51 protein-coding genes and 2 pseudogenes (1 of these 53 running past the window's edge) are annotated in these 55,763 nt (G+C 71.0%); 23 read left to right on the top strand and 30 right to left on the bottom strand.

Annotated elements, in window-relative coordinates:
- A pseudogene (locus ACFWXC_RS15085) lies at positions 1-1,187 on the bottom strand (NAD(P)/FAD-dependent oxidoreductase); its annotated part reaches 181 nt to the left of the window's first position; the annotation flags it as partial.
- On the bottom strand, positions 1,184-1,411 hold the full coding sequence (locus ACFWXC_RS15080) for a ferredoxin (RefSeq protein ID WP_384478675.1): 228 nt from the start codon (positions 1,409-1,411) through the stop codon (positions 1,184-1,186). The gene ACFWXC_RS15080 and the pseudogene ACFWXC_RS15085, both read right to left, overlap by 4 nt.
- A gap of 335 nt (positions 1,412-1,746) precedes the next feature.
- Here ACFWXC_RS15080 and ACFWXC_RS15075 point away from each other — a divergent pair, with 335 nt between their 5' ends.
- Positions 1,747-2,304, top strand: coding sequence for a GNAT family N-acetyltransferase (locus ACFWXC_RS15075; RefSeq protein WP_384478673.1), 558 nt, complete (start codon positions 1,747-1,749; stop codon positions 2,302-2,304).
- Positions 2,305-2,340: 36 nt separating this feature from the next.
- Here ACFWXC_RS15075 and ACFWXC_RS15070 read toward each other — a convergent pair whose 3' ends face one another.
- Together ACFWXC_RS15070 and ACFWXC_RS15065 are read right to left on the bottom strand one after the other, a co-directional pair.
- Positions 2,341-3,366: a cytochrome P450 gene (locus ACFWXC_RS15070; RefSeq protein ID WP_384478670.1), complete on the bottom strand. Its 1,026-nt coding sequence runs from the start codon at positions 3,364-3,366 to the stop codon at positions 2,341-2,343.
- An 861-nt stretch (positions 3,367-4,227) separates the two neighbouring features.
- On the bottom strand, positions 4,228-5,439 hold the full coding sequence (locus ACFWXC_RS15065) for a Cmx/CmrA family chloramphenicol efflux MFS transporter (protein ID WP_384478667.1): 1,212 nt from the start codon (positions 5,437-5,439) through the stop codon (positions 4,228-4,230).
- A 245-nt stretch (positions 5,440-5,684) separates the two neighbouring features.
- Here ACFWXC_RS15065 and ACFWXC_RS15060 point away from each other — a divergent pair, with 245 nt between their 5' ends.
- Positions 5,685-6,572, top strand: coding sequence for a helix-turn-helix transcriptional regulator (locus ACFWXC_RS15060; protein ID WP_384478664.1), 888 nt, complete (start codon positions 5,685-5,687; stop codon positions 6,570-6,572).
- A 175-nt stretch (positions 6,573-6,747) separates the two neighbouring features.
- Here ACFWXC_RS15060 and ACFWXC_RS15055 read toward each other — a convergent pair.
- From ACFWXC_RS15055 to ACFWXC_RS15035, 5 genes and pseudogenes are all read right to left on the bottom strand, one after another.
- Positions 6,748-7,735 (bottom strand): annotated as a pseudogene (locus tag ACFWXC_RS15055) (SDR family NAD(P)-dependent oxidoreductase).
- A gap of 104 nt (positions 7,736-7,839) precedes the next feature.
- A complete protein-coding gene (locus ACFWXC_RS15050) occupies positions 7,840-8,853 on the bottom strand; it encodes an NADP-dependent oxidoreductase (RefSeq protein WP_384478662.1) in 1,014 nt (337 codons plus the stop codon).
- Entirely contained in the window at positions 8,850-9,122 is a 273-nt protein-coding gene (locus ACFWXC_RS15045) for a hypothetical protein (protein ID WP_384478659.1), read from the bottom strand. The genes ACFWXC_RS15050 and ACFWXC_RS15045 overlap by 4 nt, the downstream gene beginning before the upstream one ends.
- A gap of 55 nt (positions 9,123-9,177) precedes the next feature.
- A complete protein-coding gene (locus tag ACFWXC_RS15040) occupies positions 9,178-9,381 on the bottom strand; it encodes a hypothetical protein (RefSeq protein ID WP_384478656.1) in 204 nt (67 codons plus the stop codon).
- Between the two features lie 318 nt (positions 9,382-9,699).
- The gene (locus ACFWXC_RS15035) at positions 9,700-10,581 is read right to left on the bottom strand and encodes a helix-turn-helix transcriptional regulator (protein WP_384478654.1); all 882 of its coding nucleotides are present in this window, start codon (positions 10,579-10,581) and stop codon (positions 9,700-9,702) included.
- A 331-nt stretch (positions 10,582-10,912) separates the two neighbouring features.
- On the opposite strand from ACFWXC_RS15035, the gene ACFWXC_RS15030 reads away from it, so the two are divergent.
- Entirely contained in the window at positions 10,913-11,821 is a 909-nt protein-coding gene (locus ACFWXC_RS15030) for an MBL fold metallo-hydrolase (protein WP_384478651.1), read from the top strand.
- A gap of 75 nt (positions 11,822-11,896) precedes the next feature.
- On the top strand, positions 11,897-12,592 hold the full coding sequence (locus ACFWXC_RS15025) for a TIGR03086 family metal-binding protein (protein ID WP_384478648.1): 696 nt from the start codon (positions 11,897-11,899) through the stop codon (positions 12,590-12,592).
- A 91-nt stretch (positions 12,593-12,683) separates the two neighbouring features.
- On the opposite strand, the gene ACFWXC_RS15020 is transcribed toward ACFWXC_RS15025, so the two are convergent.
- On the bottom strand, positions 12,684-13,865 hold the full coding sequence (locus tag ACFWXC_RS15020) for a magnesium and cobalt transport protein CorA (RefSeq protein ID WP_384478645.1): 1,182 nt from the start codon (positions 13,863-13,865) through the stop codon (positions 12,684-12,686).
- Between the two features lie 202 nt (positions 13,866-14,067).
- Between ACFWXC_RS15020 and ACFWXC_RS15015 the strand changes: the two genes are divergently transcribed.
- Both ACFWXC_RS15015 and ACFWXC_RS15010 read left to right on the top strand, forming a co-directional pair.
- Complete coding sequence (locus ACFWXC_RS15015; protein ID WP_384478642.1) at positions 14,068-15,180, top strand: winged helix DNA-binding domain-containing protein; 1,113 nt, start codon at positions 14,068-14,070, stop codon at positions 15,178-15,180.
- Between the two features lie 87 nt (positions 15,181-15,267).
- Positions 15,268-15,585 carry a LysR family transcriptional regulator gene (locus tag ACFWXC_RS15010; RefSeq protein ID WP_384478639.1) on the top strand — a complete coding sequence of 106 codons (318 nt, stop codon included), beginning with the start codon at positions 15,268-15,270 and terminating at the stop codon, positions 15,583-15,585.
- Between the two features lie 78 nt (positions 15,586-15,663).
- Here ACFWXC_RS15010 and ACFWXC_RS15005 read toward each other — a convergent pair whose 3' ends face one another.
- The 3 genes from ACFWXC_RS15005 to ACFWXC_RS14995 all read right to left on the bottom strand — a co-directional run bounded on the left by ACFWXC_RS15005 (position 15,664) and on the right by ACFWXC_RS14995 (position 20,451).
- Positions 15,664-16,455 (bottom strand): S1 family peptidase, encoded by a 792-nt coding sequence (locus tag ACFWXC_RS15005; protein WP_384478636.1) that lies wholly within the window; start codon positions 16,453-16,455, stop codon positions 15,664-15,666.
- Between the two features lie 202 nt (positions 16,456-16,657).
- On the bottom strand, positions 16,658-19,474 hold the full coding sequence (locus tag ACFWXC_RS15000; protein ID WP_384478634.1) for an AAA family ATPase: 2,817 nt from the start codon (positions 19,472-19,474) through the stop codon (positions 16,658-16,660).
- Positions 19,475-19,617: 143 nt separating this feature from the next.
- Positions 19,618-20,451 (bottom strand): LuxR C-terminal-related transcriptional regulator, encoded by an 834-nt coding sequence (locus ACFWXC_RS14995; RefSeq protein ID WP_384478631.1) that lies wholly within the window; start codon positions 20,449-20,451, stop codon positions 19,618-19,620.
- A gap of 127 nt (positions 20,452-20,578) precedes the next feature.
- Between ACFWXC_RS14995 and ACFWXC_RS14990 the strand changes: the two genes are divergently transcribed.
- A complete protein-coding gene (locus tag ACFWXC_RS14990; protein ID WP_384478628.1) occupies positions 20,579-22,249 on the top strand; it encodes an AMP-binding protein in 1,671 nt (556 codons plus the stop codon).
- Complete coding sequence (locus ACFWXC_RS14985) at positions 22,246-23,850, top strand: AMP-binding protein (RefSeq protein WP_384478624.1); 1,605 nt, start codon at positions 22,246-22,248, stop codon at positions 23,848-23,850. The genes ACFWXC_RS14990 and ACFWXC_RS14985 overlap by 4 nt, the downstream gene beginning before the upstream one ends.
- Before the next feature lie 38 nt (positions 23,851-23,888).
- Here ACFWXC_RS14985 and ACFWXC_RS14980 read toward each other — a convergent pair whose 3' ends face one another.
- The gene (locus ACFWXC_RS14980) at positions 23,889-24,563 is read right to left on the bottom strand and encodes a hypothetical protein (protein WP_384478621.1); all 675 of its coding nucleotides are present in this window, start codon (positions 24,561-24,563) and stop codon (positions 23,889-23,891) included.
- 198 nt (positions 24,564-24,761) lie between these two features.
- Here ACFWXC_RS14980 and gcl point away from each other — a divergent pair, with 198 nt between their 5' ends.
- Positions 24,762-26,546 carry a glyoxylate carboligase gene (gene gcl / locus ACFWXC_RS14975; RefSeq protein WP_384478618.1) on the top strand — a complete coding sequence of 595 codons (1,785 nt, stop codon included), beginning with the start codon at positions 24,762-24,764 and terminating at the stop codon, positions 26,544-26,546.
- A gap of 224 nt (positions 26,547-26,770) precedes the next feature.
- Here the strand turns inward: gcl and ACFWXC_RS14970 are convergent, their stop codons facing one another.
- The 4 genes from ACFWXC_RS14970 to ACFWXC_RS14955 all read right to left on the bottom strand — a co-directional run bounded on the left by ACFWXC_RS14970 (position 26,771) and on the right by ACFWXC_RS14955 (position 30,923).
- Positions 26,771-27,016 (bottom strand): hypothetical protein, encoded by a 246-nt coding sequence (locus ACFWXC_RS14970; protein WP_351729710.1) that lies wholly within the window; start codon positions 27,014-27,016, stop codon positions 26,771-26,773.
- Positions 27,017-27,390: 374 nt separating this feature from the next.
- The gene (locus tag ACFWXC_RS14965) at positions 27,391-28,881 is read right to left on the bottom strand and encodes a catalase (RefSeq protein ID WP_384478614.1); all 1,491 of its coding nucleotides are present in this window, start codon (positions 28,879-28,881) and stop codon (positions 27,391-27,393) included.
- Between the two features lie 173 nt (positions 28,882-29,054).
- Positions 29,055-29,945 carry a 2-hydroxy-3-oxopropionate reductase gene (locus ACFWXC_RS14960; protein ID WP_384478611.1) on the bottom strand — a complete coding sequence of 297 codons (891 nt, stop codon included), beginning with the start codon at positions 29,943-29,945 and terminating at the stop codon, positions 29,055-29,057.
- Between the two features lie 138 nt (positions 29,946-30,083).
- Entirely contained in the window at positions 30,084-30,923 is an 840-nt protein-coding gene (locus ACFWXC_RS14955; protein WP_384478608.1) for a TIM barrel protein, read from the bottom strand.
- Positions 30,924-31,057: 134 nt separating this feature from the next.
- Here ACFWXC_RS14955 and polX point away from each other — a divergent pair, with 134 nt between their 5' ends.
- The 8 genes from polX (at position 31,058) to ACFWXC_RS14915 (ending at position 38,833) form a co-directional block, all read left to right on the top strand.
- Positions 31,058-32,797 carry a DNA polymerase/3'-5' exonuclease PolX gene (gene polX / locus ACFWXC_RS14950; protein ID WP_384478605.1) on the top strand — a complete coding sequence of 580 codons (1,740 nt, stop codon included), beginning with the start codon at positions 31,058-31,060 and terminating at the stop codon, positions 32,795-32,797.
- Between the two features lie 224 nt (positions 32,798-33,021).
- A complete protein-coding gene (locus ACFWXC_RS14945) occupies positions 33,022-33,276 on the top strand; it encodes a hypothetical protein (protein ID WP_384478602.1) in 255 nt (84 codons plus the stop codon).
- On the top strand, positions 33,273-33,641 hold the full coding sequence (locus ACFWXC_RS14940; protein ID WP_384478599.1) for a helix-turn-helix domain-containing protein: 369 nt from the start codon (positions 33,273-33,275) through the stop codon (positions 33,639-33,641). Before ACFWXC_RS14945 ends, ACFWXC_RS14940 begins: the two co-directional genes overlap by 4 nt.
- A 126-nt stretch (positions 33,642-33,767) precedes the next feature.
- Positions 33,768-34,280, top strand: coding sequence for a 2-oxo-4-hydroxy-4-carboxy-5-ureidoimidazoline decarboxylase (gene uraD / locus ACFWXC_RS14935; protein WP_384478596.1), 513 nt, complete (start codon positions 33,768-33,770; stop codon positions 34,278-34,280).
- Positions 34,281-34,284: 4 nt separating this feature from the next.
- Positions 34,285-34,689, top strand: a complete 405-nt coding sequence (uraH, locus tag ACFWXC_RS14930) for a hydroxyisourate hydrolase (protein WP_384478593.1) — start codon at positions 34,285-34,287, stop codon at positions 34,687-34,689.
- 4 nt (positions 34,690-34,693) lie between these two features.
- On the top strand, positions 34,694-35,626 hold the full coding sequence (gene pucL, locus ACFWXC_RS14925; protein ID WP_384478590.1) for a factor-independent urate hydroxylase: 933 nt from the start codon (positions 34,694-34,696) through the stop codon (positions 35,624-35,626).
- Positions 35,627-35,745: 119 nt separating this feature from the next.
- Positions 35,746-37,122, top strand: coding sequence for an 8-oxoguanine deaminase (locus tag ACFWXC_RS14920; RefSeq protein ID WP_384478587.1), 1,377 nt, complete (start codon positions 35,746-35,748; stop codon positions 37,120-37,122).
- A 322-nt stretch (positions 37,123-37,444) separates the two neighbouring features.
- A complete protein-coding gene (locus ACFWXC_RS14915) occupies positions 37,445-38,833 on the top strand; it encodes a nucleobase:cation symporter-2 family protein (protein ID WP_384478584.1) in 1,389 nt (462 codons plus the stop codon).
- Positions 38,834-38,889: 56 nt separating this feature from the next.
- On the opposite strand, the gene ACFWXC_RS14910 is transcribed toward ACFWXC_RS14915, so the two are convergent.
- Positions 38,890-39,684, bottom strand: a complete 795-nt coding sequence (locus tag ACFWXC_RS14910; RefSeq protein WP_384478941.1) for a helix-turn-helix domain-containing protein — start codon at positions 39,682-39,684, stop codon at positions 38,890-38,892.
- A 102-nt stretch (positions 39,685-39,786) separates the two neighbouring features.
- Between ACFWXC_RS14910 and ACFWXC_RS14905 the strand changes: the two genes are divergently transcribed.
- Positions 39,787-40,641, top strand: coding sequence for an SDR family oxidoreductase (locus tag ACFWXC_RS14905; RefSeq protein ID WP_384478581.1), 855 nt, complete (start codon positions 39,787-39,789; stop codon positions 40,639-40,641).
- Between the two features lie 114 nt (positions 40,642-40,755).
- Here ACFWXC_RS14905 and ACFWXC_RS14900 read toward each other — a convergent pair whose 3' ends face one another.
- On the bottom strand, positions 40,756-42,201 hold the full coding sequence (locus ACFWXC_RS14900; protein ID WP_384478578.1) for an MFS transporter: 1,446 nt from the start codon (positions 42,199-42,201) through the stop codon (positions 40,756-40,758).
- A gap of 132 nt (positions 42,202-42,333) precedes the next feature.
- Here ACFWXC_RS14900 and ACFWXC_RS14895 point away from each other — a divergent pair, with 132 nt between their 5' ends.
- The gene (locus ACFWXC_RS14895) at positions 42,334-42,735 is read left to right on the top strand and encodes a winged helix-turn-helix transcriptional regulator (protein WP_384478575.1); all 402 of its coding nucleotides are present in this window, start codon (positions 42,334-42,336) and stop codon (positions 42,733-42,735) included.
- A 73-nt stretch (positions 42,736-42,808) separates the two neighbouring features.
- Here ACFWXC_RS14895 and ACFWXC_RS14890 read toward each other — a convergent pair whose 3' ends face one another.
- From ACFWXC_RS14890 to ACFWXC_RS14870, 5 genes are all read right to left on the bottom strand, one after another.
- On the bottom strand, positions 42,809-43,231 hold the full coding sequence (locus tag ACFWXC_RS14890) for an acyl-CoA thioesterase (RefSeq protein WP_384478572.1): 423 nt from the start codon (positions 43,229-43,231) through the stop codon (positions 42,809-42,811).
- 85 nt (positions 43,232-43,316) lie between these two features.
- On the bottom strand, positions 43,317-43,943 hold the full coding sequence (locus ACFWXC_RS14885; protein ID WP_384478569.1) for a hypothetical protein: 627 nt from the start codon (positions 43,941-43,943) through the stop codon (positions 43,317-43,319).
- A 138-nt stretch (positions 43,944-44,081) separates the two neighbouring features.
- Positions 44,082-44,693, bottom strand: a complete 612-nt coding sequence (locus tag ACFWXC_RS14880) for a histidine phosphatase family protein (protein WP_384478566.1) — start codon at positions 44,691-44,693, stop codon at positions 44,082-44,084.
- A 3-nt stretch (positions 44,694-44,696) separates the two neighbouring features.
- On the bottom strand, positions 44,697-45,227 hold the full coding sequence (locus tag ACFWXC_RS14875; protein ID WP_384478563.1) for a hypothetical protein: 531 nt from the start codon (positions 45,225-45,227) through the stop codon (positions 44,697-44,699).
- A gap of 50 nt (positions 45,228-45,277) precedes the next feature.
- Positions 45,278-46,486 carry a pyridoxal phosphate-dependent aminotransferase gene (locus ACFWXC_RS14870; protein WP_384478560.1) on the bottom strand — a complete coding sequence of 403 codons (1,209 nt, stop codon included), beginning with the start codon at positions 46,484-46,486 and terminating at the stop codon, positions 45,278-45,280.
- An 81-nt stretch (positions 46,487-46,567) separates the two neighbouring features.
- Here ACFWXC_RS14870 and ACFWXC_RS14865 point away from each other — a divergent pair, with 81 nt between their 5' ends.
- Complete coding sequence (locus ACFWXC_RS14865; RefSeq protein WP_384478557.1) at positions 46,568-47,194, top strand: winged helix-turn-helix transcriptional regulator; 627 nt, start codon at positions 46,568-46,570, stop codon at positions 47,192-47,194.
- A gap of 53 nt (positions 47,195-47,247) precedes the next feature.
- Here ACFWXC_RS14865 and ACFWXC_RS14860 read toward each other — a convergent pair whose 3' ends face one another.
- From ACFWXC_RS14860 to ACFWXC_RS14850, 3 genes are all read right to left on the bottom strand, one after another.
- Complete coding sequence (locus ACFWXC_RS14860; protein WP_384478554.1) at positions 47,248-48,051, bottom strand: hypothetical protein; 804 nt, start codon at positions 48,049-48,051, stop codon at positions 47,248-47,250.
- A complete protein-coding gene (locus tag ACFWXC_RS14855) occupies positions 48,051-49,325 on the bottom strand; it encodes a VWA domain-containing protein (RefSeq protein ID WP_384478551.1) in 1,275 nt (424 codons plus the stop codon). The genes ACFWXC_RS14860 and ACFWXC_RS14855 overlap by 1 nt, the downstream gene beginning before the upstream one ends.
- Positions 49,326-49,432: 107 nt before the next feature.
- Positions 49,433-50,965, bottom strand: a complete 1,533-nt coding sequence (locus ACFWXC_RS14850) for an IucA/IucC family protein (protein WP_384478548.1) — start codon at positions 50,963-50,965, stop codon at positions 49,433-49,435.
- 93 nt (positions 50,966-51,058) lie between these two features.
- Here ACFWXC_RS14850 and ACFWXC_RS14845 point away from each other — a divergent pair, with 93 nt between their 5' ends.
- Positions 51,059-52,585, top strand: coding sequence for an IucA/IucC family protein (locus ACFWXC_RS14845; RefSeq protein ID WP_384478545.1), 1,527 nt, complete (start codon positions 51,059-51,061; stop codon positions 52,583-52,585).
- A 95-nt stretch (positions 52,586-52,680) separates the two neighbouring features.
- Positions 52,681-53,502 carry an SDR family NAD(P)-dependent oxidoreductase gene (locus ACFWXC_RS14840; protein ID WP_384478542.1) on the top strand — a complete coding sequence of 274 codons (822 nt, stop codon included), beginning with the start codon at positions 52,681-52,683 and terminating at the stop codon, positions 53,500-53,502.
- A gap of 6 nt (positions 53,503-53,508) precedes the next feature.
- On the opposite strand, the gene ACFWXC_RS14835 is transcribed toward ACFWXC_RS14840, so the two are convergent.
- Both ACFWXC_RS14835 and ACFWXC_RS14830 read right to left on the bottom strand, forming a co-directional pair.
- A complete protein-coding gene (locus ACFWXC_RS14835) occupies positions 53,509-54,162 on the bottom strand; it encodes a TIGR03086 family metal-binding protein (protein WP_384478539.1) in 654 nt (217 codons plus the stop codon).
- An 81-nt stretch (positions 54,163-54,243) separates the two neighbouring features.
- Positions 54,244-55,149: an MBL fold metallo-hydrolase gene (locus ACFWXC_RS14830; protein WP_384478536.1), complete on the bottom strand. Its 906-nt coding sequence runs from the start codon at positions 55,147-55,149 to the stop codon at positions 54,244-54,246.
- Between the two features lie 328 nt (positions 55,150-55,477).
- On the opposite strand from ACFWXC_RS14830, the gene ACFWXC_RS14825 reads away from it, so the two are divergent.
- A partial coding sequence (locus tag ACFWXC_RS14825) for a hypothetical protein (RefSeq protein WP_384478533.1) occupies positions 55,478-55,763 on the top strand: 286 nt, incomplete at its 3' end.

Below are 55,763 nucleotides of genomic sequence, written 5' to 3'. Positions count from 1 at the left end.
CCGTTGTCGAAGCTCACGGCAGCCGTGACGCGGCCCCGATAGCCATACGCGGTGACGAAACGGCGGTCGTCCAGCGATCCCTGGGTGACGACCACCTCGTCGGCGAAGGTCGGCACGCCGACGGACTTGATGTTGACGCCGAACTGGATCGACCAGAACAGCGGGACGGACAGGTGGGGCCGGCGGTCCGCCTGGGCGCTGACCATGTTGTGTGCCGCGATCTCTGCCTGTTCCACGGCGTTGGCCCAGTGCTCCAGTGCGATGAGCCGGTTCTCGTAGACGGGGTTCGGGCAACGTGCCACGTCTCCCGCGGCGAAGACGTCGTCGGTGACGCGGCCATGGATGTCGAGGGCCCGGCACCCCGTGTCACAGGTGATTCCCCACACGCCCGCCGCCAGTCCCGACTCCCGCAGCCACTCGGTGTTGCGGATGCTCCCGAGTGCCACCACCGCCACATCGGCGTCGACCGTACTGCCGTCGTCGAAGTGAGCACGGCGAAACCGCCCCTGCGCGTCACCCTCCAGCCGGGCGACCTCGACACCGCACCGCAGATCGACACCATGAGCGCGCTGCAGGTCGGCCGCCACCTCGCCGACCATGGCGCCGAGCGCCCCGACCAGCGGGTACGGCGCGAGCTCGGCGACGGTGACCGGGATGTCCCGCTCGCGGCAGACGGAGGCGATCTCGGAGCCGGTGAATCCCGCACCGATGACCAGCACCCGGGAGGGCCCGGCGGCGAGGGCCCGCTGCAGGCTCTCTGCATGCTCGCGCGTACGTACGACGAACACTCCGTCCAGGGCCGCCTCGGACTCGACGAACCACGGCCGGGCCCGTACCCCGGTGGAGATCAGCACCCGGTCGAAGGGAACCTCGCGCCCGTCGGCGAGACGCACGTGGTTCGTCGCGAGGTCCAGCCCGCTGGCGGGCACGCCGAGCAGCCACTCGGCATCGATGTCACGACGGCGGGGCAACGTGGTGCCCCCGGCCGGCACCCACCCGGCCAGTACCTGCTTGGACAGGGGGGGCCGGTCGTACGGTTCGCCCAACTCGTCACCGATCATGGTCAGCGATCCGGTGAAGCCCTCGTCGCGCAGAGCCTCCGCGGCCCGCAGTCCCGCCAGCGACGCCCCGACGACCACGATGCGGCCATCGCGCTTGAACGCACGCGGGTTGTCGGCACCGGTCATGACGGCGGCGCCTCCGCCGGTGCGTGCCGCGCATCCGGCTGGTCGACGAGGATCGCCTGGACCGGACAGGCCGCCGCGGCGCGCAGCACCTGGTCGCGCCGGGCGTCGTCGGGGTTCGGGTCGTACAGGAGCGCTTCCTCACCGTGCATCCGGAACGCCTCCGGAGCCAGGAACGCGCACTGCGCATACCCCGCACATCGGGAAAGATCAACGACAACTTTCACCCCGACCTCCAGAGGGAGTGGGAGTTGCGGACCCTCAAGCCGGCGCCACTCCGGCGCGCGACGAGGGCTGATCCGGCCGCTGCCCACCCCTGTGAAGTACGAGGGGGCGCACCGCATTTTGGTTGCGTAAGCGGCGCTCTTCTGGATTGCCGTTTCGGCGGAAACCGTGTGGCACGGTGCGCCGGAATACCGTCAGAGAATCAGCGTAACAGCGGCACCGATACCGACGAGTCCAGCGTTGGCGGGAGTCGGTCTGGCTGACTCCCGCCCTCTCTCGTCGCCTGCCTCGGTGTGCCTCTCAGCCTTGCGCGCACAGCAGCGTGATCAAATAGGGCATGGCATCGTCCTGGACCGGGAATCGGGTCCGCCTACGCGCTGTCGAGCCCGACGACTGGACAGCGTTCCTGCGCTTCGCCGACGATGACGGGCGGCGAGGGAGCCGGCTGGATCTGCCGCGGTCCGCCGAGAGCTACCGAGCCTGGGCGAAGGAGCAAGCCGTTGCCGAGTGCGAGGACGACCGCTTCCGGTTGGCAGTCGAAGCGACGGCCACGGGAGAGCTGGTCGGCACAGTCGGCTCGCATCGCACCGGCCCTCGTTCAGGCTGGTTCGAGTGTGATGTCACGATCGGCGCTGATCACCGGCGCAGGGGCTACGCGGCAGAAGCCGTAGTGCTGCTGCTGCGCTTCATGTTCGCCGAGCGGCGCTATCACAAATGCCTAGCAGCGATCTTCGCCCACAACGAGGCATCGCTGGCACTCTTTCGTCGGCTCGGCTTCACCGAGGAGGGGCGCTTGCGGGAACACGTCTTCTTCGCCGGCCGGCACCACGACCTCGTCATGATGGGCATGCTCGCCGACGAGTTCGACCAGCGACACACGATGAGCGAACCGTGAGTCGGTCATCGCCTGCCACCTAACGCAGGACTGCTCTCAGCCGCGCAAGGTGGCGCGCAGGCGCAAGCCGACCGTTGCGAGACCTTCGAGGGTGGTGACCTGGTAGCTGGGTTCCGGTCCGGGCGGCTCGCTCAAGTGGTAGCGGCGGGCGGTCTGCGCGGTCAGGAGCGTCAGCATCGCCATGGCCAGAGCGGTTCCTTCGCAGCCATGCGGCCCGGTACCGAAAGAGAGGAAGGCCCCGGGTTTCGCCGCTGAGCCCGCATCATCGAGCCAGCGCTCGGGCCGGAACCGGTCCGGCTCGGAATACTCCCGTGCGTCGCGGTGGGCGGTGTAAGGGCAGACGAGAACGGTGGACCCGGCGTCGATGGTGTAGTCGGCGAGCTGTGTCTGTCGCGGGGCGCGCCGGGTCAGCAGCCAGCTCGGGGGGTACAGCCGGAGCACCTCACTCACCAGTGCCTGGGTGTATCGCAGGCTGCCGAGGTGGGTGCTGGTCGTCGCGGCCGGGTCCGCGGGCAGCGAGGCGGCTTCGGCCGCGACGCGGGCCGCTGCCTGGGGGTGCCGGGCCAGGTGGAGCAGGATCCATCCGGCCGCCCGGGAAGGGGTCTCGAAGGTGGCGACGGTGATTCCGGGGAGAGTGTCGAGGACGGCTTCTTCCGGCAGTGGGCCGTGGTGGGGGGAGGGCCGGAGCATCTGTCCCAGCATGTCGTCGCCGAGTTGGCCCGACGAACGACGCCGGTGGACGACGGGCCGCAGAGCGTCGGTGAAGGCGACCTGCTGCCGTGTGCGGAACCGCCGTGCGGGTGTGGGGATCCAGCGCGGCCATACCCAACGCGAGGGGCGTACGAGCACCTCCCGGGCCAGGAAGAGCTGTGCGGCATACGGCAGCAGGGCAGGAGCGTCTTCGGAGAAGAGGTAGCTCACGCCGATCTCGGCCAGGGCGTGCCGGACCGGGGGCAGAATCTCGACGTCCTGGCCCGTGGGCAACTGGTCGGCAAATCGCGCGGTCCGGGGCGCGATCTCACCGATCCGGGCTGCGACCGCCTGCGCACGGAGTCCGCGCATACGGGCGGCGTGAGCGTGCGCACGGTCCTCGGGTGTGGGTGCTCCGCTCGACCGCTTCAACGGTGGGAAGAGAGGCGAGGGTGCCTTGGGGAAGTCCTGCGCGCGGCGCAGGACCGCTTCACACGGCCCGGCCGCAGCGGCTACGTAGACACCCGGCTCCAACTGCCAGACGTCCCCGCACTCTTCAGCACCACGGCGCGCCAATGCCAGCCGGTCGCGGCTCCAGGCCGCGAAGCTGCCTTCGGGCAACCGCGGCGGCTCATTCCTTCGGCCCATGAGATCGTCCCTGGCTCTCGTACCCGTCCGGGCCGATGTCGTCGGCAGCGTGGCTGGGACCTGGCGGACGCCCAGGGGCGCCCGCCGGCAGTGCGCGGTCAGTCCTAGTCGTCCCCGGCGTACGCATCCCATTCGTGGGACCCGTACGCACCGTAGTGGCGGGTGAAGGACAGCTTGCCGAGCAGCTTGGCGATCATGATGTACTCCTCTCGCCTGTCTTCAGCGCCAAAATGCCACACATGACATATTGCCACATACGGCATATCTGCGATATAGGAGCAGATACCGGTTATCGGTCGCATGCATTCACTACTGATCACCGCATTCGGGAACCGCGGCAGCGCCGCCGCGGAGGGCGGTAAGGGCAACTGCGCACATCTCGTCGTTGTCGCTGGCCGGCGGCTGCATCAACAGATGCCGTTCCGTGGTCATCCCCGCCGGGATCCTGCGGTACAGCAGAGAAGTACTACAGCCACCACACCTCTCACTGCCTCAGGGACCGCACCGGTGCATCACGGGCGTGCCCTCGTGGGTGGGCGGTTTCGCTTGGATCATCGACGGGACGATCGGTTTCGGTTGCAGTGGTCAGGAGGCCGCGGCAGCGTGCTCCAGTTCGGAGACGGCCGTGGGCTCCTCGGTGCCCGCTTCGTGGCGTCGGGTGAGGTGGCGGTCCAGCAGAACGCTGCCCATGTGGGCGACCCCGAAGGCCGCGCCGATCCAGGCCGTACCCGCCAGCCCCAGTCCCGTGTTGATCACGAGGCCGGATGCCAGGGGGGCGACGGCGATGCCGACGTTGAAGGCGGCGATGTTCACGGCGCCGCCGAGCGTCCTGGTCTCTCCGAGAATGGAGAAGACTCTGGCGTTGACCGCGGGCGTGACTCCGAAGTTGGCGGCGCCCAGGAGCACCACCAGCCCGATCGTGACCCAGGCGACATGCGCGGTCACTGCGAGTGCTGTCGCGGCGGCGATGAAGGCGGCCATGCCCACCAGCAGGAGTGTGAAGGGGGCGCGGTCGGCTACGCGTCCTCCGATGGTCAGGCCGATGAACGCGCCGACGCCGTAGAGTCCGAGCACGAGGGGTACCAGGCCTGTGCTGAGGCCGGTGACGTCCTCCAGCAGGGCTCCGAGGTAGGAGAAGATCGCGAATTGGGCGGCCACGGTCAGTGCGGTGGTGGCGTAGGCGACCCAGAGCCGCGGCTGCATCAGCGAGCGCAGTTCCGTGGCCAGACGCGGCTGTGCCGTTGTCGTGTCCCGGCCGCCGGGCAGGGCGATGAGCAGTGTGATCGTGGACAGAGCGGTCATGGCGGCCACGGCCCAGAAGGCGGCCTCCCAGCCGGCGTGCTGTGCGAGCAGGGTGCCACCCGGGACACCGATGATCGTGGCCACGCTCAGTCCCGAGACGACCACTCCCATGGCACGGCCCTGCTTGTCGGCGTCCACCAGCGAGATGGCCGCGACCGAGGCCATGGCCCAGAATCCGGCATACGCCATGGCCGACAGCACCCGCATGGCCAGCAGGAATCCGAAGTGCGGGACGAGGGCGGCGCCTACGTGCGCGGCGATGAAGACGAGCTGGAAGCCGACCAGCGCGGCACGGCGCGGCATCCGCAGGGTGACCAGGCTCATCAGCGGTGCTCCGACGAGCATGCCGATGGCGAAGGCGGACACCAGCATTCCGGCGGAGGCGAGGGGGATGTCGAGGTCCTGGGCGATGGAGGGCATCACGCCGGAGAGCATGAATTCCGAGGTGCCCTGGGCGAAGATGCCCAGCCCAAGGACGTAGATCACAAAGGGCATGATTCATCTGCTTCGTGTGAGGAACGAGGGGTAACCGGGGGCTCCGCTCGGTCGTGCGCGGCCCTTTCCCAGAAAGGGCCCGTTGCCGGCGACGACCACCTGTGGAGGCGGCGTTGCCTCCCGGTTCGCGTCCAGCATTCCGCCGGGGACACGCGTGCGGACGCCTCGCGCGCGCCCTGCTGAACCCAGGTCTGGCTGGTCCACCCACCGGCCCGTCATGCCGCTGTAGTGGTATCACTGGATGCATGGATCAAAGCGACGAGCTCGGTGACTTCCTGCGCTCGCGCCGGGCCCGTCTGCGTCCCGAGGACGCGGGGACGGCATTCAGCGGCGGCGCGCGCCGGGTGCCGGGACTGCGCCGCGAGGAGGTCGCGCACCTGGCCGGGGTGAGCACGGACTACTACGCCCGCCTCGAACAGGGCCGGCACCCCCACGTCTCCGAGACGGTACTGGAGGCGGTCGCCCGCGCCCTGCGCCTGGACGACACCGAACGCGGCTACCTCTTCGAACTCGCCCGACCCAGGTCCCCCAGCGCGGAACGGCGCCGTCCGGCCCCGCTACCGCGCGTGCGTCCGGCGATCCACCAGATGCTGGACGTCCTCAACGACGTCTCACCGGCCCTGGTCCTCAACCACCGCAGCGACGTCCTGGCAGTCAACCATCTTGCCAAGGCACTGATCACGGACTTCGACGCACTGCCGTACCGCGACCGCAACTTCGCCCGATTCGTACTGCTCCAGCCGGCCGCCCGTGACCTCTATCAGGACTGGGACCGGGTCGCGGAGGCGTTTGTCGCCAGTCTTCGGCTGGCTGCCGGACGCCATCCCGACGACCGCCTGCTGAACGAACTCGTCGGGGAGCTGTCCATCAAGGTCCCCGAGTTCTCCACCTGGTGGGCCGGCCACCGCGTGGACCAGTGCGCCCACGGCACCCGGCGCCTCGTTCACCCCGTGGTCGGCGAACTCACCCTCTCCTACGAGATTCTGGCCCTGCCCGCCGACCCCGACCTGAGTATCTGCCTCTACACCGCGGAACCTGGTTCGGCCTCCGCGGAGACGCTCAGCATGCTCGCCAGCTGGAGTGCCCCGACGGGGCTACGAGGGCGCAGCTCCTCCGAGGCACCCTCAAGTTGACTCTCCAAGGGCGTCCGCAATTTCCGCTTCCATGTGACCTGAGGTAGCCGTCCTGCCGCTGCCGCGATCTGTTTTGCCCTCGTCTGCGCGGTCCCGGACGAGGGCCGGCTCCTCTGCGAACTCCCAGGACCGCGCAGGGAGACAGGTGTTCTGTACATCGCGGCGAGGATTCCGCTCATGCGCCTGTTGCGGAGAGTGACAGCTCCCACAGGCGCTTGGCGGCGTCCGGGTCGAGCGCGTACGGGGCTACGCCGCCGGGGGCGGATCCCACGGCCTCGGCCGACAGCTTCTCCGCTTCGTTGTTGTCCTCGAAGTAACGGCCGCCGACGCCCTCCACCTGGGGGGGAGGTCGCGACGAGCACGCTGGTCGCGGCGCCTTGGGCGATGGTCTTGAACCGGAACGGTGCGCCCTGGATCGAGCCGAATTCTCCGGCTGCCTCGAGAGCGCGCAGCTGTGCGGCCTGGTCCGGATCCATGTAGCGCGACAGGTTCGTCGACATGATCACGCCGGGGTGGACGGCGTTGGCGGTGATCCCGTCGGTGGCCCAGCGGTTGCTCGCCTCGACCGCGAAGAGAACGTTGGCGGTCTTGGACTGCCCGTAGGCGAGCCACGGGTCGTAGGCGCGGTCGTTGAAATTGATGTCGTCGAACTCCACGGGCGAGGCGTGGTGGCCGCGGGAACTCAGCGACACGATCCGCGCGTTGCCGGCGGCCGCGAGCGCGTCGTGCAGGCCGAGCGCGAGTGCGAAGTGGCCGAGATGGTTGGACGCGAACTGCAGCTCCCAGCCGTCCGGTGTGCGCTCGAGCGTGGGCAGTGCCATCACGCCGGCGTTGTTGACGAGGATGTGCAGGGGGCCGGTCCAGGCGTTCGTGAAGGCGGCGATCGACGCCTGGTCGGCGAGGTCGAGCCGGCCGACATGGACGGCGTCGTTTCCGGTGGACTTGCGGATGTCGGTCGCGGTGCGCTCGCCGGCGTCCGTGTTGCGGACCGCGAGGGTGACCGAGGCACCGGCGCCCGCGAAGGCGCGGGCGGTCTCGGCGCCGAGACCCGAGGCGGCGCCGGTGACGACCGCGTACTTGCCGGAAAGGTCGATGCCTTCGATGACCTCCGCGGCCGTCGACTCTTCTCCGAAGGGGGTGTGGATGCGCTGGGTGGTTGTCATGACCTCAAGTCCTAGTCATCGGTCGGTTGTTCTGCCCTCACCTGAACAGGTGGGGGAGGCGGTCCCGGCAGACCTGGTGCAGGTGCGCCGGAAAGACAGAGGGCTCACGCCCGGTGCTTGAGTTCGAGGACGAGCTTGCCGGTGTTCTTGCCGGTGAACAGGCGCCTGAGCGTGGCCGGGAACGTCTCGATGTCGCCATGCACCGTGTCCTCGATGCTCGTCAGCCGACCGTCGGCGAGCCAGCGCGACATCTGTGCCATGGCCTCGGGATACCGGTCGGCGAAGGCGGGAACGGCGATGCCCGCCATGGAGGCGCTCCGGTACAGCAGGGTCAGGTAGTTGCTCGGTCCCACGACCGCATCGGCGTGGTCGTACTGGGAGATCGCCCCGCTGATGACGACTCGCGCGCCGCGGGCGAGGCGGGTGAGTGCCTGGTCGAGGATGCCCCCGCCGACGTTGTCGAAGAACACGTCGACATATCGGGGGGTGCGGTCGCGCAGCTGGTCGGGAAAGTCGTCCCGCTTGTAGTCGATGGCGGCGCTGAACCCGAGCCGGTCGACGAGCATGCGCGTCTTCTCGGGGCCGCCCGCGATCCCGATCACGTGTGCGCCCTTGATCCTCGCGATCTGACCGGCGGCGCTTCCCACACCCCCGGCTGCTCCCGATACGAGCACCACGTCGCCCGCGCCCGGCCGGCCGACGTCGAGGAGCCCGAAGTAGGCGGTCATGCCGGTCATGCCCAGGACGCCGAGATACGCCGCGAGCGACCGGCCCTCCTCGGGGTGGACCTTGTAGACCCCGGTTCCGTCCGACAGCGCGAACTCCTGGACGCCGAACGTGCCGTGGACGATGTCGCCCTCCGTGAAGCCGGGGTGGCGGGAGCCCACGACCTGTCCGATCGTGATCGCCCGCATGACGGCTCCGACGTCCACCGGAGTGACGTGCTCTGCTTTCATCCAGCCGCGCATAGCGGGGTCGATCGACAGGTGTGTGACCTTGACCAGGAACTCGCCGTCGCCGGGCACGGGAATGGCTGTCCGGACGAGCTCGAAGTCGGAGTCTTCGAAGGGGCCGGCCGGGCGGGCCTTGAGGCGGAACTGGCGATTGGTGCCGGTCATCTCGGCTCACCTCGCCCGGTCGTACGGGAAGTGGTCGCCGGACATCGGGAGGTCGCGTGCCCGGCGACGGCGAGTTGGCTGTCGTAGCGCCGGGCGGCGGGCAAGGCGCGAACGAGGTTGAACAGACCCTCCCACCCCGGCGGGATGTGCCGGCTGTGCTGAAGGCAGTCCTCGGACCAGAACTCCTCCGCGGCCGCGTGGTCGCGCTTGCCGAAGAGCGTGTCGGAGGCCGTCAGAACGAGTTCTTTGTTCTGCTCGGGTGCGGACATGCCGTGCTCCAGAGGATGGTTGTCATGAGTGCCTCGGGCGTCGCCACCTGTGCGGCTACGCACTCTTCGCGCTGACCCCGGCGAGGCGGCGCCACTGGGCGAGCGGCGGCGTCTCGCCGCCTTCGGCGGTGATGAGCTGCAGGGCCAGGTGGTCGGCGCCGGCGGTGTGAGGGAGTGGGTCCGGCCGGCCGAGAGGCAAGGGGCGGAACAGTCGCTGATGCAGGGACCCGGACCAGGCGCTCGTGAAGGCGGCGATCAACGCCCTGTCGGTGAGAGCGAGCGGGCCGACCTGGACGGCGTCGTTCCCGGCCGCCTTGCGGACGCCGGTCGCGGTGCGCTCGCCGGCGTCCGTGCTGCGGACCGCGAAGGTGGCCGAGGCGTCGGCGCTCGCGAGGGCACGGTCGGTCCCGGCGCGAGACCCGACGCGGCGCCGGTGACGACCGCCTGCCGGCCTGAGAGGTCGACGCCCTCGATGGCCTCGGCGGCCGTCGACCCTTCTCCGAAGGGAGTCTGGACGAGCGTGGACGTCATGGTCTCAAGTCCTCCTCACTGATCGGCCGCCTGTTCCTCATCGGCCTTACGGTGCCTGGGAGGGGGCGGCTTCGGGTGTGTTCGCCGGTGTGGTCCAGCTGGCGAGCAGGCGGAGTGTCTCCGCGGAGGCGGAGCCGGGTTCGGTGGTGTAGAGCACGATGCTCTGGTCAGGGTCGGCGGGCAGAGCCAGCGTTTCGTAGGAGAGGGTGAGTTCGCCGACCACGGGGTGAATGAGGCGTTGGGTGCCGTGGGCGCACTGGTCCACGCGGTGGCCGGCCCACCAGGTGGAGAACTCGGGGACCTTGATGGACAGCTCCCCGACGAGTTCGTTCAGCAGTCGGTCGTCGGGATGGCGTCCGGAGGCCAGGCGCAGACTGGCGACGAAGGTCTCCGCGACCCGGTCCCAGTCCTGATAGAGGTCACGGGCGGTGGGGTGGAGCAGTACGAATCGGGCGAGGTTGCGGTCGCGGTGCGGCAGTGCGTCGAAGTCCGTGATCAGCTGTCTGGCCAGGTGGTTGGCGCCCAGGACGTCACTGCGGTGGTTGAGGACGACGGCCGGTGAGACGTCGTTGAGGACGTCCAGCATCTGGTGGATCGGCTGCCGCATGCGTGGTGCGCGGGCGGGACTGCTCCGGTGGCGTCCGGGTGTCCTGGGTCGGGCGAGTTCGAAGAGGTAGCCGCGTTCGGTGTCGTCCAGGCGCAGGGCGCGGGCGACCGCCTCCAGTACCGTCTCGGAGACGTGGGGGTGCCGGCCCTGTTCGAGGCGGGCGTAGTAGTCCGTGCTCACCCCGGCCAGGTGCGCGACCTCCTCGCGGCGCAGTCCCGGCACCCGGCGCGCGCCGCCGCTGAATGCCGCCCCCGCGTCCTCGGGACGCAGACGGGCCCGGCGCGAGCGCAGGAAGTCCCCCAGTTCGCCGTTGTCGTTCATGCGGCCAGTGTGCTCCCCACGGCTGCGTGACGGGCCGGTGAAGGTGGACCAGTCGGACCTAGGTTCAGAAGGGCGCCCTTGGAGCGTCCACACGCACGCAAAGCGGGCCACGCTGGATGAAAAGCGACGCCCTTCTCCCGCGCGGAATCCAGAGGACCTCCCTGCACCGGGCTGGAGAAAGGAGCGGCTGTCCCGCACCGGCCCGCAGCCGCCTCGAAGACCGCGCTGCCGCAGGCCAGGCCCGAGCCAGTCCTCACGCGGCCCCTTGGAACCCCCTCACAGGACACCCCTCCGCCCCAGCCCTGGGGCGGGCCACCCGAAGGAGATCACCATGACCGAGTTCGCGCCTGTACCCGACTTCGCCCTGGGCCCGGACATTCCGGAGTCCGGGTATGTCGTGCAGGAACTGGGCGGAGGTGCCCACTTCGTCACCCAGGGAATGATCAACACGATGTTCGTGGAGACGAAGAAGGGTGTCGTCCTCGTGGACGCTTCACCGTTCCTGGGGGACAGACTGCTGGAGGCGATCGAGTCGGTCACCCCCAAGCCGGTCACCCACCTGATCTACAGCCACGCGCACGCCGACCACATCGGGGCGGCTCACCTGCTGAACCGGGACGGCCTGAAGATCATCTCCCATGAGATCACCGGCGAGTTCATCAAGGAGGTCAAGAACGACGACCGGCGTCCCCTGCCCACCGAGACCTTCAGTGGCCGGCGCAAGGAGATGGACATCGACGGGGTGCGGTTCGTCCTCGACTACACGGGAGACTGGCATCAGGCCGGCAACCTGTTCATCCACCTGCCGGAGCTGAAGCTCATGGGAGCGATGGACAGCTTCACCCCGAAGAGCGCGCCGTTCTTCCGCCTGTACTTCTCCGCGCACGTGCCCGCGTACTTCGACGCCATGGACCAGTTGCTGGAGTACGACTACGAGACCATCGTCACCGGCCATATGGCCCTGCCCGGTACGCCCGAGGACGTGGCGACGAACCGGGAGTACATCCGGGACCTGCGCGCCGCTGCATCCGAAGCACTGCGCACGGTCGACATGAAGGAAGCCTCGGCCGCCGCCAAGGTGCCGGCCGACAACAAGCAGGCGGAAATCAAGGTCTGGATGGACGCGGTCACCGCCCGCGCGGCCGAACTCATGCCGTCCTGGGAAAAGCGCCTGGGAGGAACCGACATCTTCCTCGCCGACAACCTCAACGCCACAGCGTGGAGCGTCTTCATCGACTAGGACGACGCCCTGCGAATGAGGGGCGAACCGCGGTGATCGCGTTCGTCGCAGTCGACTTCGAAGGAGGGATGCCGCATGCTGCCGGCGACGAAAGTGGAGCAGTTGGCGCAGAGCATAGAGCTGGTCGTGGACGCTGTGCGCGGCGCACCGGTCGACCAATTTCACAACCCGACGCCGTGTTCGGCATGGACGGTGAAAGACCTCGTCAATCACATCGCCATGATGCTCCTGCTGACGAGAGACGCGGGCACCCGCACGGCATCGGATCCGGGCCTGCTGACCGCGAGCCCGGTGCCACTTCTCGCCGGGCGGCCGGAGTCCGAGTGGGCGTTGCTCGTGGCCGGCAGAGCGGAACCGGCGGCCAGGGCCTGGTCCGAGCCGGCAGCGTGGGAGGGCGAGGCCGGCCTCGGCGGACCGCCCATGCCCGCGACCGCGCTCGGCGGGATCCTCATCGCCGAATTCACCGTCCACGCCTGGGACACGGCAGCAGCCACCGGACAACCGCTCGCCGTACCCGCGTTCTTGGCCGAAGCCACGTTCGCCACGTATTCGCGAGAGGCACCCCGCATGCGCGGTCTCGGCCTCCTGGGTGACGAGGTACCCCAAGACGCGGACGCACCCGTGCTCGACCGCGCCCTGGCCCTCACTGGCAGAAACCCTCGATGGACACCAGCGGCGCATTCGAGTGTGCCCGACGGCCCACCGGGGCCTTCGTCGTCGGCGAACCGTCCTGCCTCGCGTACGGCTGGTGCGTCGATCACGCGTTCTTGAAGCCCTGGTCGACCAGGGCCTTCGACACGGTGTCGGCGCCGACCCTGTCCAGCTTCGAGTCCGCAGGGTGCACGGTCGTGCGGCCGATTGCTCAGAGCCAGTCCTTCCGCTTGAAGATGAGATACAGAGTGGTGCATACGACCGCCATCAGGACCACCGCGAAGGGGTACCCGAGTGCCCAGTGCAACTCCGGCATCTCCCGGAAGTTCATGCCGTAGATCGTCCCGACGAGTGTCGGAGCGAAGAGGATCGCCGCCCACGACGAGATCTTCTTGATCTCCTCGTTCTGTTCGAAGCCTGCCTCCGCCAAGGCCCGCATCTCCGCGTTCTGTTGCTGGGTGACCAGGGTCGCGTTGACCGTGAGGATCTCCGTGAGGGCCTGGCGGAAGCCGTCCACGCGTTCGCTGATGTGGGTGACGTGGTCGGCGACGTCGCGGAGGTAGCGCTGGAGTTCCTCGTCCGTCTCGTACTTGGCGAAACCGGCGATCAGGCTGTGCAGCATGCCGACCAGGGGCCGGGTGGCGCGCTGGAACTCGACCGTCTCGCGGGAGAGTTCGTAGATGCGGCGGGAGACTTCCGGGTCGCCGCGGAAGACCTCCGTCTCGATCTCGTCGATGTCGTTCTGGACGCCCTCGACGACCGGGGCGTAGCCGTCCACCACCGCGTCGAGTATGGCGTAGAGGACTGCCTCGGGGCCGAGTTTGAGCAGGTCAGGGCTGTCCTCCATGCGGTGGCGGACCGCCGACAGGTCCGGCGCCGCGCCGTGCCGGACCGTGATCACGAAGTCCGGGCCCACGAAGACGTGCAGCTCGGCGAAGTCCACCTCCTCCGGCGCGTCCAGATAGCGGGCGGCGCGCAGGACCACGAACAGCGTGTCGCCGTAGCGCTCCAGCTTCGGGCGCTGGTGTGCCTCCATCGCGTCCTCGACCGCGAGCGGATGCAGGTCGAACTCGGCGGCCAGGGAGAGGAGTTCGTCCGAGGTGGGGCGGGCCAGGCCGATCCACGCCATCCCCGCGGGCTGGTCGCGCAGCTCGCGGTACGTCTCCGCCAGGGTCGCCGGCGTCGACACCCGCACCCCGTCGCGGTACAGCGCGGCCTCCACCACGCTCGGCGGCTCGCCCGGTGTCGCCGCCGCCGCGGAGCCCGGCTCCGGCGGCTCGGCCGTGTCCTGCTTCGGCGGCAGGGAGCGGCGCCAGACGGACCGTCTGGCGTTCCTGCCGTTCCTGCCGTTCCCGGAGTTCTTCGAGGCCGGGCTGGGGCGTCGCTCGGACATCGCGGCCGCCTCTCGATGGGGACTGCATCGGCGTGATCTGTGTGATCGTAGTGATCGGGCGTGGTCAGGCGTGGTCAGGCGTGATCAGTGGGCCTTGGTGCAGGATATACGGGGCATACAGGCCCGGCGGAGGGAATCAAGGACGGGATTCGGTGAGAGAAGCGGACAGGATCTGTCCGCGACGGACGTTACCGTGCGCGATATGGCGAAGACGTCCCCCGGCCCGGTCCTCGGCACCCGCGCCCTCAACCGTGCCACCCTCGACCGTCAGCTGCTGCTGCGCCGCTCACCCCGGTCGGTGGAGGAGGCCGTGGCGCATCTCGTCGGCCTCCAGGCACAGAACGTGAAGCCGCCGTACTACGCCCTCGCCGCCCGCCTCGACGGCTTCGATCCCGAGCGGCTCTCGCGGCTGATGGCGGACCGGGAGGTCGTCCGGATCGTCACCCTGCGGTCGACCATCCACACCCACACCGCCGACGACGCCCGCACCCTGCGCCCGCTCGTCCAGCCGGCCCGGGACCGCGAGCTGACCGCCTTCCGCAAGGGCCTGACCGGCGTCGACCTGGACCGGCTCGCGGCACTCGCCCGTGACCTGGTCGAGGCCGAACCGCGCACCATGGCCGAACTGCGCCAAGCCCTCCTCGCCGAGTGGCCCGATGCCGACCCGCAGTCCCTGGCCGTCGCCGCCCGCTGCAAGCTGCCCCTCGTCCAGGTCCCCCCACGCGGCCTGTGGGGCCGGTCCGGGCAGGTCGCACTCACCACCGCCGAGCACTGGCTGGGCCGTCCCGCCGCACCGGCCCCGGCACCGGACGACACCGTGCTGCGCTATCTCGCCGCCTTCGGCCCGGCCTCCGTCAGGGACATGCAGACCTGGGCCGGACTGACCCGGCTGCGCGAGGTCTTCGAACGGCTCCGGCCCCGCCTCCTCGCCTTCCGCGACGAGCACGGTGTCGAGCTCTTCGACCTGCCCGACGCACCCCGCCCCGACCCCGGGACGCCCGCCCCGCCCCGCTTCCTCCCCGAGTACGACAACCTCCTCCTCTCGCACGCCGACCGCACCCGTGTCGTCCCGCCCGAGCACCGGGGCCGCCTCTGGCAGGGCAACCAGCCCCACCGGACCCTGCTCGTGGACGGCTTTCTGGCGGGCGTGTGGAAGCCGCTGGACGACGCCCTGGTCATCGAGCCCTTCGGCCCGCTGAGCCGGGCCCAGCGGGCCGCCGTGCTGGAAGAAGGCGAGCGGATGCTGGCCGTCCTGCACCCCGGGACGTCGTACGACATCCGGTTCGCGACGGTCGTACCCCGATCCGGCCGATGACCCCTCAGCCCGCGTCGCTCGGCCCGCGTCGCTCGGCCCGCGTCGCTCGGCCCGAGCCGCCCGCCCCGCGCCACTCATTCGGAGCACATGCGAAACGGGGCCTCTGGAGTCGGGGCCACGGAACTGCGGCGGCTCAGCCACTTCGTCGCCGTCGCCGGGGAGTTGCACTTCGGGAGGGCCGCCGACCGGCCGCACATCGTGCAGTCCGCGGTGAGCATGCGGATACAGCGGCTCGAGCGGGAGCCGGGCGCCGCAGCAACCCGCCCTGGCCGACCTGGTGGTCGGCGCCTGTCGCGAGGCCGGCTTCGAGCCGCCGCCCGGACCGTCCCGCGAGGTCCCGGCGGACGGCTGGGGCGCGGCGGGCGGACTCACCGCCGGCAAGTGGCCGGACCGGGGCATGGATAGGGGGCGCTGCGGGCTGCTCGTGGTAGCCCGCAACGCCCCCTGGTCACTCACCCGGGCGATGCCCGGGAGGTCTTCTGGTTACGAGTTGACCTGTGTGGTCACCAGGTTCGAGAAGGTGGTCAGCCGGGTGTAGACACCCGGGTAACCGGCCTCCGCGCACCCCTCTCCCCAGGAAGTGATCCCTGCCAGGACGCCCCCGATGAGCAGGGGACCGCCGCTGTCGCCCTGGCAGGTGTCTACGCCACCGGACGTGTATCCGGCGCAAACCATGTCGGTCTGGACGAAGTCCGAACCGTAGGAGCTCTTGCAGCTGGTGTCGGACACGATCGGGACGGTCGCGGTCCGCAGCTGGTTGGAGGAGCTGCCGTTCTCCGAGGTGGTGCCCCAGCCGAGGATGCGGGCCGTGGTGCCGGCCGCGTACACGCTGGTCTGGGAGGAGCTGACGTACGACGCCGGGGTGTACGACATCGCCGTCGAGAGGGTGAGGACCGACACGTCGTCGCCGTTGGTGGCGTCCGTGTAGTCCGGGTTGATCCAGATCTTGCTGACCCGGCTGACCGTGCCGTTGGTGCCGTTCAGGTTGGTACGCCCGCCGACCACGCGGACGCTGCTGGTGGTCTCGCCCTCCATACAGTGGGCGGCGGTCACCACCTTGGTCGCCGACACCAGGGTGCCGCCGCAGAACTGACTGCCGGACGCGTCCGTGATCTGCATCATGAACGGGTACGCGGTGGTCGTGGTCGTCGTGCCGCCGACGATCGGCTGGGGGGCGGCTGACGCGGTGGGGGACGCGATCAGCGCGGTCGCTGCGGCGGCAGCCGTCACCGCCAGGACGGCGGCGGTCTTTCTGGCGCGGTTGAGCCCGAACATGAGTCTCCTCAGTGGGGGTTGCCGGTGGGGGGTCGCGCGGGTGTGGGGGGTGCACGGGGGTCGCGGGACCGACCCCCGTATGCCCGGGCGAGCGGCACATCCATAAGCTAGAACCCGGAACCCCACCCTCCCAATGAGGGAACCCCCTAGGGGGATGGGGGAGGGAAAACCCTCGGTCCGCCTCAGTTAACCGGGAGCGCTCTCACTTCGCGCGCCGCCCGGCCGCCAAACGGACTATGTCCACGCGCGATCGGATGCCCAGCTTGCGGTAGACCCGGGTGAGCGTCGCCTCCACCGTCTTGACGCTGATGAACAGCCGGGCGGCGATCTCCCGGTTGGTGGCGCCCTCCATGACCAGCGCGGCGACCTGACGCTCCATCGCGGCCAGCCCCTCCAGCGCGGCGGCCGGCTCGGCCGGCGCCCCGACCGCCGGCTCGGGCTCGGCCTCGGGCGCCGAGACGGCCTCGTCCACCTGCCGCAGCCACGGCAGCGCCCGGCACCGCCGGAACAGCCGGGTGGCCTCGTCGTACGCCGTGGGGGAGCGCCGCTCGCGCAGCGAGGCCAGGGCGAACGCGGCCCGGGCCTCCTCCAGACCGTAGCCCAGTTTGGCGAACCGGTCCTGAGCCGAGGTCAGCTGGGCGACGGCCGCCTCGTGCTCCCCGTGCGCCGCCCGGACGAGCGCCTCGGCCCGGTCGAGCACGGCGAGAACGCTCTCCCGGCCGAGTCTGAGGGCGTGCTCCCGGGTGACGTCGATGACGTCCTGCGCCTCGGCCGTCTCACCCACCCGGACCAGTGCCTCGGCCAGGTCGCCCTGCCAGCGGCCGCGTGCCGGGTCGGTGATGCCGAGGCTCTGCTCCAGCTCCCGCACCCGGCGCAGCGAGCGTACGGTGCCCGCCGGGTCGCCTGCCACCAACTGGGCGTATCCGAGGGCGCCCAGGGCCCGGGACAGGTACATGGTGTCGCCGTCCTGCTCGGCGTGGTCCACCGCCTCCCGGGCCAGCGCGAGGCCCCGGTCCACGTCACCGCCGGAGGCCTCGGCCAGTGAGGTGAGCATCGCGGAGGCGGTCTCGCCGATCCCGCAGTCGTGGGCCAGGTGCAGGCCCTCCCGGGCCAGGTCGAGGGCCCGGCCGCAGTGCCCGGAGCGCAACTCGGTCTCGGCGAGCCCGCGCAGGAAGTGCACCTCGCTCTCCACCTGGCCGCGCCGGCGCACCTCGCGCAGCAGCGCGGTGACCGTGGCCCGGGCGTCGGCCAGCTGGTCGCCCATCACCAGCCAGCGGAACCGGGCGCTGCCGGCTCCGTTGTGATGGCACGACACGTTCGGGTCCTGCGGCTCCTTCAGGGCACGCTTGATGGTGGCGGGCGCGGCCGGATGGCCCATCAGGGTCTCGACCTGGGCCTGCAGGGACAGCGCGAGCAGCTCGGTGCGCCGGTCGTCGCCGCGGGCCGCGAGGTCGGCGGAGTGCGCGGCCGCCTGCCGGGCCTCGGTGAAGTCGCCCTCCACGATCAGGGCTCGCCAGGCCAGCTGGTAGTGGACCAGGCCGAGCAGCCGGGGGTCGTCGCCGGCGTCGGCGAGGGCGTGCGGGAAGGCCGCGTCGACCTCGGTCATGGTGTGGCCGGCGGAGTCGATGACCAGGATCCAGGCCCGTACCCGGTCGGCGGGGCGGGTGGCGCGGGTGAGCACCTCACGGGCGATGTCCTGGGCGAGGTCGACCTCGCCGGCGCTGATCGCGTCCTCGGCGGCCAGCAGCCGGCGCTCGTCCGGGCCCGGTCTGTTGTCACCGGGGGTGTGCCGGGCGGCGAGCAGGCCGAGCTGTGCGGCCACCGAGGGCGCTCCCCGGTCCCGGGCCTGGGTCGCGGCCTCGGCGAGCCGGGCGGCCACCTCCGGGTCGGTGCCGGTGGCGGCCAGGGCCAGATGCCGGGCCCGCTCGATCGGGTCGGAGGCGGCCGTGGACAGCGCCGCGTGCGCGGCCCGGCGCTCCTGCGCGGGCGCCTCGGCGTACAGCGCGGCGGAGATGAGGGGGTGGGCGAAGCGTACGGCCGGGCCCTCCGGCTCGGTGGCCAGCAGCCCCAGTTCGGCCGCCTGGGCGCATTCGGCCTCGGCGTTCTCCCGGCCGGCCGCGTGCAGCAGGGCGTGCGTGGGCCGGGCGCCGGCGCTGGCCACCAGGAGGGTGCGGCGGGCCTCGACGGAGAGCATGTCCAGGCGGGTGAGGACCAGGGCGCGCAGCGAGGTCGGCACCGGCAGCGGTTCGCCGGGCCGGGGCGGGGTCGGGTTCTCGGCGAGGGCGCGGCCGAGTTCCAGGGCGAACAGCGGGTTGCCGCCGCTGGTGCGGTGGATCTCCCGGACCGCGGCCCGGGTCAGCGCCGCGTGGCCGCGGTGGTCGAGGAGGTCGGCGACCTGCCTGCGGGTGAGCGGGCCGAGGCGGACGGCGACGGTGTCCGGGGGTGACGCGCGTAGGTGACGGTCGTACTCCTGGCCCTCCGTGCGGACCGCGCAGAGCAGTTGGACCGGGGTGCCGCCGAGGCGGCGGGCGGCGAAGCCGAGGAGTTCGGCGCTGGCCGGATCCAGCCACTGGAGGTCGTCGGCGACGATCAGCACGGGGCCCTCGGCGGCCAGCGCGCGCAGCGCCGACAGCACCGCGAGGCGCAGGGCGAGGCCGTCGCGCTGGAGGGTGGACTCGCCGCGGCCGGTGAGTGCCGACTCCAGGGCGGTGCGCTGGGCGCCGGGCAGCCGGGGCGCGACCTCGTCGAGGACCAGCCCGAAGAGGTCGGCGAGGGCCAGAAACGGAAGATGGGATTCAGACTCGGTGGCCGAGCAGCGCAACACGGTGCGGGCGGCGCCGGCGTATTCGGCGTCCAATGCCCCCAGGACGGTCGATTTCCCTATTCCGGCCGGCCCGTGCAGGAGCACGCTGCCGCCCGAGGCGAGCTGTTCACGGGCGGCCGAGAGCAGCTCCGCCCGGCCGATGACCAGGTCGGGGCGGCATCGGGCAGGCTCCTGGAAGTCCCGTCGCACGGTCACCGCTCCCCTCGTGTGTCGTGTTCGGGCCAAATTCTAGGCAACGAACCCTGAAATCCGGCCGGACGGCATGGTGAGGGAAATAACAGCGGCCTTGCATCGGGTAATTCAAAGCGCGCATGCATGAATGGAATGGGTTCCCTCCGCTACGGCAACAACCCCGTCCGACGAGCCGCCGACACTGCCTCCCCTCGGGTGTGTGCGCCCAGTTTCCGCATCGCCGAGCGCAGGTACCCCTTGACCGTCTCGGGTCGCAGCCCGAGCCGCTCGGCCACCGCCGCGTTGGTCGCGCCGGCCGCCACCCAGGCCAGCACATCCAGCTCCCGGGGCGCCAGTGTTCCCTCGGCCGCAGGTGCCGGGGTGGTCAGCATCCCGCAGGCGGCGAGCAGTTCGGCGCGCAGTTCGGGGTCGGCGATCCGCGGGGCCAGCGCCCGCAGCGTGGCATGCGCCTCCCGCACCTGTTCCCAGGCGCCCCCCGGATCCGGTACGGCGGCGGGCTCCGGGCGCGCCGCCGCCAGCAGGCCCCGTGCCTCGTCCCGTACGACGAGGGCCTGCTCCACGTCCCGTGCCGCCGCCACCGCCGCGCCCAGGGTGCGGTCGCCCAGCGGCTGGGCGGTGCGCAGCGCGCCGTACAGCACGCCCCGCACCCGGCGCCGGACCACCACGGGCACCGCGAGAACCGAGCGGATGCCCTCGGCCGCCACCGGGATGTCGTACTCGTGGCTGATCTGCCGGGAGACGGAGTAGTCGGTGACCGCGCACGGACGGGCCAGCAGGACCGCCCTGCCGCCCAGGCCGTTGCCGGAGGAGACCGCGAGCGAGCGCAGGGCGGCCGTGTTGGTGCCGGTCAGCTCGCTGATCCGGACCTGTGGCCGGTCGGCGTCGACCAGCCCGCCGAAGGCGATCGGGAGCCCGGTGGCGCGCCGGAGTCTGGCCAGCGCACCGCGTATCTCCACCGCCCCCGCGATCTCTGCTGCCACCTGTCCTGCCCCTTCGACCCGGCCTCGTGCTGTCCACACCCCCGTACGGGGGTAGTGAGACCTGCATCACGGATTACACGATGCCAGAGAGCCGCCCGGCAATGGTCCGGTACCGAAGGAGACGCGTATGACGAGTGCGACGGAGGACTTCCGCAGGGCACGGGACTTCCTGCTGGAACACCGTACGGACTATGCCACCGCTTACGAGGGCTTCGTATGGCCGCGTCCGGACCACTTCAACTGGGCGCTCGACTGGTTCGACGTCATCGCCGAGGGCAACGGCCGCACCGCCCTGCACATCGTCGAGGAGGACGGCACCGAGACGAAGCTGTCCTTCGCCGAGCTGTCCGAGCGCTCCGACCGGGTCGCGAACCATCTGCGGGCGCGGGGCGTCGAGCCGGAGGACCGCATCCTCGTCATGCTCGGCAACCAGGCCGAGCTGTGGGAGACCGCGCTGGCCGCGATGAAGCTGCGCGCCGTCGTCATCCCGGCCACCCCGCTGCTCGGCCCGGCCGACCTGCGCGACCGCGTCGACCGGGGCCGGGTGAAGCACGTCATCACGCGCGCCGAGGACGCCGCCAAGTTCGCCGAGGCGCCCGGGGTGTACACCCGGTTCGCCGTGGGCGGGCCGGCGGAGGGCTGGGAGGCGTACGAGGACGCGTACGTGGCCTCCGACGGGTTCCTGCCGGACGGGCCGACGCTCGCCGACGACCCGCTGATGCTCTACTTCACCTCGGGCACCACCGCCCGGCCCAAGCTGGTCGAGCACACCCACACCTCGTACCCCATCGGGCATCTGGCCACCCTGTACTGGATCGGCCTCAAGCCGGGCGACGTCCATCTGAACATCTCCTCGCCGGGCTGGGCCAAGCACGCCTGGTCGAACCTGTTCGCGCCGTGGAACGCGGAGGCGACCGTCTTCATCCACAACTACAGCCGTTTCGACGCGGGCCGGCTGATGGCCGAGATGGACCGGCACGGGGTGACCTCCTTCTGCGCTCCGCCGACGGTGTGGCGGATGCTGATCCAGGCCGACCTGACCCAGCTGCGCACCCCGCCCCGTGAGGTGGTGGCGGCCGGCGAGCCGCTCAACCCCGAGGTGATCGAGCAGGTGCGGCGGGCCTGGCACGTCACCATCCGGGACGGGTTCGGGCAGACCGAGACGGCCGTGCAGGTCTCCAACAGCCCCGGGCAGCCGCTGAAGACCGGCTCGATGGGCCGGCCGAGTCCGGGATACCGCGTCGAACTGCTCGACCCGGTGTCGGGCGCGCCGGGGGTGACGGAGGGCGAGATCGCCCTCGACCTGTCGGCGCGGCCGGTGGGCCTGATGACCGGGTACCACGGGGACGCGGACCGTACGGCGGAGGCGATGGCCGGCGGCTACTACCGCACCGGTGACATCGGCTCCCGGGACGAGGACGGCTACATCACCTACGTCGGCCGCGCGGACGACGTGTTCAAGGCGTCCGACTACAAGATCAGCCCGTTCGAGCTGGAGAGCGCGCTCCTCGAACACGAGGCGGTGGCCGAGGCGGCCGTCGTCCCGGCGCCGGACGAACTGCGGCTCGCCGTGCCCAAGGCGTACATCGTCCTTGCGGCGGGCTGGGAGCCGGGCCCGGACACCGCGAAGGTGCTCTTCGAGCACTCCCGTCAGGTCCTGGCGCCGTACAAGCGGGTCCGCAGGCTGGAGTTCGCGGCGCTGCCCAAGACCGTCTCCGGCAAGATCCGCCGGATCGAACTCCGCGAGGCCACGGCGGCCGGGTCGGCGGACGAGTACCGCGAGGAGGATTTCCGGTGAGCACCTCTTACACACACGGCACGAGCGGGACCGTGCTGCTCGGCGACACCATCGGCGCCGACCTCGACCGGGCCGTCGCGGCCTGGCCGGACCGCGAGGCACTCGTCGACGTGCCGTCCGGGCGGCGCTGGACGTACGGCGAGTTCGCCGCGGACGTGGACCGGTTGGCGTACGCGCTGCTGGCGAGCGGGGTCGCCAAGGGTGACCGGGTGGGGATCTGGGCGGTCAACTGCGCGGAGTGGGTGCTCGTCCAGTACGCCACCGCCCGGATCGGGGCGATCATGGTGAACATCAACCCGGCCTACCGCACCCACGAGGTCGAGTACGTCCTCAACCAGGCCGGGATCTCCCTCCTGTTCGCCTCCGTCAGCCACAAGAGCAGCGACTACCGGGCGATGGTGGAGGAAGTGCGGGGCAGGTGCCCGCAGTTGCGGGAGGCCGTGTACATCGGCGACCCGACCTGGGACGCGCTGCTGCGGCGCGGGACACCCGACCTGTACGAGGACTTCTGGACGCGCAGGAGCGAGCTGTCCTGCGACGACCCCATCAACATCCAGTACACGTCGGGCACGACCGGCTTCCCCAAGGGGGCCACGCTCTCCCACCACAACATCCTCAACAACGGTTACTTCGTCGGAGAGTTGATCTCCTACACCGAGCAGGACCGGATCTGCATCCCGGTGCCCTTCTACCACTGCTTCGGCATGGTGATGGGCAACCTGGCCGCCACCTCGCACGGCGCCTGCATCGTGATCCCGGCCCCGTCCTTCGACCCCGAGGCCACCCTGGAGACGGTCCAGCGGGAGCGCTGCACCTCCCTCTACGGCGTGCCGACCATGTTCATCGCGGAGCTGAACCTCCCCGACTTCGCCTCGTACGACCTGTCCTCGCTGCGCACCGGCATCATGGCGGGCTCGCCCTGCCCGGTCGAGGTGATGAAGCGGGTGGTCGCGGAGATGCACATGGCGGAGGTCTCCATCTGCTACGGCATGACCGAGACCAGCCCGGTGTCCCTCCAGACCCGTATCGACGACGACCTGGAACACCGCACCGGCACGGTCGGCCGGGTGCTGCCGCACCTGGAGGTCAAGGTCGTCGACCCGGCCACCGGGGTCACCCAGCCCCGAGGCGCGGCAGGCGAGTTGTGCACCCGCGGCTACAGCGTGATGCTCGGCTACTGGAACGAGCCCGAGAAGACCGCGGAGGCCGTCGACCCCGGGCGCTGGATGCACACCGGCGACCTGGCGATGATGCGTGACGACGGGTACGTCGAGATCGTCGGCCGGATCAAGGACATGATCATCCGGGGCGGCGAGAACATCTATCCGCGCGAGATCGAGGAGTTCCTCTACGCCCACCCCAAGATCCGGGACGTCCAGGTGGTCGGGGTGCCGCACGAGAGGTACGGCGAGGAGGTCCTGGCCTGTGTCATCCCGCACGACCCGGCCGACCCGCCGACCCTGGAGGAACTGCGCGCCTTCTGCGCGGGCCGCCTGGCCCACTACAAGGCGCCGAGCCGGATCCAGATCCTGGAGACCTTCCCGATGACCGTGTCGGGGAAGGTACGGAAGATCGAGCTGAGGCAGACCTACGGAGGCTGAGCCTCTCCGTTCGCCGGGCGCCGTCCAGGACCACGGTCTCAGACGGCGCCCGACGCGTTGAGGCCGTCCGCGAGTTCGTTGACCGGCTGCGGCGTCCCCGTCAGGTCCAGAACGAACAGCGGCACCCCCAGCGCGTCGGCCCGCTCACGCGCGTCCTCGGCGTACCCCGCGAGGGAGAAGTACACGCAGCCGGAGTCCTCCGTCATCGCCGTCAGCCACAGGCACTCCACGTCCCGCAGCGAGGCCGGCCGCACGGTCGGGTCCACCTGGGCGACCAGACCCCGCGCGGCCAGGCCGATGCCGTTCGGCGGACGCTGGTCGGCGCGGCGTATGTTCCGGTAGCCGAGCCAGCGCAGATAGAGCGCGGCGGCGGTGACCGCGTCCCGGGCGGTCCGGATCGTGACCGGCTGGAAGGGCGGCCGCGGCTCGGGATCCGGCCCGGGCGCGGACTCGGTCCCGGCCACCGGCACGCGCAGTACCGCCCCGCACGGGCAGCCCAGCTCCGGCCGCGGCCACTGGTCCCGGCGGCCGCAGGAGCCGCAGCTCACCGTCACCCAGTCCTCGTCCCAGGCGCGGTGCGCCACCGGCGTCGGCGGGGCCGTGCCGTCGAGGGACGGGGTGACCGGGGCACCGCAGGCGCAGGGGTACGACGGCGCGGTGTAGACGTGCTCGCGCGTACAGGCCGGACAGCGCACCGGCACGCTCTCGGACATGGCCCCACCTCAGGCGTCGCGTCGGTTCAGCGATCCCATGGTGCTCCCGCAGGGGCCCGGTTGTCCGTCCCTTGACGACGTTCGCCCCCGCGCTTACATTGATTTCAGATAGTAGAAGTTATTTTCCGTATTGCGGAATTATGCTCACCGCGGGGCGCGACGGGAGCAGGCATCCGACAGCCGAAGCAGGAGTACTCGATGGCTCGAATGACCGCTGCCCGCGCGGCAGTTGAGATCCTCAAGCGCGAGGGCGTCAGCGCCGCGTTCGGGGTGCCGGGCGCGGCGATCAACCCGTTCTACGCGGCACTCAAGGCCTCCGGCGGCATCAACCACACCCTCGCCCGCCATGTCGAGGGCGCCTCGCACATGGCCGAGGGCTACACCCGGACCCACCCCGGCAACATCGGCGTCTGCATCGGCACCTCCGGTCCGGCCGGCACCGACATGATCACCGGGCTGTACTCGGCCACCGGCGACTCCGTCCCGATCCTCTGCATCACCGGCCAGGCGCCGACCGCGGTGATCCACAAGGAGGACTTCCAGGCCGTCGACATCGCCTCGATCGCCAAGCCGGTGACGAAGATGGCGGTCACCGTGCTGGAGGCGGCCCAGGTCCCCGGCGTCTTCCAGCAGGCCTTCCACCTGATGCGCTCCGGCCGCCCCGGCCCGGTCCTGATCGACCTGCCGGTCGACGTCCAGCTCACCGAGATCGAGTTCGACCCGGAGACCTACGAGCCGCTCCCGGTCTACAAGCCGGCCGCGACCCGTGCCCAGATCGAGAAGGCGATCGGTCTGCTGAACGCCTCCGAGCGGCCGCTGATCGTCGCGGGCGGCGGGGTCATCAACGCGGATGCCGCCGAACTGCTGGTGGAGTTCGCGGAGTTGACGGGGATCCCGGTCGTGCCCACCCTCATGGGCTGGGGCGTGCTCCCCGACGACCACGAGCTGAACGCCGGCATGGTCGGCCTGCAGACCTCGCACCGCTACGGCAACGCGACCTTCCTGGAGTCCGACTTCGTCCTCGGCATCGGCAACCGCTGGGCCAACCGCCACACCGGCAAGCTGGACGTCTACACGGCCGGCCGGAAGTTCGTGCACGTGGACATCGAGCCGACCCAGATCGGCAGGATCTTCGCTCCCGACTACGGCATCGCCTCCGACGCCAAGGCCGCGCTGGAGCTGTTCGTGGCGGTGGCACGGGAGCTGAAGGCGGCGGGCAGGCTGCCCGACCGGAGCGAGTGGGCCGCCGCGACCCAGGAGAAGAAGGCGACCCTCCAGCGCCGTACCCACTTCGACGACATCCCGATCAAGCCGCAGCGCGTCTACGAGGAGATGAACAAGGCCTTCGGTCCGGAGACCCGGTACGTCTCCACGATCGGCCTCTCGCAGATCGCCGGCGCCCAGATGCTGCACGTCTTCAGGCCGCGGCACTGGATCAACTGCGGCCAGGCGGGCCCCCTCGGCTGGACGATCCCGGCCGCGCTGGGCGTCGCCAAGGCCGACCCGGAGGCCTCCGTCGTCGCCCTCTCCGGCGACTACGACTTCCAGTTCATGCTGGAGGAGCTGGCGGTCGGGGCGCAGCACAAGATCCCGTACGTCCATGTCCTCGTCAACAACTCCTACCTGGGCCTGATCCGTCAGGCGCAGCGGGCCTTCGACATCGACTTCCAGGTCAGCCTGGAGTTCGAGAACATCAACTCGCCGGAGCTGGGCGTCTACGGCGTCGACCATGTGAAGGTCGTCGAGGGCCTGGGCTGCAAGGCGATCCGGGTGACCGACCCGAACGAGCTGGGCGCGGCCTTCGAGCAGGCCAAGAAGCTGGCGCAGGAGCACCAGGTGCCGGTGGTGGTGGAGGCGATCCTGGAGCGGGTCACCAACATCTCGATGTCCACGACCAACGACATCGGCAACGTCGTCGAGTTCGAGGAGATCGCGACCGAACCCGGCCATGCGCCGACGTCCATCAGGACGCTGAAGGTCTGAGCCGCCCCGCAACGGCAGGGGCACGACAGCCGGGGCACAACAGAGCGGGCGGTCCATCCGGAGGGATGGGCCGCCCGCTTCGCGTTGTGGGTGACACGGGGCCCGCCGCCCCCGTGCCGGCGGGCTCCGTGTGGAGTGAATATGCCCGTCGACCGGGGCGGTTGAAGCGTGCTGAACAAGATTCAGAGCTTGATTTGAGGATTCGTCATCCGCTTCACCCGGGTTCAGGGGCTTTCGGGATGCTCGGTGAGCCCCGGCCAGTCGTCCGGTCCGCCGCCCTGCCACTCGATGAGGTCGCTCTCCTCGACCTCGATCCGGTCCAGATCGGCCATCCGCAGGATCTCGATCACGTCGTCGAGGTGTGAGGCGAGCCCCAGGGTCACCTCCCCCTCGGTGACCCGTCGGGAGCCGTCCAGGGCGGGAGCGTGCACGACGATGTGCGGGAACTCCGTCGGTGGGTGCGCTGTCATGCCTTCAGCGTGCTGCGGCCGGCGCGGATGCGCACGCCGAAGCGCGGACGCGGGTACGCCGAAGCGCCGGAGCGGAGGATACGGACGGTTCCGCATCCGGCGCTCCGGCGCTCGGCGAGGGTTCTTCGGCTGTGGCCGTCCGACGGCGCGAGGCTGGGCGCGACAGGTCGTTCGCGCCGCCGGACGGGGTCTGGAACGGCTGGGACCGCGGCGGGTGCGACGGAGCCGGGGCGCGCTTCCCTCTGGTCGAGAAGGGCGCTCGGTTCCTTCACCACCGCACTGGCTCGCACGCCGCCGCGGTCCGTGCCACGCCCGCGCACCTCCGGCCGGCCACCCCTCATCCGGGCCGTCCGGCCGTGCGCGGGCCGTTCGTGTCAGTCCTCGCGCAGGGCGTGGACCGCCTCCTCCACGCGCTTGCCGTACTCCGGGTCGGCGGCGTGGAAGTGGGCCAGGTTCTTCTCGATCACGTCGTCGCGGGAGACCTGTGCGAGGCCGCCGGCGATGTTCGCGACCAGACGCCGCTTCTCCTCCTCGGACATCAGCCGGTACAGCTCGCCCGCCTGGTAGAAGTCGTCGTCCTTGGTGTGCGGCGGGGCCTCGTGGGTGCCGGTGTGACCGGTGACGGCCAGCGGAGCCGCCAGCGGACGGCCGGTCTCCACCGGGCCGTCGTAAGAGTTCGGCTCGTAGTTCTTGGCGTACCGGCCCTGCGGGTTGGCGGCCATGAGGCCGTCCCGGCCGTAGTTCTGCGCGGTCGTCGCCTTCGGGGCGTTGACGGCCAGCAGGGTGTGGTTGACGCCCAGGCGGTAGCGGTGCGCGTCCGCGTAGGCGAACAGGCGGCCCTGGAGCATCTTGTCGGGGGAGGGGCCGATGCCCGGCACGAAGTTGTTGGGGGAGAACGCGGCCTGCTCGACCTCGGCGAAGACGTTGTCCGGGTTGCGGTCCAGGACCAGGCGGCCCACCCGCTGGAGCGGGTAGTCCCGGTGCGGCCACACCTTGGTCAGGTCGAACGGGTTGAAGCGGTAGTCCGCCGCCTCGGCCGCCGGCATGATCTGGACGTGGAGGGTCCAGGACGGGTTGACGCCCCGCTCGATGGCCTGGAGCAGGTCCGTCTGGTGCGAGTTGGGGTCCTTGCCCGCGAGTTCCGCCGCCTGCTCGCCGCTGAGACTGCGCACGCCCTGGTTGGTCTTGAAGTGGTACTTGACGAAGAAGGCCGCGCCCTCGGCGTTCGTCCACTGGTAGGTGTGCGAGCCGTAGCCGTTCATGTGGCGGTACGACGCCGGGATGCCCCGGTCGCCCATCAGCCAGGTCACCTGGTGCGTGGCCTCGGGGGCATGCGCCCAGAAGTCCCAGACGTTGTCCGGCTCCTGACGGCCCGTGAAGGGGTCGCGCTTCTGCGAGTGGATGAAGTCGGGGAACTTGATGGGGTCCTTGATGAAGAACACGGGGGTGTTGTTCCCGACGAGGTCGTAATTGCCCTCTTCCGTATAGAACTTGACGGCGAAGCCGCGCGGGTCGCGGACGGCGTCGGCGCCGCCGAGGGAGTCGGCGACCGTCGAGAACCGCAGGAAGACCTCGGTGCGCCGGCCGACCGTGCTCAGGAAGTCGGCGCGGGTGAAGCCGGTGACGTCGTCGGTCACTTCGAAGTACCCGTACGCGCCACTGCCACGGGCGTGCACCACCCTCCCCCACTGCCTTAAGGGCGTGGGAGGTGCCCCCACCGGGATCCGCTCACGGTTGAAGCGCGCGAGCTTCTCGAGGAGGTGCTGGTCCTGGAGGAGGAGCGGGCCGCCGACGCCGGCGGAGGCGGAGTTCTGGTTGTCGGCGACCGGGGCGCCGGACTCGGTGGTGAGCACGCGCTTCGACATCGTGGACCTTCCGTGCGGGTGTCAGCGGAAATTCATTTCCGCTTTGTGGAGCCTAGGATCGGGTCGGCTGAGGCGTCAACAGTTTGTTGAAGTGGTTTCCGGGCGGCGCCGGCGCCTGGGCGCGACAGGACAGTTGTCAGCGCCGGCGCCGCCCGGAAGTCGTGGGGTGCGGCTCAGACCTGGGCGCCGGAGAGGCGCTCCACCGCGCGCAGCAGCGCGGAGTGGTCGAGGCCGCCGTCGCCCTGTGCACGCAGGGAGGCGACCAGTTGGGCCACCACGGCGCCGACCGGCAGGGCCGCGCCGACATTGCGGGCCGCGTCGGTCACGATGCCCATGTCCTTGTGGTGCAGGTCGATCCGGAAGCCCGGAGCGAAGTCGCGGTTCAGGAAGTTGTCCTTCTTCCGCGTCAGCACGGTCGAGCCGGCCAGGCCGCCGTTCAGCACGTCCAGTGCGGCCGTCAGGTCCACGCCGGACTTCTCCAGGAAGACCACGGCCTCGGCGCACGCCTGGATGTTGACGGCGACGATCAGCTGGTTGGCGGCCTTCACGGTCTGGCCGGAGCCGTGCGGACCGCACAGCACGATGGTCCTGCCCAGCGCCCCGAAGATCGGCTTCGCGGTGTCGAAGTCGGCCTGCTCGCCGCCGACCATGATGGACAGCACGGCCTCGACCGCCCCGGCCTCGCCGCCGGACACCGGCGCGTCCAGGACGCGGACGCCCTTGTCCCGGGCCGCCTTCGCCAGGTCGACGGAGGTCTGCGGGGTGATGGACGACATGTCGATCAGCAGCGTGCCCGGCTTCACGTTCTCCAGGATGCCCTCGGGACCGTAGGCGATGGCCTCGACCTGCGGCGACGCGGGCACCATCGTGATGACCACGTCGGCGTCGCGCACGGCCTCGGCGATCGAGGAGGCCGCGGTGCCGCCGGCCGCGGCCAGCCGGTCCAGCTTCTCCCGCTCCAGGGTGAAGCCGGTGACGTCGTAACCCGCCTTGACCAGGTTCTCGGACATGGGGGAGCCCATGATGCCGAGGCCTATCCAGGCGATCTTGGGGAGTGTGCTCATAGGGGGTGCCTCTCTGACTGCTGTGATACGTCTGCTGCTCGGCGGGCGTCGCCAAAAGCAGCCCGTCCGGCGATTGAGGACGAGGCCGTTCAGGCCGAAGCGGGGGTCTGGGGGCGGCAGCCCCCAGTGGCGGTCACCTCAACGGGCGGCGCGCTGCTCCACCGGCAGCCAGCCGAAGGCCTCCGCGCTCGGGCGGTCGCCCGGCTTGTACTCCAGGCCCACCCAGCCGTCGTAGCCGGCCTTCCGCAGCTGGTCGAGCAGCTCCTCCAGGGGGAGCGAACCCGTGCCCGGGGCGCCGCGGCCGGGGTTGTCGGCGATCTGCACGTGGCCGGTCTTCGCCGCGTACCGCTCGATCGCCGACGGCAGGTCCTCGCCGTTCATGGACAGGTGGTACAGGTCCATGAGGAAGCGCGCGTTGCCGAGCCCCGTGGCCTCGTTGACCTTGTCGACGACGCCGACGCCGGCCGGTGCGCTCACCAGCGGGTACCGCGGGGACTCGGGCCGGTTGAGGGTCTCGATCAGGAGCACCGCGCCGATCTCGTCGGCCGCGCGGGCCGCGAGTGCCAGGTTCTCCAGGGCCAGCGCGTCCTGCCCGGCCGGGTCCACGCCCTCGACGCGGTTGCCGTACAGCGCGTTGAGCGCCTTGCAGCCGAGCGACTGGGCGAAGCCGGCCGCCACGTCGATGTTGGCGCGGAACCTCCCGGACTCCGCGCCCGGGATCGACAGGGCGCCCCGGTCGGGGCCGGGCAGTTGCCCGGCGTAGAAGTTCAGGCCGGTCAGCCGCACGCCCGCGTCCTCGATCGCGCTCTTCAGCGCGTCGAGCCCGGACCGCTCGGGGGTGGGGGAGTCGACCCAGGGCCACCACAGCTCGACCGCGCCGAAGCCGGCCGCGGCGGCGGCCGCGGGGCGCTCCAGCAGCGGGAGTTCCGTGAAGAGGATCGACAGGTTGACGTTGAAGCGCTGCTCTGCAAATCCCATGGGGGTCGGCGCTCCCTTCCGCTTGTCTGTATTTCCGTATTACGGAAGTTGATTTCTGCTTAATGGAAGACTGCCTGTGCCCTGGGAGAGCTGTCAAGAGCGCCCGCGCAAAACCCGCGCCCTACCCTGAAGGCATGGCACGGTCCAACGACGAGGTTGCCGCCCTGCTCCAGGAGTACGCGGACCTGATCTCGATCACCGGCGGAGACACCTTCAAGGCGCGGGTCTACGAGAAGGCCGCCCGGGCGGTCGGCGGTCACCACGCCGACGTCGCCACGCTCGACCTCAAGGGGCTCCAGGAGATCCCGAACGTCGGGAAGTCGATCGCCCAGAAGGTCCTGGAGTTCTTCGGCCAGGGCAGCGTGTCCGCCGTGGAGGAGCTGCGGGCGAAGATCCCGGCCGGGGTACGACGGCTGACCGCCATCCCCACCCTCGGCCCGAAGAAGGCGATGGCGGTCTACGAGGAGCTGGGCGTCTCCTCGGTCGAGGAACTCGCCGACGCCATCCACCAGGAGCGGCTGCGGGATCTCAAGGGCTTCGGGCCGAAGACCGAGGAGAACATCCTGCACGGCATCGAGCTGCTCCGGTCGGCAGGGGGCCGGGTGCGGATCGACGTCGCCATGGACCTGGCGGAGAGCATCGTCGGCGCGCTGTCCGCGGTGACCGGCTGCGAGAAGTGCGCGTACGCCGGGTCACTGCGCCGGTTCCGCGAGACGATCGGTGACATCGACATCCTCGTCGCGGCCAGGAAGTCCGCGCCGATCATGCGGGCGTTCACCGAACTGCCCTACGTCACCGAAGTCATCGGGCAGGGCGAGACCAAAACGTCGGTCCGCACCGGCAAAGGGCTCAACGTCGACCTGCGGGTCGTACCGCCGGACTCCTGGGGCGCGGCACTCCAGTACTTCACCGGCTCGAAGGCCCACAACATCCGCACCCGCGAACGGGCCGTGCACCAGAAGCTCAAGCTCTCCGAGTACGGGCTCTTCGACGTCGAGAGCGGCCAGAAGATCGCCTCCGGGACCGAGGAGGAGGTGTACGCCCGCCTCGGCCTGCCCTGGATCCCGCCGACCCTGCGCGAGGACCGCGGCGAGATCGAGGCGGGGGTGCGGGACGAGCTGCCGGAGCTGGTCACCGAGGCCGACCTGCGCGGCGACCTGCACACCCACACCGACCTCACCGACGGGCTCGCACCGCTGGAGGAGATGGTGGAGGCGGCGGCTCGGCGCGGCTACGCCTACTACGCGATCACCGACCACGCGCCCGACCTGACCATGCAGCGCATGACCGACGAGCGGATGCTGGCCCAGCGCGAGCGGGTGCGCGAGCTCGACGGCACCTACCCCACCAAGGGCCGGCGCGACGGGCTGCGGCTGCTGCACGGCACCGAGCTGAACATCGGCCCCGAGGGCGAGGTGGACTGGCCGGACGACTTCCTCGCCGGGTTCGACCTGTGCGTGGCGTCGATCCACTCGCACTTCAGCCAGAGCCGCGAGGCCCTGACCCGGCGGCTCGTCCGGGCCTGCGAGAACCCGCACGTCCACATCATCGGCCACCCCACCACCCGCCTCATCGGCAGGCGGCCCGGCATCGACGCCGACCTCGACGCGGTCTTCGACGCGTGCGCCCGCACGGGGACGGCCCTGGAGATCAACGCCCACCCGGACCGCCTCGACCTGCGCGACGAGGACATCCTGCGGGCCCGGCGGCACGGCGTGAAGTTCGCCGTGAACAGCGACGCCCACGCCGTCCCCCATCTGGCCGTCATGCGGTACGGCATCGGCACCGCCCAGCGCGGCTGGCTCACCAAGGACGACGTGATCAACACCTGGCCGGAGCGACGGCTGCGGAGCTTCCTGCGCAAGCGCGGCTGAGCCGGGAGGCTGCCACGACGCCTCCGCCGGCAGACCGCGAGCAGGGCTGATCCACCGGACGAACGGCCTGACCGAGGGCCGGGCGGAGGGGCGCCCCGGTCGGCTAGGGTCGGCTCGTGGCGGACGCAGCGGCTCCGTCGCGGTGGAACTGACTGGCCCAGGGTGCGTCGCGGCTGTGCAGCGGTCGGCCGAAGTGCAGGTCAGGGACGTTTTCTGGGGGCACAATGCGATTGAGAGTGGAGTTCACGACCGAGCCCTTCGACCTGGACGAGGCACCCGCGCACGCGCTGGTCGCCCGTGAGGTCATCGAGGGTGCTCAGCTGGACGCGGTGGACGTCGGGCCGTTCGGGAACACGGCCGAGGGCGGCGCCGACGCCGTGCTCGGCGCCGTGGACGCGCTGCTGCGCCAGAGCCTGGAGGCCGGGGCCACCCGGATCTCGCTCCAGGTCAACGTGGTGGGGGAGGGCGGCGACAAGTGACCGGAAACGCGGACGAGCCCTTCATCACGGCCGTGAAGCCGCTGGTCGACGCCATGGGCGGGGAGATGCTCCCGCCCGACGAGGCCGGCACCGACGACGTCGTCCTCGCCTGGGAGGGCGTCGACGTGGTCGCCGTACGGCTGCCGCAGCTCGCCGACTCCCTCGATCACATCCTGGTCGCCATGGAGCGCAAGCAGGGCAAGCCGCTGGCCGACCTGGACCGCAAGGCGAAGCAGGAGGTCGTGCGCATACTGGAGGCGCGGGGCGCCTTCTCCGTACGGCACGGTGTGGAGACCGTGGCGGGCGCGCTCGGCGTGAGCCGCTTCACCGTCTACAACTACCTCAACCGCGAGAAGGAGAACTGACCCGCGGGGTGCGTCCCGGGGTTGTTACGCGGAATTTTCAACAAAGTGTTGACGCTGGGTTCCGGAGGGCGTTAGCTAACGGCAGCCCGTTCAGCACGAAGGCCGCCTACGGCCACGGAGGCTCCCGTGACGTCGACTTCCACGCCCCCGGGTCTGGCCCGGTTCAATGTTCTGGAGGAGCACGCGGCGTTCGCCGCCCTCCACGAGGCGTGTGCCTCCACCGCATGGGCCCGGCGACTGCTTGCCGCCCGCCCCTACGCCACCCCCGAGGCCCTCTACTCCGCCAGTGACGCGGCCATGGCCGAGCTGAGCCCGGCCGACCTGGCGGAGGCCATGGCCGGACACCCGCCGATCGGCCGGCCCAAGCCCGGCGACCCGACCTCGGCCCGCGAACAGTCCGGCATGGCCGGCGCCGCCGAAGCGCTCAAGGCGGAGATGCTCGAACTCAACCTGGCGTACCAGGAGAAGTTCGGCCATGTCTTCCTGATCTGCGCCACCGGCCGCAGCGGCGAGGAGATGCGGGACGCGGTCAAGGAGCGGATCGGCAACGCGCCCGAGCAGGAGCGGGAGATCGTCCGCACCGAACTGGGCAAGATCAACCGCATCCGGCTCGCCCGACTCGTCACAGAGGACGCCTGACACCATGAGCACCAGCACCACCGCCTCCGTGTCCACCCACATCCTGGACACCTCGCTCGGCCGTCCCGCCGAGGGCGTCGCCGTCCAGCTGTCCGCCCGCGAGGGCCGTGACGCGAACTGGCAGGCGCTCGGCGGCAGCGCGACCGACACGGACGGCCGGTGCAAGGACCTGCCGGCGCTGCCGGCGGGGACCACCCACGTACGGCTCGACTTCGCCGTGGAGCCGTATTTCGAAGAGTTCGCGAAGAAGCAAGCCGATGCGCAGCAGGACGCCCCCGCGAATCGGGACAGCGGACCGGGCGTGTTCTTCCCGGAGGTGGCGATCACGTTCGCCGTCGTGCCGGGCGAGCACTACCACGTACCGCTGCTGCTCAACCCGTTCGGCTACTCCGTTTACCGAGGGAGCTAGCTACATGCCTACCATTCTTGGACAGAACCAGTACGGCAAGGCCGAGAACCGGGTCGTGAAGATCACGCGGGACGGTGCCACCCACCACATCAAGGACCTGAACGTGTCGGTGTCGCTCTCCGGCGACATGGACGAGGTCCACTACTCCGGCTCCAACGCCAACGTCCTGCCGACCGACACCACCAAGAACACGGTGTTCGCGTTCGCCAAGGAGCACGGCATCGAGTCGGCCGAACAGTTCGGTATCCACCTGGCCCGGCACTTCGTGACCAGCCAGGAGCCGATCAGGACGGCCCGGATCCGGATAGAGGAGTACGCCTGGGAGCGCATCGAGGCTTCCGACGCCAACTCGAAGTTCATCGGCGCGGACGAGGTCAAGCACTCCTTCGTACGCAAGGGTCAGGAGACCCGGCTCACGCAGATCACGTACGACGGTTCGCAGTGGGAGATCATATCCGGCCTCAAGGACCTCGTCGTGATGAACTCGACCAACTCCGAGTTCTGGGGCTACGTCAAGGACAAGTACACGACCCTCCCCGAGGCGTACGACCGCATCCTGGCCACCCAGGTCTCCGCCCGCTGGCGGTTCAACTGGACCGACGACGAGCAGAAGATGCCGAGTTGGGAGAAGTCCTACGAGCAGACGAAGAAGCACATGCTCCAGGCCTTCGCCGAGACGTACTCCCTCTCGCTCCAGCAGACGCTGTACCAGATGGGCTCGCGCATCATCAACAACCGCGGCGAGATAGACGAGGTCCGCTTCTCGCTGCCCAACAAGCACCACTTCCTGGTCGACCTGGAGCCGTTCGGGCTCAAGAACGCCACCGAAGACGGTGCCGTGTACTACGCCGCCGACCGGCCCTACGGCCTGATCGAGGCGACCATCCTCCGGGACGGCTGCGAGGCGAAGATCCCGGTGGACCTCACCAACCTCTGATCCACCCCACCTTCTCGGCACCCGCGGCCGGTGACGCCCAGCGATCCGGCCGCGGCACTCAAATCCCCGGGGTCCTGCCGTGCCCACACCACAAGTCCACTGAGCGAAAAGGACGAATCATGGCAGCAGACCGGCGCACCGTCATCGAGAACTGTTCGATCGCGACCGTCGACGCCCACGACACCGAGTACGCGGACGGGTACGTCGTCATCGCCGGCAACCGTATCGAGTCGCTCGGCGCGGGCCGGGCACCCGAGGGCCTGGAGAACGTCGTACGCCGTGTCGACGCCACCGGTCATCTGGTGACGCCCGGCCTGGTCAACACCCACCACCACTACTACCAGTGGATCACCCGGGGCCTGGCCACCGACCACAACCTCTTCAACTGGCTGGTCGCGCTGTACCCGACCTGGGCGCGCATCGACGAGCCGATGGTGTACGCGGCCGCCCAGGGCTCGCTCGCCATGATGGCCCGCGGCGGTGTCACCACCGCGATGGACCACCACTACGTCTACCCGAAGGACTCCGGCGACCTCTCCGGCGCGATCATCCGCGCCGCCCGCGAGACCGGCGTCCGTTTCACCCTCGCCCGCGGCTCCATGGACCGCAGCGAGAAGGACGGCGGCCTGCCCCCGGACTTCGCCGTCGAGACCCTCGAAGGCGCCCTCGCCGCCACCGAGGCGACCGTCAAGGAGCACCACGACCCCTCCTTCGACGCGATGACCCAGGTGGCCGTCGCCCCCTGCTCGCCCTTCTCCGTCTCCACCGAACTCCTGCGACAGGGAGCCGAGTTGGCCCGCCGCCTCGGGGTCCGGTTGCACACCCACGGCTCGGAGACCGTCGAGGAGGAGCAGTTCTGCAAGGAACTGTTCGGGATGGGCCCGACCGACTACTTCGAGTCCACCGGCTGGCTCGGCGAGGACGTGTGGATGGCGCACTGCGTCCACATGAACGACTCCGACATCGCCGCCTTCGCCCGCACCAGGACCGGTGTCGCCCACTGCCCGTCGTCCAACGCCCGCCTCGCGGCCGGCATCGCCCGCGTCCCCGACATGCTCGCCGCCGGAGTCCCGGTCGGCCTCGGCGTCGACGGCACCGCGTCCAACGAGTCCGGCGAACTCCACACCGAACTGCGCAACGCGCTGCTGATCAACCGCCTCGGCGCGCACCGGGAGGCCGCCCTCAACGCCCGCCAGGCACTGCGCCTGGGCACCTACGGCGGCGCCCAGGTCCTCGGCCGCGCGAGCCAGATCGGCTCCCTGGAACCCGGCAAGCTCGCCGACCTGGTGCTCTGGAAGCTGGACACCCTCGCCCACGCCTCCATCGCCGACCCGGTGACCGCCCTGGTCCTCGGCGCGGCCGCCCCGGTCACGGCCTCCTTCGTGAACGGCCGTCAGATCGTCGAGGACAACCGCCTGCTGCACGTCGACGAGGACGCGATCGCCCGCGCCACGCGGGCCGAAGCCCAGCGGCTGGCGCACATCGCCGCACAGTAACTCCTCTTCTCCGTACGGCACTTGAGGTACGGAATCCGCGGTACGGCACTTCAGCGGTACGGCACTTCAGCCGTACGGCATCTCAGCTCCGGCCAGGAGGGACGGCTCCCGGCCGGCAGCCGTGGACCCCAGCGGGATCCACGGCGGCCGTCTCCTGGGCGCGTGCTTCCTCGCGCGCGCCCAGGAACGGTCACCCGTCCCCCTTCGGTCCCTCCCCCACTCTCGGCTTCGCTCGAGCGGGAGGTGCCCCCACGCCCAACACGCACCACCTCCCTGAAACCCGCGTCAGAGCCGACGCGTACCCGACCGGAGGAGAGCCGCTGTGTCCTCGCACCCCGTCGACGAGAAACTCCCGCCCCTGAAAATGGCCACCACGGGCCTTCAGCACGTGGCCGCGATGTACGCCGGAGTCGTCGCTCCGCCCCTGATCGTCGGCGCGGCCATCGGCCTGACCGGTACCGAACTGACCTTCCTCACCGGCGCCTGCCTCTTCACCGCGGGCCTGGCCACCTTCCTGCAGACCCTCGGCATAGGGAAGATCGGCGCCCGGCTGCCCTTCGTCAACGGCGTCACCTTCGCCGGGGTCGCCCCGATGACCGCGATCGCCGCCTCCGCCCACGACAAGTCCGACGCCCTGCCGGTCATCTTCGGCGCGGTGATCGTCGCCGGCCTCCTCGGCTTCCTCGCCGCCCCCTCCTTCAGCAAGGCGGTCCGGTTCTTCCCGCCCGTCGTCACCGGCACGGTCATCACCCTCATCGGCGTCTCGCTGCTCCCGGTGGCCTTCGGCTGGGCGCAGGGCCCCGACCCGGCGGCGCACGACTACGGTGCGGCCAAGTACCTGGGCCTGGCCGCCGCAACCCTCCTCATGGTCCTGCTCCTGCGCCGCTTCACCCGGGGCTTCGTCAAACAGATCGCCGTGCTGATCGGCCTGGTCGCCGGCACGGTCGCCGCCCTGCCGTTCGGCCTCACGGACTTCGGGCCGGTCGCCGACGCGGACGTCGTCGGCTTCCCGACCCCCTTCCACTTCGGCGCCCCGCAGTTCCACATCGCCGCGATCCTCTCCATGTGCGTGGTGATGGTGGTCTCGATGACCGAGTCGACCGCGGACATGCTGGCACTGGGCGAGATCGTCGAACGCCCTGCCGACGAGCGGACGATCGCGGCCGGGCTGCGCGCCGACACCCTCGGCTCGGCGATCAGCCCGCTCTTCAACGGCTTCATGTGCAGCGCCTTCGCCCAGAACATCGGCCTGGTCGCGATGACCCGGATCCGCAGCCGGTTCGTGGTCGCGGTCGGCGGCGGCTTCCTGGTGCTGATGGGCCTGTGCCCGATGGCGGCCTCGCTGATCGCCGTCGTACCCCGGCCGGTGCTGGGCGGCGCGGGCGTGGTCCTCTTCGGCTCGGTGGCGGCCAGCGGCATCCAGACCCTGGTCAAGGCCGGCCTGGACAAGGACGAGAACGTGCTGATCGTCGCCGTGTCCCTCGCCGTCGGCATCGTGCCGATCACCGCGCCGGACTTCTACCACGCCTTCCCGGAGACCGCCCGGATCGTCCTGGACTCGGGCATCTCGACGGGCTGTGTGGCGGCCGTACTGCTCAACCTCGTCTTCAACCACCTGGGCCGGCGGCGCGCGGAGGAGAAGAGCACGGCCTCCGAAATCCCTGAGGCCCCGGGGGCCGTGCCCCTCGCGTCGCCCCGGTCGATCTCGTAACGTCGCTGCGGGCGGTCTCCCGGTCCCGCGTGCCGGCGACCGCCGCGCATCCGAATTCAGCCGGCGGCCCGGACCGCCCGGCAGGGGCTGAGCGCGGGGAGCCGGCCGGTCATGTACGAGCGGGGCGGAACGCCCATCAGGGCGCGGAAGTCGGTCGTCATGTGCGACTGGTCGAAGTAGCCGGTGGCGGCGGCCAGTTCGGACCAGCCCGCGCTCCCCGCCCGGGCGGCGAGCGTGCGGACGCGGTCGATACGGGCGTAATGCTTCGGGGAGACCCCGATGCCGTCGGTGAACAGGTTCCGCAACTGGCGTTCGCTGACCGCCAGTTGCCGGGCCACGTCCCGCACCTGGGCGGGCGCCCGGTCCAGCCGCACCGACAACGCCTCGACGCCCGCCCGCAGCAGCGCCGTCCGGGCCGGATCCGGCTGCTCCGACAGCATGCCGGGCAGTACCTCGGTGATGCGCGGCAGCGCCTCCCGCGGGTCCAGCCACCGCACCTCACGCGCGAACCGGCTGGCCGCCCCGCCCGGCAGGTCGTCCAGCGGCACCACCCGGCCGACCAGCCCCGCGGCCGGAACACCCAGCAGGTGCCGGGCGGTTCCCGGAGCGAGGCGCAACTCCACGCACGAGATATGGGACTTGCCCTCGTGGTAGGTCGCCCGCACCCGCGGCCCGATGGCCAGGACGTCACGCCGTCCGTCCCCCGTCACCCGCAGCACCACCTTGATCGCCGCGTCCGGCAGATGGACGAACGTCCCCTCGGGCGGCTCGGCGAAGGACATGGTCCGCACCTCGGCGATCCACGGGCGCAGCCCCTCGGGCGGGGCCGGAAGCGACTGGGCGATGGTCATCGGCACGCTTCCACGGTAAGCGAGCCGCGCCACCGTCCGGGCGGGCCGGCTGTGCCGGAATTTCCAAGAGCCGGCCGCCCGGACCCGCCCATCGTGGTCCGCATGATTCTGGTGACGGGTGCCACGGGCACCATCGGCAGTGACGTCGTACGACAGTTGGCCGAGCGCGGTACGAAGGTGCGCGCGCTCACCCGGGACCCGGCGAAGGCGCGGGTCCCCGCCGGGTTGGAGGTGGTGCGCGGGGACTACGGCGACCCTGCCTCCCTGGAGGCCGCGCTGGCCGGCGCGACGGCCGTGTTCCTGCTCAGGCCGCCCGGCCCCGACGCGGGAGAGGACGCGACGCTGGTCGCCGCGGCGCGGACCGCGGGCGTGGAACGGCTGGTGAAGCTCTCCGCCGTCTTCACCGGCGACTCGGCTTCCGGCCCCTCCGCGCAGTGGCACGTCGACGGCGAGCGGGCGGTGCGGGACAGCGGGCTCGCCTGGACGGTGCTCCAGCCGTCGTCGTTCGCCTCCAACACGCTGACCTGGAGGGAAGCGCTCCGGGCGGACCAGCCGGTGCCCAACATGACCGGGGACGGCGCCTCGGGCGTGATCGACCCGCGCGACATCGCCGAGGTGGCGGTGCGGGCCCTGCTGGACGCCGGGCACGCCGGGCGGACGTACGTCCTGACCGGTCCCGAGGCGATCACCGTGCCCGGCCAGGCCACCGTGCTCGCCGGGGTTCTCGGCCGCCCGGTCCCGACCCGGGACCTGTCCCCGGACGAGACCCGCGACTTCCTCCGCACGGCCTGGGGCATGGACGGGACCCGGGCGGACGGCGTCCTGACCGGCCTGGCATTCGTCCGCGCCGGAGGCAACGCGCTGATCACCGAGGACGTCACCGAGGTGCTGGGCCGCCCGGCCCGGACCTTCCGCACCTGGGCCGAGGACAACAAGGGCCTCTTCGAGGCGAGTTGAGACGCCGCGACCGAGGGACCGCGGCGAGCGCGGTACCGGCTCACCGGTACGGCCGCGGCACCGGCTCACCGGTACGGCCGTGGTCCCGCTCACCGGTACGGCCCCCGTACCGGCTCATTGGTTCCGCGGTCGCAGCACCGCCGCCGCCAGCACCAGGGCGGCCACCGCGATTCCGGTGGCCGCCCGGAACGCCAGCCGGTAGCCCTCCGCCGTGGCGGGGATCAACTCCGCACCCCGGTCCAGGAGTCCGCCGGTACGGCTCGCCGCCAGGGTGCTCAGTACCGCGAGCCCCAGCGAACCGCCCACCACCTGCGTGGTGTTGAACAGTCCGGACGCCAGGCCCGCGTCCTCCTCGCGCGCCCCGGACATCGCCAGCCCGGTCAGCGCCGGCATCGCCGCGGCGAATCCCGCGGCGAGCAGCAGCAGCGGCGGCAGCACGTCGACGGCGTAGGAGGCGTCGACCGGCACCCGGCCCAACAGGGCCATCCCGGCGACGATCAGCACCAGACCGCAGAGCAGGACGCGGTACGCGCCGTAGCGGGCGATCGTCCGCGCGGACAGCCCCAGCATCAGCAGCCCGATCGCGACCGGAGCCGGCAGAAACGCGGTGCCGGTCGCCAACTCGCCATAGCCAAGGACGCGTTGGAGATACAGCGCGCCGAGGAACTGGAAGCCGAACATCGTCGCGACCATCAGCACCTGTACGGCGTTGGCGCCGGCGAGCAGCCGGGAGCGCAGCAGCCCCAGGCGCAGCAACGGGCGCCGGGCGCGTGCCTGCCGCAGGGTGAACGCCGTGAACAGGGCGACCGCCAGGGCCGTCAGGAGGAGGGTGGCGAGCGGACCGCGGTCCCCGGCGCCGACGATGACGTAGACCGTGAGCATCAGGGCGCCGGTGACCAGCGCGGCGCCCGGGAAGTCGGCGCCCTGGCGCAGGCCGGCGCCCCGGTCCGGGGCGAGGATCCGGGTGGCCACGAACCAGGCGGCCAGCCCTGTCGGCAGGTTGATCAGGAAGATCCAGTGCCAGCTCAGCGCCTGGGTGAGCGCTCCGCCCAGGAAGGTGCCGAGCGCGCCGCCCGCCGCGCCGACCGCGCTGAACACCGCGATGGCCCGGCCCTGTTCACGCGGCTCCGGATAGAGGGCGACCAGCATGCCGAGCACCACCGCGGAGGTCATCGCCCCGCCCACGCCCTGCATCGCCCGCGCCGCGATCAGCACCCCCTGCCCGGTCGCCACCGTGCACAGCAGGGACGCGACCGTGAACAGCGCAAGGCCCGTCGTGAACATCCGCTTGCGGCCCAGCAGGTCGCCGAGACGCCCCGCCAGCAGGAGCAGTCCGCCGAACGGGATCAGATAGGCGTTGACGACCCAGGCCAGCCCGGGACCGCTGAAACCCAGATCGCGCTGGATGGCCGGCATCGCCACCGTGACGATGTTGCCGTCGAGGACGGTCATCAGGATCCCCGCGCACAGAACGGCGAGGGACGCCCAACGGGGGTATGTTCGTGAGAGCGCCACCGGGGCCGCCGGTGTCGGTGTCGGTTTTCCGGTCGTGGTCGACATGGCCTCTGGGCCTCCGCAATCGCCGTAGAACTCACCGGACAGATGAACAGGAACAGCTCGTGCACAAGGTGCATGACTTGTAACGGAGTTCATGGTGAGTGACCATGGGGGGAGACGTAAGGAGGCAGCTCGATGTCCCAGAGGAACACCGATGTAACCGTCCAGGTGGTGAACGCGCACGCGTGCCCGGTCCGCGAGGTTCTTGACAGGGTCGCCGGAAAATGGAGCGTCCAGATTCTGGTCGCGGCCTCGCACGGCCCCATCCGCTTCACCGAACTGGAGCGCGGTATCGAGGGCATCAGCCGCCGGATGCTGACCCTCACCCTGCGCAACCTGGAGCGCGACGGGCTGGTGACCCGCACCGTGTATCCGACCGTGCCCCCGAAGGTGGAGTACGGACTCACCCCGGTGGCCCTGGAACTGCACGAGACGCTGCAGCGGCTGACCGACTGGGCCGAGCGCAACCGCGGCCACATCGCGCAGGCGCGGGCGGCCTACGACGCCGAGCACCAGCCCGAACTGCTCGACGCGTAGACGGCGTTGACGGTGTAGACGGTGTAGACGGTGGAGAAGGCGTTGGACCGGGCGGTGGCGGTCCGCCGGACCCTCAGAAGCCGAACAGGTCCGGATCCGAGACGAGTTCCTTGAAGACGTCACTCGGACGGTCGATCAGCCGCCTGGCCTTGAGGTCCAGCAGCCCGCCGACCGCGTCCACCTCGGCGGCCAGGGTGCCGTCCGTCTTGGTTATCGACTGGATTACCCGGAACGTCTTGCCCTCGCTCCACTCGAACACGCAGGTCACATCGACCTCGTCACCGGCGAGCAGCTCCCGTTTGTACCGGATGGTCGTCTCCAGTGCCACCGGGCCCACGCCCCGCCCGATCAGGCCGGCCTGGGTGATCCCGGCGGCCCGGAGCAGCGACCAGCGGGCGTGCTCGGCGTAGTTGATGTACACCGCCTGGTTCAGATGGCCCTGCACATCGGTCTCGTAGCCACGGACCGTGACGCGGACGGAATACGGTTCGCTCACGACTTCCCCTTCTCGTGTACGACGGGTCGTGCACGACTTCTCGTGTACGACGCACTGATCCTCTGTCGGCATCCTGGCACGCCCGTCACACCCGGCGCGGCGATGCCAGTAGATAGCGCGTTCGAGTCCGTGGTTCCGTGTACTCGCCGGTCTGCCACCCCGCCCGCTCCAGCGTGCCCGCGCACGCCCGCAGGGGCTCGCCCTCCGGCGCGTACACGGCGACCGCCTCGGGCTGCGGCGTGGCCCGCACCCGGTAGCCGGCGGTCGCCGGTCCCTCGGGCGGGTGCCCGGCCGCCTCCAGGGCGAGCGCGGCGGCCCGCACCAGGTGCGTACGCTCCCAGCCGCACGGCCGGTCCGTGGCGCCGTCGGGGTTGGTCATCCGGCGCAGTTCCAGGAGCCCCTGCCAGGCGCTGTGCACCTCACGCGCGCGGGCGGCCCCGTCATCGACCGCCTCCTCACCACCGACCCGCGCGGCGAACACCCCGTCCGGCTCGGTGGGCGGCGCCACTGCCGGGGGCTGCGGAGCCGCCGTCTCCCGTGTCCGATGCCCCGCAGGCGTCAGGAAGTGGTCGTGCGGCGGCCGCGGATGCCGAAAGGCGAGCCCCCGCTTCACCAGCGCCGCCAACTGCGCCTCCGTACCCCGCAGCCGCCCGCTGATCGGATCGGCGTCATCGATGATGTGCCGCTGAGCGGCGGTGGGCGGTCGTGACACAGCGCGCTCCTCCCGGAAACAGGCCCGCGGACCCGCACGGATCCGTACGGACCCGTACCGATCCGTCTCCCGAAGGCTACGACCGCCCACTGACACCCGGTCGGACGATGCCGCCCGCCGCCCGCTGACGCTCTCCCCTCAGCCGTCGCTCGGCTCGCTCGGCCGGATGTTCCACCCGGCGATCACCGGGCGCTCGTGCTCCGTGCTCAGGCGGCACAGCGTTCCGGTCGCCAGCTGGAAGAGGGCGCCGTCGGAGGGGGGCAGGCCCAGGCGGCGGGCGGTCAGCACGCGCAGGAAGTGGCCGTGGGCGACGAGCAGCACGACCCCCTCCGTGTTGGCGAGGGCCGCTTCGACCTTGGACAGCATCCGGTCGGCCCGCTCTCCGACCTGCTCCGGGGTCTCCCCGGGGTGCTCCGGCGGACCGGGCGCGACCCCGTCGGTGAAGAGGAACCAGCCCGGCCGGGTGCGCTGGATCTCCACGGTGGTCACGCCCTCGTAGCCGCCGTAGTCCCATTCCCGCAGGTCGGCGTCGACCCGGGCATCGGGCACGCCGATCAGCTCGGCGGTCTCCCGGGCCCGCTGGAGCGGGCTGACGAAGGCGGCGCCGATGCGATGCGACCGGATCAACGGCACCAGCCGCCGCGCCTCCTCCCGCCCGTGCTCGGTGAGGGGCACGTCGGTCCACCCCGTATGCCGCCCGGACCGCGACCACTCGGTCTCACCGTGCCGGACGAGAAAGACATCAGCCATACCTCAGAGGCTAGAAGCCCAGCGTTCCAGTTCGGCGAACTCACGCGCCCGTAGGCCGTGGCGGGAGTCGACCGGAAGGAGTAACGCGGGGGCGTCGTGATGGTCGGCGACATGACGGACGTCCAGGTCGGTGACCATGTCGTCCACCCACACGAACGGCCGCCCCGCCGCCCACGCCACGACGGTCCGCGTCTTCCAGTACAGCCCGTCCGGGTCCTTGGCGAACAGCTCGGGCCACTCGATGACGGGCAGTTCGGGCAGCCCGACGGCCGGGCCGATCATCTCGTTGGCCTCGTGCATCCAGGTGGTGGCCCACGCCAGCTCGTACGGCAGCGCGAGCAGCCGTGCCCCGTGCCCCGGGTGCAGCCGCACCCGCAGCCCGCGGCGGAGCGTGCGGGAGCCGGGTGTCTGGCGGGCGGACCAGTTCGCCGGGTGCAGCCGGTGGGTCACGTACCCGCGATGCCGCAGCAGCCGGGCCCGGAACGGGTTGAGGGGTCCGTCGACGTCGAGGAGGAGCAGGGGGCGCTGGGTCATGGGGAGGGGTTACCCGGATTGCCCGGCCCGGGCACGGCCCCGGCCCAGCTCTACTGCCGGTACCCGCTCAGGAACCGCCCGATCCGGCCGATCGCGGTCTCCAGGTCGTCCGCGTACGGCAGGGTGAGGATGCGGAAGTGGTCCGGGGCCGGCCAGTTGAAGCCGGTGCCCTGGACGACCTGGATCTTCTCCTGGAGGAGCAGGTCCAGGACGAATTTCTCGTCGTCGTGGATCGGGTGCACCTTGGGATCGATCCGCGGGAAGGCGTACAGGGCGCCCTTGGGCTTGACGCAGCTCACGCCGGGGATCTCGTTGAGCTTCTCCCAGGCCACCGTGCGCTGCTCGTGCAACCGGCCGCCGGGGGCGACGAGTTCGCGGATGGACTGGCGGCCGCCGAGCGCGGCCTGGATGGCGTACTGGGCGGGCGCGTTGGCGCACAGCCGCATGGAGGCCAGCATGGTGAGGCCCTCCAGGTAGTCCTTGGCGTGCTGCCGGGGGCCGGTGACCACCAGCCAGCCGGAGCGGAAGCCGGCCACCCGGTAGGTCTTGGACAGGCCGCAGAAGGTGAGGACGACCAGGTCGGGGGCGAGGGCCGCGGCCGAGTGGTGGACGGCGTCGTCGTACAGGATCTGGTCGTAGATCTCGTCCGCGAAGACCATCAGTCCGTGCCGGCGGGCCAGGTCGAGGATGCCCTCGACGATCTCCTTCGGGTAGACGGCGCCGGTCGGGTTGTTGGGGTTGATGAGGACCACGGCCTTGGTGCGGTCCGTGATCTTCGACTCCATGTCGGCCAGATCCGGGTACCAGTCCGCCTGCTCGTCGCAGAGGTAGTGCACCGCCTTGCCGCCCGCGAGGGTGGTCACCGCCGTCCAGAGGGGGAAGTCCGGGGCCGGGATCAGGATCTCGTCGCCGTCCTCCACCAGCGCCTGTACGGCCATGGAGACCAGCTCGGAGACGCCGTTGCCCAGGAAGACGTCGTCGACGCCGACCTCCAGGCCCAGCGCCTGGTAGCGCTGGGCCACGGCCCGGCGGGCGGAGAGGATGCCGCGCGAGTCCGTGTAGCCGTGGGCCTGGGGAAGCATCCGGATCATGTCCTGGAGGATCTCCTCCGGCGCCTCGAAGCCGAACAGCGCGGGGTTGCCGGTGTTCAGGCGCAGCACGCTGTGGCCCGCCTCCTCCAGCGCGTTGGCGTGCTCGATCACCGGTCCGCGGATCTCGTAACAGACCTCGCTGAGCTTGTTGGACTGCCGGAACTCCATGCGCCCCTCCGGGAACTCGTGTTGCTTGGTTTTACCAAGTAGCAGCTTGGAAAGTCCAACATCTTGTCTACACTGCGTCGCATGTCACCTCGCCGAAGCTACGACCAGTACTGTTCCGCGGCCCGCGCCCTCGACGTGGTGGGCGACCGCTGGACCCTGCTGATCGTCCGGGAGCTGCTCGCCGGTCCCCGCCGCTACACCGACCTGCACGCGGATCTGCCGGGGGTCAGCACGGACGTCCTCGCCTCCCGGCTGAAGGACATGGAGCGGGACGGGGTCACGACCCGGCGGCGGCTGCCCCCGCCGGCTGCGGCGTACGTCTACGAACTCACCGCGCGTGGGCGGGAGCTGCTCCCGGTGCTCCAGGCGCTGGGCAGGTGGGGGGAGCCCGAGCTGGGCGAGCGCCGGCCCACCGACGCCGTCCGCGCCCACTGGTTCGCGCTGCCGCTGCTGCGGGCCCTGGACGGCGAGGGACTGGTCGAAGTCCGGCTGGGGGAGGGGGACTTCCATCTGTACGCCGGCGCGGAGGACGGCCCGGTGTACGGCGACGGTCCCGCCCCGCGCGAACCCGACGCACGGCTCGTGCTCGACGCCGGGACGTGCACGGCCCTGGCCCGGGGGGAGTTGGGCCTGGCGGACGCGGTACGGGCCGGTCGGGTGACGGTGACCGGGGACGGCGCGCTGGCCAAGGCGCTGCGGGAGGCCTGAAACGGCGACCGGGCCCGCCGCGAACGGGGGCCCGGTCACCGGAACGTGTCGGGTCAGGCGCCCGGCGGCACCCGGTACGGCCGCCCCGCCCCTCGCGTCAGCGCGTATCCGCCGATGCCGGCCAGCGCGGCCAGCACTCCGCCGATCCCGGTCCACACCCAGCGGTCGGTCCACCAGCCGGAGGACCAGCCGTCGTCCGAACCGAAGCTGGAGAGCACCGCCGCCTTGCTGTCGTCGTCGCTCTTCTCGGAGCTGACCGCGATCCCGGGGACCAGCGGCTTCGCCAGCGAACCGTCCACCGCCGCCGAACCGCCGATGTCCTTCGAGTCCACCCGGACCTCGGCGCTCACCGGCTGGCCGAGGTCCGCGTTGCCGAGGTCCACCACCGTCAGCCGGACGTAGTACGTGCCGGGCAGCGGGTCGTTGGCCCACGGCTCCGACCAGCCCCGGACGGTACGCGTCACACAGGCCAGCTGCACCGACGTGGTGCCCTGCCCGGCCGTGCGGGTCGCCGCGCCGTACTGGCAGGCCTGGCGGCGCCGCAGCCCGTCGTACACGTCGATCTGCCAGGTCTGCGCCGCGTGCGCGTCGGGCAGCTTCACCGTCGCCTTGACGTCGGGGCGCTGGCCGGCGTCGGCGGGGAACGACCAGTACAGGTAGTCGCCCGTGGATCCGCTGGCGGTGGCCTGCTGTCCCTGGTCGAGTTCCGTCGCCGTACGGAAGGACGTGCCCGCCTGGGTGGGCGCGCCGCTGTCCTCCGAGGAACTGGGGGAGGGGGAGGCGTCGTCGGCGTACGCCGGGCCCGCGGCCAGGCCCACCGCCAGCAGGGCGGCGCTCAACACACGTGTGATCGACATCAGTTGGTCCTCCAGACCGCCAGCCGCCAGCGCGACACCCAGCCCCACACCAGACCCGCGAGGAAGCCGGTCAGCACCAGCGCCCCGAGCAGCCACCAGCCGCGGCCGAGACCGAAGGAGGCGACGTCGGACGCCTGCGACGGCCCGTCCACCACGTCCACCGTCAGCTCGACGGGCAGACCCGGGCTGGTCTTCACACCGGACGTGGCCGAGAAGGAGTTGGTCACCTGGAGACAGACCGTCTCCGGGGTGGTGTCCTCGTCGTCGTCGCTCTCGGCCTTCGGGTACCGCAGGCCGGTCGAGATGACGTCGGTACGGCCGGTGCCCGACGCCTCGCCGCGCACGATCTCGCGTCCGTGCACGGTCACCGCGCGCAGCAGCACCCCGTAGTCCGGGTTGACGGCCCGGTCGGCGGCGACGCTGACCGAAGCCCGCAGCTCCTGGCCGGGCTTGACGTCGACCTTGTACCAGCGCTGCTGCCCGAACTCCTCGCGGTCGGTGTACAGCCCCGACTTCAGCGCGGGCGCCGAGGAGCACTGGCCGGTGCCGTCCGCGGCCACCGGCGTCACCACCGGATCGGCGGCCCGGTGCACCAACTGCCCGACCCGGTCGGTCAGTTCCTCCTTGTGCTGGACGGAGGTGTAGGTCCCGCCGGTCGCGTCCGCGATGCAGCTCAGCTGGTCCCGGGTCTTGGCGTCCGGCACCAGGCCGAGCGTGTCGATGGTCAGCCCGACGCCCTTGGCGGCGATCTCGCGGGCCACCACGCACGGGTCCAGCGGCTGGCAGGTGTCCTCGCCGTCGCTGATCAGGACGATGCGGCGGGTCCCGGTACCGCCCTCGAGATCGTCGGCCGCCTTGAGCAGCGCGGGGCCGATCGGGGTCCACCCGGTCGGCGTGAGTGTGGCGACGGCGGTCTTCGCCTCGGTGCGGTCCAGGGTGCTGACCGGGTAGAGCTGCGCGGTGTCCTTGCAGCCGGTCTTCTTGTCGTTTCCGGCGTAGTTGGCGCCCAGCGTGCGGATGCCGAGCTGGACCCCCTCGGGTGTCGCGTCCAGCACCTCGTTGAACGCCTGCTTGGCCGCGGCCATCCGCGTCCCGCCGTCGATGTCCGTCGCCCGCATGGAACCGCTGACGTCCAGTACCAGCTCCACCTTGGGAGCGGCCTGGCCCGTCTCGTCCGTCTCGTCGGCGACCGCTCCGCCGGGGAACGCGATCCCGGCCGCCAGGGCGGCGAGCAGAGCGCAGACTCCTGCCGCCGTCCGTTGTGTTCTGATCATCGGCGGATCCTATTGATCAGAGGCGCCGGGCTCCAAAACGAGGTCCGGACGCCAAAACGCGAACGGCCGGCAGGCCAACGGAGAGTGGCGGGCGGGCAGGTGAGCGCTCACCGTCCGTCGGCGAGCGGATTCGGCAGGGCCGCCCACTGGTCCCCGGGCACCTCGGGCGACAGCCGCATCAGCGTCAACGCCTTCGCCGGCAGCGGACCTCCGAGGAGAGCCGTCAGGTCGGGGGTGACGGGAAGGTCCCGTACGGCCGTCTCCAGCGCCGTCGCCAGGGCCGGTCCCGAACCCGCCGTGCCCGCCAGGGCGCCCGCGACCAGGGAGCCGAACAGCTTGCGGCGCAGAGTCGTTTCGTCGTCCGTGACCAGGCGTCCCGTCAGCTCGGGCGGGGTGATGCCGTGCCGGGTCAGACGGGCCGGGCTGAGGCGGATGTCGGCCAGGTCGCGATAGACCAGCCGCAGCGGCGCGCCGGTCCCGGACAGCACCACCAGGAGGTTCTGGCCGTGCGCCTCCAGGGCCACGCCCAGGTCCAGCAGCCGCAACCCCACCGTCAGGGCGAGCCGGGTGAACCCGGCCAGCCAGGACGGCGATGCGGGCAGTCCGGTGGCGGCCAGCGCGCCCACCGGCAGAACCCGCTCGCCCGGCGCCGCGTACGCCTCGGGCGACTCGCGCAACACGGCCGCCAGGTCGGGGGAGTCGGCGGTCGCCGCGCCCAGGGTGCGGGTGATGTGCAGGAGCCCGTCCGTGCGGGACGCCAGGTCCGCGGCGAACGACGACAGGGTCATGGCCGCGTCGATCGAGTACGCCGAGATGTCCCGGACGGACGAGGTCAGCCGGGCGCTGAGCGCGGTCTTCACATGCGGTCCGCCGGGGAGGGCGAGGGTGCGCAGGGACATCAGGGGATGCGCGGTCCGCCAGGGCTCGCCGGGGCCGCCCTTGAGGACATGGGCGGTCTGCCACGGATGCACCGGGATCAACAGCCGCCCGGAGTCCCGGAGTTCGTCCGGCCACTCGCCCGACAGCAGACAGTCCCCGGCCGCCACCGGGACCGTCTCCAGCCGCACCACCGGCCGGTGCTCCGGCCCGTACGCGAGCTGCTCGGCCGCCGAGAAACCGGGCCGGGAACGGCAGTTGGGGTGGAAGGGATGCCCGTCGACCACCCGCTGCTCCCACTCCCAGTCCCTCCCCCAGCCTTCGGCCGGGGGGACCCCCACGGGCCACTCCTTCGGAGGGAACTCCCGGTCCGCCCGCGAGAGCGCCAACGAGGCCGCACTGTGCCCGAGTTCGGCCGCGAACCCCGCCGAGTGAGGCCACCCCAGATCGGTCATCAACCGCGCCGGATCGTCGTACGGCACCCCGTCCAGACGTACGGCGGTCACATACGTGTCGGTGGCGTACGGATCCGCAAGCGGGCCGTGCAGCGCGCGTCCGTCGGCCAGCCACAGGGCCAGGCTGTGCGCCCCGCGCACCCGGCGCGCCACCCACGGCAGCGGCTCGTGCGCCAGCGCCCGCCACAGCCGGGTCAGCACCGCCGCCCGCGCACCGGGCAGCTCGGCCGTGTACCCGGACACCAGGTCCGGCCGCGCCTCGGCCAGCTCCGTGGCGAGCTGTGTCTCGATGGGGGAGGGACGGTGCACGGGAGGGCTCCTCGGGGACGGGTCCGACGGTCATGATGGCTGATGACGGCAGACATACTGATCGTGATCGGACTGTGTGGACGTAGCGAACGAATGGAACGCGTGGATCTCATGCCCCCCAGCGACGGCATCGGCGAGCGCGCCGACGCGTACGCTGCCGCGCCCCTGCTCAACTGCCTGCTGCGGGAGGTGGCCGAGCCGCTCCCGGACAGCGGGGACGAGCCGCTCCCGGACGCCGGGCAAGGGAAACCGCGGGTCTACCGGCTGCCCGGCGGCGGCCGGCTGCTGCGGGTGCGCGGCGCGCGCCGGCCCGCCGCGCCCGAGGTGTACGCAGCCGGCCGCTGGCACCGCATCGGCCACACCGAGCTGGTGAAACTCGTCGCCGAGGAGCTGCGCGCGCACACCGGGCTGTCCAACGGCGATCTGCCGGCCGAGATGATCGACAGCCGGGACGCGGTCGCCGCGCTGCTCACGGCACGCGCCCGGGCGACGGCGCCCGACGACCCGTACCTGCGCTCGGAGCAGTCCCTCATCACCGGCCATCCCTACCACCCCGCCCCGAAGGCGCGCGGCGGCGGCCCGGTCACCGCCTGGCTGCCGTACGCGCCCGAGGCGTACGCCCGGTTCCCGCTGGTGCTGCTCGGGGTGCGCGCGGACCAGGTGGCCGAGGAGGGCGACACGTCGGCGCTGGACGCGCTGGCCGCCGCACCGCCGGGCTACCGGCTGCTGCCGGCCCACCCCTGGCAGCTCGACCTGGCCGCCCGTGACCTGGCCCCGGCCTTCGCCGACGGACGGCTGGTACGGCTGCGGGAGACCGACTTCGCGGTCTGGCCGACGGCCGCGATCCGCACGGTGTACGAGCCGGAGCGCGATCTCTTCCTGAAGTTCAGCCTGGACGTCCGGATCACCAACGACATCCGCCGGCTGTGGGCGCACGACCTGCGGAAACTGCGCCGCACGGACTCGGCCGCGACCGCCGCCTTCGCGGCGATGGACGGGCCCGCGGCCTGGCTCGGCGACCGCGGCTACCGCACCGCCCGCTTCGCCTTCGAGGAACTCGCGGTCGTCGTCCGGGACGGACTGCGCGGGTCGCTGCCGCCCGGGGCCACCCCGCTGCTCGCGGCCGGCCTGGTGGAGGGCTTCGAGGGCAGCCCCCTGGCCTCGACGGCGGATCCGGGGGCCTGGTGGCAGGCGTACCTGCGCGCGGTCGTACCCCCGGCGCTCACGGCCTTCGCCGACCACGGCGTCGTCCTCGAAGCGCATCTGCAGAACACTCTGGTCGCCGTCGACGCGGACGGTACGCCGGTGCAGGCGCTGTACCGGGACGCCGAGGGCGTCAAGCTGCTCGCCGACGTGGAGCGGGCCGCCGGGTGGGAGCGGCTGGTGTACTGCCTGGTCGTCAACCATCTGATCGAGGTCGCCGCCGCGCTCGCCGAACGCCACCCCGGGTTCGATCCATGGCCCGCGGCCCGCCGGGAGCTGGCCCGGCATCCGCTTCCGGAGGTGGCCGGGCTGCTGGCGGCGCCGACCCTGCCGGGCAAGACGAACCTGCTGCTGCGCTGGACCGGGGCGGACGGCGCCGACGCGCGCTATCTGCCGTTGCCGAACCCCTTGGCCTGAATCGGCCTGAAGCCGTGGCGGACGACGGGGTGGCCCGGCGGATCCGCTTAGGATCATGGCGCCCGATCCCCGGCTGGTGAGGAGCCCCAACGGCCATGGCCGACGCGCATGTTGTCGTCATCACGGGTGGCGGTACCGGCATCGGTGCCGCCACCGCCCGGTTGCTGCGGGCCGCCGGGCACCAGGTGGTCATCGGCGGGCGGCGGCCCGAGCCGCTGCGGCGACTGGCCGACGAGACCGGCGCCCTGGCGCACCCGGGCGACCTTTCGGACCCGGCGGCGGTCCAGGACCTGATCGACACCGCGGTCGCCCGCCACGGCAGGCTCGACGGACTGGTCCTCAACGCGGGCATCGGCCGCAGCGGCGCGGTCGGGGACCTCTCGGACGAGACCTGGGACGAGGTGCTGCGCACCAACCTGACCGGCCCCTTCCTGACCCTCCGCGCGGCCCTCCCGCACCTGCTGAAGGCACGTGGCGCGGTGGTCGCGGTCGCCTCGGTCGCGGCGCTGCGCAACGGGTGGGGCAACGCCGCGTACGCCACCTCGAAGGCCGCGCTCCTCCAGCTGTGCCGCTCGGTGGCCGTCGACTACGGCAGCCAGGGGGTGCGGGCCAACACCGTGTGCCCCACCTGGGTGCGCACCGAGATGGCCGACGGGCGGATGGCCCGGTTCGCGGCGGAGGAGGACATGGCCGGCGGGGTCGAGGAGGCCTACGCGCAGGCCACGACACTGGTGCCCGCCGGCCGCCCGGGCGACCCGGCCGAGGTCGCCGAGGCGATCGGCTGGCTGCTGTCGCCCGCGGCCTCCTTCGTCAACGGCGCGACCCTCACGGTGGACGGCGGGATCACCGCCCTCGACCCGGGAACGGTCCCGTTCGGCTTCCGCGTCGAGAGCCGGGGCGGGGACGCCGGTCACTGAGCACCCCTAGCGCGGCCCGACGGCTCCGTCCCGGCGTTCGTCCGGGCGGAGCGGTCTTCCCGTGCTGTACGGACGGGGGTCTCTGCCGCTGAGGGCCAGGGCGCGGTCGAGCAGGGGCGCGTCCTCGTCCTGGGGCACCTCGCCGCCCAGGAGACCGAGGCCGCGCATGCGGGGTGCCTCGCGCGCGTACGTCTCGAACGTGGCCCGGGCCAGGGACGCGGGTACGGCGAGCGGTTGTCCGGTGGCCACTGCCGTGTCCCAGGCGTGGACGGTGAATTCGGCGATGAGGATCCCGCCGAGCGCCGTGGCGGGCATGGGCGGACCGCCGAGGCTCGCCTCCCCCTCCCACGCCTTCGGCTCGGACCAGGCTCTGGCCGCCGGTTCGGCCTGGCCGGCCAGGAGCAGGGGCCACTCGGACTCCGGCCGCCCGGCGAGCAACGGCACCGGATGAGTGGTCAGCAGGCTCGGATCCGATGCCGTGCGGGTGCCCGCGTCCCTGGTCAGCAGGAGCATCATGGCGACGTGATCGACCAGGTCCCGCACCGTCCACTCCGAACACGGCGTCGGGGCGCCGTACTTGTCGGCCGATACGCCACGGACCGCGCCCACGACCAGCTCGATACTCCGCGCCAACAACTCCGCCCTCGTCGGTGACTCCATGCGACAGCCCTCCTTCTCCGTACGATGAACCGGTGCGGCCGACCCGCGAGCCCCAGGCCGCCGACCTCGTCGAGGTCTCCCTCAGTCGATGAAGACGCTCCACGCGGTGGCGTTGAGGTTGTCGGCGAGGAAGATGTCGGTTCCTCCCAGGCGCTTCTCCCAGGACGGCATCAGCTCGGCCGCGCGGGCGACGACCGCGTCCATCCAGACCTTGAGTTCCGCCTGCTTGTTGTCGGCCGGCACCTTGGCGGCGGCCGCGGCTTCCTTCAGGTCGACCGTCCGCAGCGCCTCCCCGGCGGCCGTACGCAGGTCGTGGATGTACTCCCGGTTCGTGGCGACGTCCTCGGGCGTGCCGGGCAGAGCCATGTGACCGGTCACGACGGTCTCGAAGTCGTACTCCAGCATCTGGTCCATGGCGTCGAAGTACGCGGGCACGTGCGCGGAGAAGTACAGGCGGAAGAACGGCGTGTTCTTCGGGCTGAAACTGTCCATCGCCCCCATGAGCCGCTGCTCGGGCAGGTGGATGAAGAGATTGCCGGCCTGGTGCCAGTCGCCTGAGTAGTCGAGGACGAAACGCACCCCGTCGACGTCCATCTCCGTGCGCCGGCCTCTGAAGGTCTCGGTGGGCAGCGGGCGCCGGTCGTCCTTCGCCTCCCTGATGAAATCACCGGTGATCTCATGGGAGATGATCTTCAGGCCGTCCCGGTTCAGCAGGTGAGCCGCCCCGATGTGGTCGGCATGCGCGTGGCTGTAGATGAGGTGGGTGACCGGCTTCGAGGTGACCTCCTCGACCGCGGCCAGCAGCTTCTCCCCGAGGAACGGCGAGGCGTCGACCACGACGACACCCTTCTTCGTCACCACGAACATCGTGTTGATCATCCCCTGGGTCACGAAGTAGGCACCACCACCCAGGTCCTGCACGACAAACCCGGCCTCGGGAATGTCCGGGCCCAGGGCGAAGGCGGGTACAGGCGCGAAATCAGTCATGGCGATCTCCTTTGTGCGGTCCATTCGGAGGCGAATTAAAAAGGACTCCTCCAGGAAGTACCTTTCCGTTCCTGTCGCGGGAGAGGTGCATTCCCTGGTCACCAGTATTGCGTTCCGCACGCGCGTGCGGCCCCTTCATGTGGGCCTTCCTGAACCTAGGTCCGACTGGTCCACCTTCACCGCGCCCGCACCGCACCGCGGGACCCATACTGGCCATATGAAGCACAACGGCGAACCCGGTTCCCCCTCCCAGGTGCCGTCCAACTGACCGCGGAGCCCTTTCGCCGGGGCGAGGGGACGGGAATCGCATCGATCACCGGAGGCTCGCATGACAACACCCACGCAGAACAAAGAGCTCGCCCTGAATGCTTTCGACACCCTGTTCGGAAAGCGTGATTACACGGCAGCCGAAGGGTTTTGGTCCGAAAAGTATATTCAGCACAGCAAGCATATTCCGCCGGGCCGTGAGGGTCTTTTCGGTCTCGTTCGCGCTCTCCCCGACACCCTCCGCTACGAGAACCAGTTCGTGTTCGCCGAAGGCGACTACGTCATGCTGTACGGCCGCTATGCCGGCAGTGGCGCTCCCGCCGCCTCGGTGGTCGCCGACGTGGTCC

Source organism: Streptomyces sp. NPDC058683, from assembly GCF_042716195.1.
Taxonomy (GTDB): domain Bacteria; phylum Actinomycetota; class Actinomycetes; order Streptomycetales; family Streptomycetaceae; genus Streptomyces.
The sequence above is the reverse complement of the archived record's forward strand: the minus strand, read 5'-3'. Positions and strand labels throughout refer to the sequence as shown.

Coding starts and splice junctions, on each gene's coding strand:
- ACFWXC_RS15075 (WP_384478673.1), top strand. CDS start 1,747: ATGGCATCGTCCTGGACCGGGAATCGGGTCCGCCTACGCGCTGTCGAG.
- ACFWXC_RS15070 (WP_384478670.1), bottom strand. CDS start 3,366: ATGCGCGGACTCCGTGCGCAGGCGGTCGCAGCCCGGATCGGTGAGATC.
- ACFWXC_RS15065 (WP_384478667.1), bottom strand. CDS start 5,439: ATGCCCTTTGTGATCTACGTCCTTGGGCTGGGCATCTTCGCCCAGGGC.
- ACFWXC_RS15060 (WP_384478664.1), top strand. CDS start 5,685: ATGGATCAAAGCGACGAGCTCGGTGACTTCCTGCGCTCGCGCCGGGCC.
- ACFWXC_RS15050 (WP_384478662.1), bottom strand. CDS start 8,853: ATGACCGGCACCAATCGCCAGTTCCGCCTCAAGGCCCGCCCGGCCGGC.
- ACFWXC_RS15045 (WP_384478659.1), bottom strand. CDS start 9,122: ATGTCCGCACCCGAGCAGAACAAAGAACTCGTTCTGACGGCCTCCGAC.
- ACFWXC_RS15035 (WP_384478654.1), bottom strand. CDS start 10,581: ATGAACGACAACGGCGAACTGGGGGACTTCCTGCGCTCGCGCCGGGCC.
- ACFWXC_RS15030 (WP_384478651.1), top strand. CDS start 10,913: ATGACCGAGTTCGCGCCTGTACCCGACTTCGCCCTGGGCCCGGACATT.
- ACFWXC_RS15025 (WP_384478648.1), top strand. CDS start 11,897: ATGCTGCCGGCGACGAAAGTGGAGCAGTTGGCGCAGAGCATAGAGCTG.
- ACFWXC_RS15020 (WP_384478645.1), bottom strand. CDS start 13,865: ATGTCCGAGCGACGCCCCAGCCCGGCCTCGAAGAACTCCGGGAACGGC.
- ACFWXC_RS15015 (WP_384478642.1), top strand. CDS start 14,068: ATGGCGAAGACGTCCCCCGGCCCGGTCCTCGGCACCCGCGCCCTCAAC.
- ACFWXC_RS15010 (WP_384478639.1), top strand. CDS start 15,268: ATGCGAAACGGGGCCTCTGGAGTCGGGGCCACGGAACTGCGGCGGCTC.
- ACFWXC_RS15005 (WP_384478636.1), bottom strand. CDS start 16,455: ATGTTCGGGCTCAACCGCGCCAGAAAGACCGCCGCCGTCCTGGCGGTG.
- ACFWXC_RS14990 (WP_384478628.1), top strand. CDS start 20,579: ATGACGAGTGCGACGGAGGACTTCCGCAGGGCACGGGACTTCCTGCTG.
- ACFWXC_RS14980 (WP_384478621.1), bottom strand. CDS start 24,563: ATGTCCGAGAGCGTGCCGGTGCGCTGTCCGGCCTGTACGCGCGAGCAC.
- gcl (WP_384478618.1), top strand. CDS start 24,762: ATGGCTCGAATGACCGCTGCCCGCGCGGCAGTTGAGATCCTCAAGCGC.
- ACFWXC_RS14970 (WP_351729710.1), bottom strand. CDS start 27,016: ATGACAGCGCACCCACCGACGGAGTTCCCGCACATCGTCGTGCACGCT.
- ACFWXC_RS14965 (WP_384478614.1), bottom strand. CDS start 28,881: ATGTCGAAGCGCGTGCTCACCACCGAGTCCGGCGCCCCGGTCGCCGAC.
- ACFWXC_RS14960 (WP_384478611.1), bottom strand. CDS start 29,945: ATGAGCACACTCCCCAAGATCGCCTGGATAGGCCTCGGCATCATGGGC.
- ACFWXC_RS14955 (WP_384478608.1), bottom strand. CDS start 30,923: ATGGGATTTGCAGAGCAGCGCTTCAACGTCAACCTGTCGATCCTCTTC.
- polX (WP_384478605.1), top strand. CDS start 31,058: ATGGCACGGTCCAACGACGAGGTTGCCGCCCTGCTCCAGGAGTACGCG.
- ACFWXC_RS14945 (WP_384478602.1), top strand. CDS start 33,022: ATGCGATTGAGAGTGGAGTTCACGACCGAGCCCTTCGACCTGGACGAG.
- uraH (WP_384478593.1), top strand. CDS start 34,285: ATGAGCACCAGCACCACCGCCTCCGTGTCCACCCACATCCTGGACACC.
- pucL (WP_384478590.1), top strand. CDS start 34,694: ATGCCTACCATTCTTGGACAGAACCAGTACGGCAAGGCCGAGAACCGG.
- ACFWXC_RS14920 (WP_384478587.1), top strand. CDS start 35,746: ATGGCAGCAGACCGGCGCACCGTCATCGAGAACTGTTCGATCGCGACC.
- ACFWXC_RS14910 (WP_384478941.1), bottom strand. CDS start 39,684: ATGACCATCGCCCAGTCGCTTCCGGCCCCGCCCGAGGGGCTGCGCCCG.
- ACFWXC_RS14905 (WP_384478581.1), top strand. CDS start 39,787: ATGATTCTGGTGACGGGTGCCACGGGCACCATCGGCAGTGACGTCGTA.
- ACFWXC_RS14900 (WP_384478578.1), bottom strand. CDS start 42,201: ATGTCGACCACGACCGGAAAACCGACACCGACACCGGCGGCCCCGGTG.
- ACFWXC_RS14895 (WP_384478575.1), top strand. CDS start 42,334: ATGTCCCAGAGGAACACCGATGTAACCGTCCAGGTGGTGAACGCGCAC.
- ACFWXC_RS14880 (WP_384478566.1), bottom strand. CDS start 44,693: ATGGCTGATGTCTTTCTCGTCCGGCACGGTGAGACCGAGTGGTCGCGG.
- ACFWXC_RS14875 (WP_384478563.1), bottom strand. CDS start 45,227: ATGACCCAGCGCCCCCTGCTCCTCCTCGACGTCGACGGACCCCTCAAC.
- ACFWXC_RS14870 (WP_384478560.1), bottom strand. CDS start 46,486: ATGGAGTTCCGGCAGTCCAACAAGCTCAGCGAGGTCTGTTACGAGATC.
- ACFWXC_RS14865 (WP_384478557.1), top strand. CDS start 46,568: ATGTCACCTCGCCGAAGCTACGACCAGTACTGTTCCGCGGCCCGCGCC.
- ACFWXC_RS14860 (WP_384478554.1), bottom strand. CDS start 48,051: ATGTCGATCACACGTGTGTTGAGCGCCGCCCTGCTGGCGGTGGGCCTG.
- ACFWXC_RS14855 (WP_384478551.1), bottom strand. CDS start 49,325: ATGATCAGAACACAACGGACGGCGGCAGGAGTCTGCGCTCTGCTCGCC.
- ACFWXC_RS14845 (WP_384478545.1), top strand. CDS start 51,059: ATGGAACGCGTGGATCTCATGCCCCCCAGCGACGGCATCGGCGAGCGC.
- ACFWXC_RS14840 (WP_384478542.1), top strand. CDS start 52,681: ATGGCCGACGCGCATGTTGTCGTCATCACGGGTGGCGGTACCGGCATC.
- ACFWXC_RS14835 (WP_384478539.1), bottom strand. CDS start 54,162: ATGGAGTCACCGACGAGGGCGGAGTTGTTGGCGCGGAGTATCGAGCTG.
- ACFWXC_RS14830 (WP_384478536.1), bottom strand. CDS start 55,149: ATGACTGATTTCGCGCCTGTACCCGCCTTCGCCCTGGGCCCGGACATT.